A 57,671-nucleotide genomic window follows, 5' to 3' on the forward strand; every position below is an offset into this window, starting at 1 on the left:
CTCCGGCCTGCTCCAGCCAGGTCGGCCAGCCCACGGCAAAGCCGATCGCATGCAGGAGCGTATGGCCGGCAAGATCCTCCGGCGTCTGGAGTCGCTCGGCCAGTGACGGTGCACAAGCAGGACGCATGCGTTCATCGCCCAGGGAGACACAATCGACCTCGCTCCAATCGCCTCGGCCGTAACGAATCTCCAGGTCCGCCCCCTCCGGGCCGAAATCATCCGGCCAGATGGCGCTGACCAGGCGCACGGCGACCGAAGGATGTTGACGATGGAATGACAGCAATCGTGGGGCCAACCAGCTTTGCTGCATCACCGGCGTCGTTCGCAACGTCACTGGACTCTCCGGCGTGGCGCCGAATACTTCCGTAGTTCCCTCGGCAATACGGGTAAACGCATCATGAATACTGGGCAGCCAGGCCTGGCCGGCCGGGGTCAAGGTCAGGCTACGGGGATGACGCACGAACAGTTTCTGGCCCAGTCGATCCTCCAGAAGCCGGATCCGCTGACTGATCGCGGCCTGGGTCACTCCCAGTTCCCGACCGGCGGCAGTGAAACTCAATGTGCGGGCAGCGGCTTCGAAGGCCTGTAACCATATCAAGGGAGGCAATGGGGACATAACGATCACAATGAGAAAGTTTGTTATAAGTTCAGCTTTGCCATAGGGGCCATATTAATCGTTTGTCACTGCCACGGCGAGTCACCATCCTATGACACCACAGCCTAGAGGAGGTAATGATGACGACTCCCGCCCCGATAACCGACGATCACTCAACTCCCGCTCGTGTGGAGATGGGGGAACTCACTCGTTATGAGGACGCGCCTCTGCTTGATGACATCGCAGCCAATGAACAGGGGATCTCTCTGACGTGGACCGATGGCAGCCAGGCGCACTTGCCCTACTTGTGGTTACGCGACCATTGCGCATGCCGCGAATGCCGCCACCCCACGACACGGGAACGGTTATATGTGCCGCTGACCGATATCGATGCGCCCGCCGATGCCAGTCTGCAACAAGGGCATCTCCATATCACCTGGTCGGACGGCCATGAGAGCCTGTTCGATGGGGGCTGGCTGTACCAGCGGCGTCCGGGAACCCGGAGTCAGGATCAGATCCCCGAGCGTCGGCCCTGGGCAACCGACTTCGCGCCGGAGCGCATCAGCCATGCCGCCTTCGTCAACGGTCCGGAGGGTGAACGCGCCTGGCTGGAAGCTCTGCTGCGAGATGGTCTGGTGCTACTCGATGGCGGCCCCATCGCCGACGAGGAAGTCAGCCGACTGGCGGAGAGGATCGGCCCGTTGCGTCCGACCAACTTCGGCGCCCGTTTCGATGTTCGCTCCAAGCCCAACCCCAACAATGCCGCCTATACTCCCATTAGTCTGGCACTGCACACGGACCTTCCCAACTGGCGCCAGCCACCGGATATCCAGCTCCTGTATTGTCTGGAGAACGAAGCCGAAGGGGGAGAGTCGATTTTTGCCGACGGGTTTGCGGCCGCCAATGCATTGCGCGAGCAATCGCCGGAGGCATTCCGCATTCTCAGCGAAACGGCGATCGATTTCCGTTTCCAGGATGATACGCAGGATATCGGCATTCGCGCGCCCATCATCGAGCTCGATGCGGATGGACGTGTCGTCGAAATCCGATTCAACAACTGGATTCGCGATACACTTCACCTGCCGGCCCATGAGATTGCGCCCTGGTACGAGGCGTACCAGACATTCTGGCAACTCGTGCACGCTCCGGAACAGCAACTCGAATTCGCGCTGGCACCCGGCGAGATGATCGCATTCGACAACCGGCGGGTCCTGCACGGCCGGCGGGCATTCGACCCCAATACCGGACGTCGCCATCTACAAGGCACTTACCTTGACCTGGACATGCTCGAATCACGACTACGCGTCCTGGCACGGCAAGACTAGCCAAATACGTTCATGCTCGGCTCACCGCCGCCCACCAACGATACGATAAACCGGGCGGCTTTCCTTTCGATAACTCGATTCCAGAAGAAGGAGACTTAGATGACTCGCTCCCTGACACGCACGACCCTGGCAACCGCACTGGCTTTCGGTACGGTCCAGATCGCCCAGGCCGATGATGAAACATTGCACTTCGGCGTGCCTGCCTGGCCGGGCATTACCGTCAAGACCGAGATTGCCGAGCAGTTGCTCAATCCGCTGGGATATGAAACCACCAGCCAGGAGTTGGGCCTGCAGGTCATTTACCAGGGCCTGGATAGCGGCGATCTGGATGTTTTCCTTGGTGGGTGGCTACCGGCACAAAACGATATGTTCAACCCCCGTGAGGAAGAAGGGTCCATCGTCAGCATTGCCAACAACGTCGATGGCGCACAGATGACGCTGGCTGTCCCGGATTATATCTATGACCAAGGGGTGACCAGTTTCGAGGATCTCGATGAGAACCGCGAGATGTTCGATGGCGAGATTTACGGTTTCGGTTCCGGCTCCGCCGCCAGTGAGATCCTCAACAAAGCGATGGAAAACGACACCTGGGGACTCGGTGATTGGGAACTGGTCGATACCAGCGAAGTCGGCATGCTGAGTGCCGCACGTGATGCAATGTCCCGCGAGGAGCCCATCATCTGGGTAGGCTGGACACCGCACTGGATGAATCTCGAATTCTCCATGAACTATCTCGAGGATCCGGAAGATCTCTTCGGCGAAAACAATGGTGAAAGCGAAGTGCTGACCATCGCACGCAGTGGCTATGCAGACGCCCACCCGAACCTGGTGACTTTCTTCGAACAGTTCGTCTTCGATCATGAAGAACAGAGCTGGATGATCAAGGAGTTCGGCCAGGAAGAGCGTGATGCCGATGCCGTGGCTGAAGAGTGGATTCGCGATAACAGCGACCGTATCGAAGCCATGCTGGATGGCGTCACCACCAAGGAAGGTGACGACGCCTGGCCGGTCATTCAGGCGCAGTACGACCTCTAAGCCTGGCCCATCAGTCAGCATGGTCGATGGCATTTGGGCCGTCGGCCATGCTGCCGTATGCTATGTCGGGTATTGCCGTTCCGGACAAGCTCGACCATGCCGCGAATTCCGCTCATCCCCCTTGCCATCCTGGTGATCGTGTTGATCGCTATCGGCGCGTCATGGCAATGGCTGGCATTTCATCAGCACCTCGATGCGCAATCGCTCATCACCTTGGCTCAGGGAAGCCTGTCCTGGCGCCACGCCTCCTGGGCGATACTGGTCATCATGGCAATCTATGCCAGCGCTTCGCTGATCATGTTTCCGTTGAGCATCCTGGTGGCTGCGACCGGTCTCTTGTTCGGCCCTCTTTGGGGATTTCTCTATGCTCTGGGTGGCACCCTGAGTGCGTCGATAGTGACGTATTGGGTCGGTCGCCGGCTCGGGCGCGAGGCTTTGTTGCGTTACGGTGGCCAGCATCTGCACGGCGCCTCCCGTTATTTTGCCAAGCGCGGCATCCGTACCATGACGATCGTCAACCTGCTCCCTCTAGCCCCATTTACCTTGACCAACATGATGGCCGGGGCATTTCACCTGCGTTTCTTCGACTATCTGATCGGTTCGATCGTGGGAATCATTCCCGGCCTGGTCGGCATCACGCTACTGGGTAGCCAGGCAGGTGAACTGGCCACTGCCGAGGATCGCGGGGAGTTCATTTGGGCCATGGCAGGGTTAGTGGCTGGCCTGGCACTGCTGTATACCGTGAAACGCTATGCCACCTATCGGCAACGTCGCCGAAAATCGACGTGGGGGCGTTGATATATCCGTGGCGAGTCATTTGGTCGCCGGATCCTGCAAGGTCCCCTCCTTAGGCAGTGGCGCATCCTGGTCATCATCCTGCAGCATGGAGCGCAATACCCGTCCCCGATGGCACAACATCCGCCATTCCGCGCCAAGTCGGGCACGCACCCGCTCCCAGGCACTGTCGTCCGCATGCCGAAACGGACCACCTGCGGCAATCACCTGGCGATAGACCTGCAGACAGTGGGCCGCACAGCGCGCTTCATCGAAGCTGCCCGCCATGGCCAAGGCATGTCGACTCATCGAGGCACGGCATTCGGGATCCGCCAGTTCGGTGAGTGCCTCTACCATGGCTGACACATCGTCGGCCTTCAGCAATCGTCCATTCTTGCCATCGCGAAGCACTTCATCCACGCCGGGGGCGCTCACCGCAACAACCGGCAGGCCTGCGGCCATGGCTTCCACCAGCACCATGCCCTGCGTCTCGCTATGCGACGCAAAGACAAAGACATTCATGGCATGGTAGGCATCGATCAAGCGTTGCTCCCGCAAGCTTCCGGTGAAGTGGATACGTGCTTCGACACCGTGACGGGCAGCGACCGATGCCATCGTCGCTCGTGCATCGCCATCGCCTACGACCAGGAAGTGCGCCGACTCATGGTTGGCAAGATAATGTGATACTGCCTCGGCCATGAACGGCAGGTTCTTTTCCTTGGCCAGGCGGCCGACGTGTCCGACGACATAAGCCGACTCGGGTATCGCCAGCGATCGCCGCAATGCTTGACCATCGCCTCGGGCAAACCGTTGGGCATCCACGCCACTGGGGACGACCACGATCTGTGAGTTGGCCCCCCGTCGCCGCAGTAACTGATGAATACTCTCACTCGGTGCAATCACGGCATCGCAAAGGTGGGTGTACTCCGTCGCCAAGGCCACCGCAAAGCGCTGCATGCGGGGTGAATCCCCCGGCACATAGTGGGTGTAATGTTCATACAGCGTATGGTGCGTAAAGACCAGTGGCAGCCCGTAGGTTTCCGCCACACGTACGGCCGTGTCACCGAGCAGAAACGGGTGATGGGAATGCACGATATCCGGATCGAAGGCTTCGATGGCCTCATACAACTGCCCGGGGATCGGCACAGGCAACGAGAAATCACTGCCATTGAAATGCTGGACCGCCGTCACTCGAATGACATCTGCATCGCGACGCCGCTGGCCTTCCATCTTGGGCGCCACCACCAGGACCCGATGACCGGCGGCTTGCAGACGCGATTTGAGCCGCTGGACGGATTCGCTCACCCCACCGACGATCGGCGCATAGGTGTTGGTAAACATCAGGATATTCAAGTGTTGGCTCCCATTCGTGATGACAAGCCCATGTCATTCTCTCCTTGAATAGTCGGCCCTTCCCACGCCGGTAATGTTCCTCCTGTTGCCAGGGGAGGAACCCGTTCGGCAATCCTGTCTTCAAGATAGGCGATGAAGGCCCGGATACGCGCAGGAACGTGACGTCGTTGATCGTAGACTGCATGAAAATCGGCACGCACCCCCTGCCATTCGGGTAGCACCTCGATTAGCCGTCCCGCTTGCAGGTGATCATGCACGTCCCACCATGAGCGCAACAAGATACCATGTCCGTCCACTGCCATCCGGGTCATGCTCTCTCCATCATTACTCGCCAGACGGCCACTCACCTTCACCGTTCGCTCATCATGACGCGAACGGTGTTCGAATCGCCAGGTCGCATAATCGCTGTCATTTTCACGCACCACCAGACACTGATGGCGTGAAAGGTCAGCCGGCTCATCGAGAGACGGCATGGTGGCACAGTACGAGGGCGCCGCACACAGGATGCGACGATTGACCATCAACCGATGAGCCACCAGTCGTGAATCCGGCGGATCGCCGACGATGATGCCGACATCGAAGCCGTGGTCGCTCAGGTTGAGAGGAAAGTTCGTCAGTTCCAGCCAGGCATCCAGCTGCGGGTGGTCGGCACAGAATGCCGACAGAATCGGTGCGATATGACGGCGTCCGAAACCAAAGGTAGCGTTGATGCGCAAGCGACCGGAGAGGTCGGACCGACGATTGCCCAATGCTTCTTCCAGGTCATCGAGCTCATCGAGGATGACCGCACCACGCTCACGGTACAACTCGCCCTCCGGGGTCAGGGTCAAACGCCGGGTGGTGCGATGCGCCAACTCGACCCCGAGGCGGGCCTCGAGCAGTTTGAGCCGCTTGCTGACCGCTGACAGCGAAAGCCCCAATTCCCGTGCCGTGGCTGTCAGACTGCCGTGCTGCGCCAAGCGTTGGAAGAATGCCAGATCGTCGAGATCGGCCATAACCACCACTCTCCACTTCAACGCAATAATAATTTGAATTGTAGCGTGATTATAAATCAACTCATAGCGACTACACTGGCAGAACGTTCACACCCGTCGGAGGAGAACCATGACGAAACGTATTGCTGTCATCGCCGGTGACGGTATCGGTACCGAAGTGGTACCCGAAGGCCTGCGCGCACTGGACGCAGCCTGCAAACGGTTCGACATCGATCTCGAGTACCAGCATTTCGACTTTGCCTGCTGCGATTATTATCTGCAGCACGGTCAAATGATGCCGGATGACTGGTTCGATCAACTCAAGGATTTCGATGCGCTTTTCTACGGCGCGGTAGGTTGGCCGGAGAAGGTGCCCGATCACATTTCACTATGGGGCTCGATTCTGCAGTTCCGGCGCGCGTTCGACCAATACATCAATCTGCGTCCATGCAAGCTGTTGCCGGGCATCAAGAGCCCACTGGCCGACCGTACCGCCGGTGAGATCGACTTCTATGTCGTGCGCGAGAATACCGAAGGGGAATACTCCAGTATCGGCGGTCGCATGTACGAAGGCACCGAGCGGGAGATTGCCATCCAGGAAACCGTGATGTCCCGTGCCGGTATCGATCGTGTACTCAAGTACGCCTTCGACCTGGCCCAGAGCCGCCCTCGCAAGAAGCTCACCTCGGCCACCAAGTCCAACGGCATCTCCATCACCATGCCCTACTGGGATGAACGCGTGAAAGCGATGGCCGAGCAGTATGCCGACGTCGACGTCGACCAATACCACATCGACATCCTGACGGCGAACTTCGTCATGCATCCCGATTGGTTCGACGTGGTGGTGGCCAGCAACCTGTTCGGCGACATCCTCTCCGATCTGGGACCGGCCTGTACCGGGACCATTGCCGTGGCTCCCTCAGCCAACATCAATCCCGACGGCAACTTCCCCAGCATGTTCGAACCGGTTCATGGCAGTGCGCCCGATATTGCCGGCAAGGGCATCGCCAACCCCATCGGCCAGATCTGGTCAGGTGCGATGATGCTCGACCATCTCGGTCATGCAGACGCCGGCAAGGCGATCCTCGATGCCATCGAAGCCGTTCTCGCCGAAGCGGACCCCAAGGTCATGACGCCGGATATTCGCGGACAGGGCACCACGGAAACGCTGGGCCGCGCGATTACTGAACGGATTGCCGGCTGAAACCGTAGTGCCGGTGTTGTTCATCGACTCACTGACAGGGGATACAAAAAGGCACTACCGCATGAGGGTAGTGCCTATAACGTAACGACTCAGTGCGCCGTTGTCATATCGGTCGGGTCACGAAGCCAACCGGGCTGCAATACGGGCAACGTGTTCGCCCTGGAAACGTGCAATCGTCAACTCACGCTCATCGGGTTGGCGAGAGCCGTCACCTCCAGCAATGGTGGAGGTCCCGTAAGGGTTGCCGCCGCCGGCCTGATCGAAGATGTATTGCTCACCAATGCCATAGCCCAGCGGCACGATCACCATGCCGTGATGAGCCAGCGTATGCCAGAACGAGGTGATGGTGGTTTCCTGGCCGCCACCGGTACCTGTCGAGGTGAACACGCTTGCCACTTTACCGCGCAGTGCGCCGTTGGCCCACAGCCCACCGGTCTGATCCAGGAAGGTCCGCATCTGGCCGGCCATGTTGCCGAACCGGGTGGGGCTGCCAAAAATGATGGCATCGTAATCGGCCAATTCCGCCGGCTTGGCCTCCGGCGTATCGTAATCCTGCTTGCCTCCCGCCTTGGCAAAGGCCTCCGGATCCATGGTCTCCGGCACGCGTTTGATATCGACATCGACGCCGGCTTGACGAACCCCGTCAGCCACGGTGTGCGCCAGTGTATCGACATGGCCATACATGGAATAATAAAGCACGAGCACCTTGGTCATAGCTGTTTCTCCTTGGCATCAGGTCCTGAGATAAAGACCGGGTAACGAACACCCACCCAGTCTAATCAAGCGAGTCATCAAGTTCAGCGAATGATTTCGAGCGTTGCATACGATTTTGTCGATCGGTTCGTGACACTGCCACGATGCTGCCGGCCCCTCCTCACGTTTTCATCATCGCACCCGCCTTTTTCATCAGCCCGACACGGCCTCTTGCCGAAAGGCGGTCTGCAAGGAAAGGTGGTCCCGCTGTCGAGGTCGACAGACAACCATCGAGGCGATCGCCATGACGGAGACCGCAGAGGATTCCACATGCTCAGCGACTGGCTGGATCTGACACTGAATGAGCACTCGACCGCAGTGCCAGAAGAAGGGCGTATTCCCTTCGGTCGATATCGCCTGCTCGGACCGGGGATGCTGGAGCTTGAACCCCATTCGGTAGGCTCGCATGCGCATGCCTGCATCTTGTCGGCGGGCATCCATGGCAATGAGACGGCACCTATCGAATTGCTCGGTGAGCTACTCTCGATGATCGAGGCTGGGCGATTGCGTCTGGGGGCGCCATTGCTGATCATACTGGGCAATATCCCCGCCATACAGGCTGGCCAGCGATTCCTCGATACCAATCTGAATCGACTGTTCCAGCGGGGCATCCAGCAAGACGGTGTGGAGCCGGATCGGGCACGGCAACTAATGCGCGCGGTGGACGGTTTCTACTTGCGCCACAGCGGGCTCCCACCGCTGCACTATGACCTTCATACCGCGATTCGTGATAGTCACTATCCTCGGTTCGTGGTCGAACCCTACGACGAGAACGCCGTGACCGATGACGCACAATGGCAATGGTTCGCGGCTGCCGACCTGCAAGCCGTGTTGCATCAGCACCAGCACAGCTGGACCTTCTCGCACTACAGCAAGCACTATCATCAGGCACAGTCCTTTACGCTGGAACTGGGCAAAGTCGCGCCTTTTGGTGACAACGACCTGACCTCGCTCCGTCTCATGCTGTGTTTGCTGAGTGCCTTGGTGGAAGGACGTGAACCGCCGAGCGATCGCGCATCAAGAATGGCCTTTTTCCGAGTCGAACACGAGTTGATGCGCAACTCGGCAGGATTTCAGTTATGTTTCGACGATGACACCCCCAATTTCAGCGAGTTCGCACCGGGGGAACGCTTGGCCCACGATCCGTCGACCGGTAACTTCATTGTCGGTGACCGACCGCTGGCGGTCGTCTTTCCCAACGCCAATGTCGAGATCGGCGCTCGCGCCGCCCTGTTGGTGGTACCATCACCACCACCGACGCCTTGATCACCACGGCACCATCCCGGGCCGGCATAACAACAACGCAGAGGATTCCATGCAGACCGACGACACTTGCACCCGACAGTTTCCATCAGCGACGCACCACGACAGCTCTGCCAATTGGCAGCGGGCCTGTTAGAATCGCGTCCTTTTCCACGCCAGCCACGCAGACTCCCGACCATGTCGCCAGCAACGGCCGGCATGGCCAAACAAGTATCGGAGCCCGATTTATGGCCGCTACGCCTTTGCCACTTGAAGTCCGGAATATCAAGAAACGCTTCGGCGACACGGAAGTGCTGAAGGGGCTTTCACTGCAAGCCCGCCAGGGGGATGTCATCACGCTGATCGGTGCCTCCGGCTCCGGCAAGAGCACCTTCCTGCGTTGCATGAACTTACTGGAACAGCCCAATGAAGGGGATCTGCTGGTTCATGGTGAAGAAATCCGTTTCAAGCAGACCAAGCATGGTCGGGAACCCGCCGACTGGAACCAGGTCGTGCGCATGCGCGCCAAGTTGTCGATGGTTTTCCAGAGCTTCAACCTCTGGGCACACATGACACTATTGGAGAATGTCATCGAAGCGCCGGTGCATGTCCTTGGCAAGTCCAGGAAGGAAGCCACCGACCATGCCCGTTCCCTCCTCGATCGGGTCGGCCTGGCCGATCGTGCCGACTATTACCCTGCACAGATGTCGGGCGGGCAGCAGCAACGCGGCGCCATTGCCCGGGCGCTGGCCATGGATCCGGAAGTCATGCTGTTCGATGAACCGACCTCAGCGCTCGACCCGGAGCTGGTCGGTGATGTGCTCAAAGTCATGCGCGACCTCGCCGACGAAGGGCGTACCATGATCGTGGTGACCCACGAGATGGCCTTCGCCCGGGATGTTTCTACCCAGGTCATGTACCTGCACCAGGGCGTCGTCGAGGAAGCGGGGCCGCCCGACGACGTGCTCGGAAACCCCCGCTCCGAACGACTGCGACAATTTCTCGCGCCCAAGCACTGAGAGGCTTCAGCAATGATCGACCTACATGGCTACGGTCCCCGCCTGGCGGAAGGAGCCCTTGTCACTCTCGAAGTGGCGATTCTGTCCCTGATTCTGTCCGTCGTGCTGGGACTACTCACTGCCAGCGCCAAGATGTCCCGCAGCTGGTTCCTCCATCGACTGGGTACACTGTATACGACCGTCATACGCGGCATCCCCGATCTGGTATTGATGCTGCTGCTGTTCTTCGGTGGCCAGATGGGCGTCAACGTATTCACTGACTGGCTCTATTACCAGTTCGACATTGATATCTTCATCAATATCAATGAGTTCATTGCCGGCGTACTGACGATTGGGCTGATCTTCGGTGCCTACATGGGGGAAACCTTTCGTGGCGCCTTCATGGCGGTCGAATACGGTCAGATCGAGGCCGCCCGTGCGTACGGCATGACCAACTGGCTGGTCTTCAAGCGCGTTCGCTTCCCCCAAATGATGCGTCATGCATTACCGGGGCTCTCCAACAACTGGATGGTCCTGCTCAAGACCACGGCACTCGTCTCGGTGATCGGCTTGTCAGACATGGTTCGCATCGCATCCGAAGCGTCGAAAGCCACTCGTGAGCCCTTCACCTTCATGCTGATCGTCGGCGCCGTCTATCTCGCCATCGCCACCGTGTCGGAATGGGGTTTCGCCAGGCTTCAGAAGCGCTATAGCGTCGGCTTCGGGGAGGCAGACTGATGCAGGCACTCATCGATTGGTTCACCGCACTGCTGGCCGACAACACGATCTTCAATGCCCAGACATTGGGGTACTATGGCAGCGGACTGGTCACAACCGTACAGTTGGTGTTTCTTTCCCTGGTCATCGGGCTGGTCATGGCCGTTCCACTCGCCATCGGCCGGAGTTCGAGGCGCCGCTGGATCAGCTTGCCGATTTTCCTCTATACCTACGTATTCCGGGGGACACCGCTGCTGATCCAGCTCTATCTGATCTATTACGGCGTCGTATTCTTCGAGGGCATTCAGGAAACCTGGCTCTGGGTGTTTCTCGAAGACCCATTCGTGCCGGCCCTGATTGCTTTCACGCTCAATACGGCCGCCTACACGACGGAAATCTTTCGTGGCGCCATCAAGGCGACCCCGCGTGGCGAGATCGAGGCGGCGCGCGCCTACGGCATGTCTCAACGATTGATGATGCGACGTATCATTCTGCCAAGCGCGTTTCGTCGAGCATTACCCGCCTATGGCAATGAGGTCATTTTCATGCTTCATGCCAGCGCGATCGCCAGTGTGGTCACCATAATGGATCTGACCGGGGCGGCACGCTTCATCTATGCGCGCTACTACGCCCCATTCGACGCCTTCCTGTTCGTCGCGGCCATTTATCTGTGTGTGACATTCGCCATTCTCTATCTCTTCAGATATCTGGAAAAACGAATGCTGGCTCACCTGAAACCCGTGGAGCAGTGATACAGGCGTCAAACGAGCGTTGGAAACATGGCGAATTTCAGGCATGTTTCCTCTTTCGACCTGGTCCCGGGTGCGATAACTTGGACAGGTCAACCATGCCACGATGAGACTGTGCATACAGTTTCCAAACAATAAGCTAGGGGACTCATACCCATGAATAGACTCTTGACTCTCACCATGGTCGGTGCCGCCGTAGCCATGACGGCCAGCACCACTGTACAGGCACGCGACTACGATACCGTGCGCTTCGGTGTCGACGTCCCTTACGAGCCCATGGAATACCGCGATGCGGACGGTGAACTGACCGGTTTCGATATCGATCTGGGCAATGCCTTGTGCGAGGAAATCGGTATCGAGTGCGAATGGATCGTACAGGGCTGGGACGGCATCATCCCCGGGCTACAGTCGCGCAAATACGATGCCATCATGTCGTCGATGACCATCAACGACGATCGCCGTGAACAGGTTCTGTTCTCCGATCCGTACATCACGCCGCCCTCGGCCTGGTTCGTCCCCTCCGACTCGGAGATCGAGGACGTCTCGGAAGAGGGCCTGGAAGACTTCACCATCGGCGTACAGCGCGGGACCCTGCAGGATAACTATGCGACCGACATGTACGGTGACGTGGCCGATATCAACCGCTACGACACTGCCGAGGACCTGGTGCTCGACATGGAGTCCGAACGTGCCGATATCGCGTTCCTGGACTTCCCGGTCGGCAAGGCGACATTGATCGACAATGACGATTACGACTATCAGGTCATTGGCGACATGATCACCGAACCCAAGGAGTACTTCGGGGACGGTTTCGGTATCGCCTTCCGCAAGCGTGACGAAGCGTTGGCGGAGCAGTTCAACGAGGCGCTGGAAACTCTCCGGGAAAACGGCACCTACGACGAGATTTACGACAAGTACTTCTCCATGTGATGCCCTCACCGGCCCTGATTATCGATCAGGGCCGGTCCCGCCTTCACTGTCGCGCCTGTATCGAGCGCCGCATGAAATTGAGGATCCAGCGCACCATCAATTGATCGTCGACCGGCGCATGGAGAGAGGCCAACCCTTCCCGGACACGATTCGCGCCAAGGGTCGCCTGTCGCAATGTCATCAGATCCGCCGAGTAAGGCTTGGCGAACTCCGGGTGGCCCTGTACGCCCAGAAAGTGCTCGCCGACCTGCATCAGGTAATAGGGACAGAATTCACTCTCGGCCAATACATTCGCCTGTTCAGGCAGCGCGATCACCTGGTCCTGGTGACTGACGATCAGATCGAGCCCCTCTTGCCAGGGATCCATCCAATCCGCGCGACCCATCACGCGGTTGAATGACATCCCCACTCCCCACCCCTTGGGGCTCTTGATCACTTCTCCCCCCAGCGCCTTGGCCATCAACTGGTGCCCGAAGCAGATACCGACGAATGTCTTTTCCGCCTGCCACAGCCTGCGAATGAAGTCGCCCAGTGCGTCGATCCAGGGGTCACCATCATTGACGCCAAACTTGGAGCCCGTGGTCAGCCAGGCGTCGACCGCCTCGATATCTTCCGGGATCTCGCCATCCAGGCAACGCCAGACACGAAAACTCAGCGTCGGATCCACCGAGGTGAACAAGCGCTCGAACATCTCAGGATAGTTGCCATGAATGTCGCGCAACTCGGGGGCAACATCATCGCACTGCAACAGCCCTATGTTCATCGGTGAATCCCTCCTCTGTGCACGCCACGTCAGGCGGGCTCCGACTACAGTTGTCCTTCGACGGCGCGCGTAAAGATACCGGCATACTGCTCGGCATCGAATGCAATCGGGTTGGTGCCCGATGACGGGTCCGCTACCGCCATGCGGCCGACACGTTCTGCCCGCTGGGTATCGATCCCGATATCAGCCAACGTATGAGGAATGGCCAGACGTTCACGCAGGTCGAGCACCCAGTCGATCACCGCACCGATCCCCGGCTGTCGCAGATCCAGGTAACGACCGAGCCGAACCATCGGCTCGCCGATGACACGCTCATTGGCACGCAACACGTAGGGCATCAGGATGGCATTGAGCGTGCCATGGTGGGCGTCGTACAGAGCGCCCAAGGGATGAGCCAGTGCGTGCATCCCGCCCAGACCACGCTGGAAGGCGGTCGCCCCCATGCTCGATGCCACCAGCATGTGCATCCGTGCCTCCAGATCGTCTCCATGGCTGTAGGCCCGGGGCAGGAAGTCACGTACACGTCGAATGCCCTCGACGGCAATCCCCTCGGCCATGGGGTGATACAGCGGCGAACACCAGGCTTCGAGACAGTGCGACAAGGCGTCCATGCCGGTGGCGGCTGTCAGCCAGGCCGGCATTCCTTGCGTCAATTCCGGATCGAGGATGACCGATGCCGGTACCATGCCAGGATGAAATATGATGCGTTTGACATGGGCTTCCTCATCGGTAATGACCGAGGCACGACCGACTTCCGAACCGGTCCCCGCCGTCGTGGGTACAGCCACGATGGGAGGAATGGCCTCACCATCGGCCTGCTTCCAGTTATCTCCGACATCCTCCATCGACCATAATGACAAATCGTCACGCTGACGGGCCATCAAGGCGACGGCCTTGGCGGCATCCAGTCCCGATCCCCCACCGAAAGCAATGACACCATCGTGGTCGCCCTCGCGGTAGGCCTGCACGCCATCGGCAACATTCCTGCCGGTCGGATTGCCTTTGATATCGCTGAAGATATCGACCTTCAATCCCGCTTCCCGGCAGGCCGAGACACAGGATTGAACCATTGGCATGGCTGCCAGTCCCGGGTCGGTTACCAGTAGCGGTGCCCGCATTCCCAGGGACTCACATGACGTCGGCAGTGCCCGAATACGTCCCACGCCAGTCAGCATCGGCGCCGGATAATTCCAGGCCATGGTGAAACGGGACAGATCGTTGTGACTCATGATGACCTCGTTCGCAAAGTGACAAGTCCGGAGCCGTAAGCCTTCACAGGTCCTTCGGTGATGGCCCATAGCGTCACGCATGTTTCAGATGGAATGATTTTGGCCGTGTCAGGGTCTCGTAACCGATCCGGGACAGCGAGCAGCCTCGTCCCGAGTGTTTGACCCCGGTCCAGGCCAATTCCGGATCCAGGTAATCGCACCGGTTGGTAAACACGGTGCCGGCATCGAGCCGGGTCGCCAGCGCCTCGCCAATGGCGATATCCCGCGTGAATACCGCCGCCGTCAGCCCGAACACACTGTCGTTCATGAGTTCAACGGCTTCATCGTCCGAGCCGACCGGCATGATGCCCACGACTGGACCGAAACTCTCTTCGGTCATCACCCGCATCGAATGGTCGACTCCGGTCAGTACCTGCGGTGCAAGATAGGCGCTCCCGGGGACCGACAGCAGGTACTCGCCGGGATCGATCCAGGCCTGGGCGCCAGCCGCTACGGCCTCTTCCACCTGCCCTCTGACGAAATCCGCCGCCGCAGGTCTGACCAGAGGACCCAGGCTCGTGTCGGGATCGGTCGGCGAGCCCAGCTTCAACTGTTTGACCCAGGCAACCGCCCGCTCGACGAACGCCCCGAAAATGTCGCGATGGACATAAATCCGTTCGATGCCGCAACAACTCTGTCCGGAGTTGAAAAAGGCACCATCCATGACACCGGGAACGGCGTCATCGAGATTCACATCGGCACGGATGTAGGCGGGATCCTTGCCGCCCAGTTCCAGGCCGGTCGCAATGAAACGCCCCGCCGCATTGCGCTCGACCATGGCCCCGCCCGCGACCGAACCGGTAAAGGACACATGGGCGATGCGGGAATCACGAATCACCGCTTCCGTGGCATCGTGAGACATATGCAGATACTGGAAAACACCATCCGGCAGTCCGGCCTCCTCGAACGCCTGCTGAATGCGTTCCGCGCAAAGTGGCGTCTGCGCCGAGTGCTTCAATACCACGCTATTACCCGCCATGATAGCCGGCACGATGGCATTGACCGCCGTCATGAACGGGAAATTCCAGGGTGCGACGATCAATGAGACTCCCAGCGGTTCACGCGTTATGTAACGAGTGAAGCCCGGCTTGTCGGCAAGACGGATCGGTGCCAGCGCCTCTTCGGCCAACGCGATCATGCCTCTCGCGCGCTCCTCGAACCCACCGATTTCCCCGCCACCGGCGCTGATCGGACGCCCCATCTGCCAGGTCAATTCCTCGGTGAGCACATCGCGTCGCGCCACGAACGCATCGACCATCGCCGCACACAACCGTGCCCGCTCGATGATCGACGTGTTCCGCCACTGACGTTGCGCGGTGACCGCCCGTTCCAGCACCGTATCGATCGTCGCCGGCTCGGCCAGTTTCCGCTCCACATAAACCGACCCATCCACTGGAGACACCGTCTGTTGTATTGCCATCGACTGTTCCTCTCTTCGGCTCACGGCCCGATGCTCATGGCTCGTCGTCAAATGATCTCGAAATAGCGATCCAGCTCCCAGTCGGTGATAGCGCGGCGGAACTGCCGTTCTTCCCACTCACGGGTAGCGGCGAAATGCTCCACGAAGGCATCACCAAGCCACTGACGGGCCTCGCTGGAGGCTTTCAGGCGCTGGGCAGCGTCCCATAGGGTTCGTGGCAGTGCCTGATGTTCGGGATGGTCAAGTTCATACGCATTCCCCTTGACCTGTGCATCGGGCTCAAGCCGTTGTTCGATGCCACAAAGGCCAGCAGCGATCGCGGCTGACAGTGCCAGGTAAGGATTGGCATCGGCACTCCCCAGGCGATACTCGACCCGTTGCGATTTATCGCTACCCGGTATGACACGCAGGGCCGTCGTGCGGTTTTCCACTCCCCAGGTCGCATCGGTCGGCGCCCAGAAACCGGGGATCAACCGCGTATAGCTATTGATGGTCGGTGCGAACATGGCCAACCACTCCGGCATCAACTTCTGCTGGCCGGCGACGAAGTGGCGCTGTATCGCGCTCATCCGATACGGTCCTTCGGGATCGAAGAATGCCGATTTGCCGGAGGCGATATCACGCAGTGACAGATGAATATGGCCACTCTGGCCGGGGTAATCCGGGGACCACTTGGCCATGAACGTCGCCATCAGACCCCGGCGTTGTGCCCATACCTTGGTGAATGTCTTGAACAAGGCGCCCTTGTCTCCGGCGGCCAGCGCATCATCCACGGCGATCGCCGCTTCGAGTACGCCCGGCCCGGTCTCGGTATGCAGCCCCTCGATGGGAAAGTCCATGGCTTCGGACAACGCCAGCAGTTCATGATAGAGCTCGCTATGCACGGAACTGCGCAGCATCGAGTAGCCCATCATGTCGGGTGTCAGAGGCTTCAGATCACGAAAGCCTTTTTCCCGGATGGACTCCGGCGTTTCCTGGAACATGAAGAACTCATACTCCAGAGACCCGCAGACCTCGAAGCCCATCTCGCGCGCTCTGGCCAATACACGCTTCAATAGCCCTCTGGGACAGATGTCGCTGGCCGGCCCGTCGAACTCGGCCAGAAACAGCAACATATCCTCGCCTTCGCTGGGCAGGTCACGGCAACTGTCAGGCACGATGGTCAGAGGGGCATCGGGATAGCCGGTATGCCACCCCGTGAACGACACATTGTCATAGAGCTCGTCCTTGCTGTCCCAACCCAGCACCACGTCACAGAAGGAAAAGCCGCTTTCCAGCGCCGCGAAGAATTTGTCGCGTCGCATGTATTTGCCCAGCATCACGCCGTCGATATCGAACATGCCCACTTTGACATGACTCAGCCCGCGCTCCTCGACGATGCGTCGAGCGTCGTCCGCTGTCTTGATGTCTCGTGCTTGCATTCGGCTCATCGAACTCCCCTCGTTCATGACTCTTGTCATTGTTTGTCGTCATGGATGGCCGTTCGCGCCGACGGCATGTCAGGTCCATCCATTGCAGTGTCAGTCGGCCGTCAGTCGGGTGCAAACAGCATCGCCCTGGCTGACAATCCGGCTATCGGAATCGCCGATACTGTCCGGTTGACTACGCTGTCACTTCACTATTCCGTGACGATCTCCTCCTGTACCCATGGCAGGTAGTGCTTCACTTCACTGCGGTAGTGACGGTCCAGCAAGCGACGGCTGTCGCGGGCCAATTGCGATGACAGGCCCCCCAACTCATCGCGCCGAGCGACCAACGTCAATTCACGCCGCAATGGCGGAGTCGGCATGGGGACGATCTGTACGTTCAGTCGTGCCAATCCGGCCTGGTAGAGACACAAGGGAGTGGTGATAGTCCAGCCGGCGCCGGCACTGACCAACCCCAGGACGGCGTAGGTGTTATCCAGATGCAGCCGTGCCGGCAGTTCCAGTTGATTGACACGTAGATGGCGTTCAATACTCTGTCCGATCAACGACTGCGGCGTGTAGCGGACGAAATCCAATTGCCGGGTCAACCAGCGCAGATTGTCCTTCGGGCCGCTCCAGTCGGCAGGAAGCACCAGCACGAACGGCTCGCCCAGCACGGGATGACGTTCCAGGCCATCGTAGTTTTCCAGCCGGTCGTCGGAGATGATGATGTCCACATGCCGAGTCAGCAGCGAATGGCCATGCATGTGTGACAGCCCGGTGGTCACGGTGTAATCGTGCGTATGGCGCTTGATGACGTCGATCAACGGCTTGCCTACGGCCGTTGCCAGGGAATCGACCAGCGCCATGCGCACCTGATGCAAACGCCCGAATCGTCCTGACACCACTTCACGACGCGTGGCTCGGGCCTCCTTAAGCAAATGCTTGGCACGGTCATAGAAAAAACGGCCGGCGCTCGTGGCCTCCATGGGTCGGGCATGCCTGTCCAACAGGCAGATACCCAACGCCTCCTCGAGGTTGGCCAGGCTCTGCGAGACCGAAGACTGCTTGAGACCCAGGCTCTCGGCCGCAGCCGTCTGGCTACCACGCTCCAGCGTTTCGACGAAGATTTCCAGGCTCCGCAGGTCGAAGCCGAAACCGCTACGCATTGCAGGCTCCCGGTTTGAGTCAGGAATCGGCTCCGGTATCCGCCGGAACCGGGGAGACGGTCCCCGGCCGGCAGTCCGGATAACGATCAGCTATAGCGGTACGGCGGACCGGCATCCTGCATGGTTTGGCGATAATCCTTGAGAATCTGTACCAGCTTGGCACTGCGTTCGCTTTCCTCGGCAATCTCATCCCAGAAAGAGAGCGCTTCATCCTCGATGGTCTGCCACTCCTCTTCGGGAATCGATGTCAATTCGAGTTTACCGCCGGTGGTGCGGTAGTGCGCCTCTCCCCACCAGTACCAGTGCTGTCGATAATAGTGGGAACTGTCCATGCATAGTTTGAACAGCGTCTTGAGATGCTCGGGAAGCTCTTCCCAGCGTTCGGTATTGGCGAAATACGACCCCGACCAGGCACCGGAAATGTTGTTGGTGAGGTAGTAGTTGCTGACATCGGCCCAACCGACGGTGTAAGCCTCGGTGATACCGGCCCAGGCGATGCCATCGAGTTCACCGGTCTGCATGGCGACTTCGATATCCTCCCAGGGCAGCGTCACCGGCACGACACCGAATCGTTCGAGAAAACGTCCTGCCGTCGGGAAGGTGAAGACCCGCTGGCCATCGAGATCCTCGATACTGCGGATGGGATCGCGTGTCACGAAGTTGCAGGGATCCCACGACCCGGAACCCAGCCAGGTGACGTTATCCACCTCGCCGTACGCTTCTTCCCATATCTCCTTGAGGCCGTAGTGGTGAAACAGGGTCGGCACATCCAGGCTGTAACGTGAAGCGAACGGAAAATAGCCACCGAAGACCGAAACATCCACCGGCGCATTGATCGAGTCATCGTCACTTTGCACCGCATCGATGGTACCGCGCTGCATGGCACGGAACAGTTCACTGGTGGGAACCAGTTGGTCCGAGTAATAGAGTTCGATCTCCATTTCGCCGTTGGCAGCCTTGTTGAAGGCATCGATCGATGGCTTGATGACATGCTCTGCCAGGGAAGGACCCGCATAAGTCTGCAGCCGCCAGCGAATCGGCTCGTTCGATTGCGCATGCACATAGGGTGCCGGGAAGGTAGCAGCACCGACACCGGCGGCGGTGGCATAACCGGCCGTCTTGAGGAAATGGCGTCGATTGTTGTCCATCGGTCGCTTTTGATCTTTGGGTTTGTTGTTGTTGGACATGATGTCACTCCCGCGTTGTATCCGTATGGGTGAGTCAAATGATCGTCATTGCAGTGATTCCAGCGTTGCTGTTCCTCCTCCTGGTTGGTGAGTGAATTCGAGAAATCGCCACTATCGCGCCCCATAGAACGTTTCCGGCAGCCACATGGCAATTTGCGGAAACGCCGTGACCAGCCCCAGGCCGACAATCATGATGGCGACGAACGGCCAGACACTGCGGTAGATGTCACCGAGTGAGATCTCCGGCGGCGCCATGGCGCGCATGAGGAAAAGGTTGTAGCCGAACGGGGGCGTCATGTAGGCGATCTGGACGGTAATCGTATAAAGCACGCCATACCAGACAGGGTCGAATCCCAAACTGATCACCAGCGGCACGTACAGCGGCGCCACAATCACCAGCATCGCGGTATCGTCCAGAAACATCCCCATCAGGATGTAGGAGAGCTGCATCATCAACAGAACTTCCCACGGGCCCATGCCGATCCGATCGAGGAATAACGCCTCTATGGCACGAACCGCACCCAGCCCGTCGAATACCGCCCCAAAACACAGCGCGGCCAGAATGATCCACATGAACATGCAAGTGATGCCCAGCGTCTTGTGCATCGTGTTCTGGAGCACTTCACGGGTCAGTCGCTTCTTGAACCAGGCTGCCAGAATCGCTGACGTTGCGCCGACCGCCGAACTTTCCACCAGGCTGGTCACGCCCATGATGAACAGTCCGGTCATGGCAAAGAAGATCAGCAACGGCAGGATACCGGCACGCAACAGCAGCAGTTTCTCGCGGGTGGTATGTTGACGCTCCTCCTTGGGCAAGGGAGGCGCCAGATGGGGCTGGAGACGGCAACGCACCACGATATACAGGATGAACAGGGAAGCGAGCAGCAGGCCGGGAAGCGCCCCCGCCAGCCATAACTTGCCGACAGGCTGCCGAGCAATCATGCCGTAAAGCACCAGCACAACGCTCGGTGGTACCAGGATGCCCAGCGAACTCCCCGCCTGGACGACACCGGTTACCATGATCTTGTCATAACCCCGTCTCAAGAGTTCCGGTAGCGCAATGCTCGCGCCGATCGCCATACCGGCCACACTCAATCCGTTCATGGCCGACACCACCACCATCAAGCCGATGGTGCCGACCGCCAACCCACCTTTCAGCGATCCCATCCAGACGTGGAACATGTCGTAAAGATCGGAGGCGATGCCCGACTCCGAGAGCATGTAACCCATGAAGATAAACAGCGGCAGGGTCAGCAGTGGATACCAGCTCATCAATTGAAAACTGGCGTTGAACGGCATCTCCACACCGCCATCACCCCAGAGCAGCAAGGCCGAAGCCGCTCCAACGAAACCAATGACACCGAAGACGCGTTGACCGGTCAGCAGCAACACCATCATGGAGGAGAACATGGTGAGCGCGATCATTTGATAACTCATGACCACTCCTCCCCACGGGCGGTGGCCAGATCCTTGAACAGCGTGGAGAACGACTGCAGCAACATCAGGACGATGCCGAACGTCATGATGATCTTGATCGGTGCCAGAGGCGGTGCCCAGGAGGAATAACTGCGTTCACCGTATTGCAATGCATATTGGGTACTGGAGATCCCCCCCAACAGAAGGGTCACCAGAAAGACAATCAGGAAAAGGATGGTAACGACATCCAGTGCAGCACGTCGGCGCAGGCTCATCCGTCCATAGAGCAGATCCATGCGGACGTGAGCACCCATCTGCATGGAATAGGCGCCGCCGACCAGAAAGTAAGCCACCATCATGAACTGGGACAGTTCCACCACCCAATTCATCGGGCTATTGAAAGCCGTTCGCGCAATGGATGAAATCAGCAGGACCCCGATCATCACGAAAATCAGGTACGTGATGAGGCGGCCGACACGCCGGTTGAACGCATCGACATAGCGTACATAGTATCGGATCGGTTTTGGCATCGTCTTGTTATTATCCCTGTCGTCGTTCTGGTCAGTCGCTTGGCAAGTGTGAGCAGCGGATGAGGAAAAGCGCAAAAAACATCGCTATCAACGACAGCAGAAGTATCGATTTTATCGATAGCGCACTGTATCGGCGCGTCGAGCGAATGGTATTCACCAACTCGACGCGGTGACGGGAAGCTCAATGCGTGATGTCGATATGTCGTGCCAACTCCGGGATCGTGTCCCCCAACGACCGACGGAAGTGACGTTCCAGCAAACGTCGGCTCTCCCGGGCGAGTTGGCTCGGCAGATTCCCGAGCTCATCTCGGCGTGACACCAGGGTCAATTCACGTCGCAAAGGCGATGTCGGTAGCTCGACGACCCGAACATCGAGGTGCTCCAGCCCGGCCTGATACAGACACAGCGGCGTAGTGATGGTCCAGCCGGCGCCGGCATTGACCAGACTCAAGACCGCGAAGGTATTATCGAGGTGTAGCCGAACCGGAAGTTCGAATTGATGGAGTCGCAGGTGACGCTCGATGCTCTGCCCAATCAGCGACTGCGGGGTATAACGCACGAAATCCAGATGACGGGCCAGCCAGCGAAGATTGTCCACCGGCCCATCCCAGGCGGAAGGCAATACCAGCACGAAGGGTTCACCCAGGATCGGATGTCGTTCCAGACCATCGTAGTTTTCCAGGCGGTCATCGGAAATGATGATATCGACATGCCGTGTCAACAACGAGTGGCCATGCATATGCGACAGGCCGGTTGTCAGGGTGTAATCATCGGTATGCCGCTTGATTGCCTCGATCAACGGTTGTCCGACCGCCGTTGCCAGCGAGTCGACCATGGCGACACGCACTTGATGCAGGCGACCGAAAGTCTGGGACATCAGTTCGCGGCGTGTCGAACGGGCTTCACCCAGCAGTCGTTTGGCACGGTCGTAGAAGAAACGGCCGGCACCGGTCGGCTCCAGAGGGCGGGATTGGCGCTTGAGCAAGGTGACACCGAGAGCCGCTTCGAGGTTGGAGAGGCTTTGCGATACGGTCGACTGTTTAAGCCCCAAGGCATTCGCGGCAGCGGTCTGACTGCCTCGCTCCAGGGTTTCGACGAAGATTTCCATACTACGCAGATCGAAGCCGTAAGCACTGCGTGTCATGATCGTCTCCCGAGCCGTGGTCCGGCGGCACAACGGTGTCGTGTAAGCATACCCGACAATTCCTGATGCTAGGAGAATCCCAGACAATGACCTATCTGATGTTCATCTACGGGACACTGAAACGTGGCTTTCCGAATCATAGCCCCTACATGAACAGGGCCGAGTTCGTCGATGTTGCCAAGACATGCAACGCCTTTCCTCTCAAACTGCACGGCGGCCGCTACACCCCCGTAATGATCGATAACCGGGGAAAGGGGCATCGCGTTCATGGAGAACTGTTCCGCGTCGACACCGCGACACTACGCGAACTTGATCGCTTCGAAGGTGTCCATGAAACCGACGGTTATCGCCGCCAACGACTCACCGTCACCGACGGTCGAGGAAATATCCGGACCGTCTGGGGGTATCTGAAGTCACCCGTAGCGGTGAGCGACGTCAAGAGTCGGGCCATGTCAATCTATGACGACACACGCTACCGGCCCCGATCCATGCTGCAACCCCACGATGAATGAGTGAGGTGCTGTGGCGAAAATGAACATGAACCAACGGATGAGGTAATGATGAAGGCAACGGCCAGTGCCACACTTTCCGCCATGCGCCCCTCTTCGCATTGGACCGGTTGGGGCCAGTGGCTGGCCTTGATGACCATGACCACCGATCATGTCACCCGTTATGTACTGCCATACAGCTGGGACACCGCCTGGGCCGGTGCTTCCATCGGTCGCATCGCCATGCCGCTGTTTGCGGCCATGGTCGCCTGGCACGGCCTGTTCAATACACGTAACCCGCTGCGTTATGCCCGACGAATCCTGGTCATCGGACTGATTGCTCAATTGCCATATATGTTGATGCCGAGGCCATCGGATGCCTTCGTCCTCAACATCTGTTTTACACTGGCGGCCGGATTGGCCTGGGGAACGTTACTGGAACGGGTGATTCGTCAACTGGAAACCGCGCCGCGCCCCGACCCACGAGGCGTGTTGCTGGTAGTGCTATCCTTCGGGGCTTGGTACGTCCTCGGAAATTGGGTCGAATACGGCCATCATGGCTTGCTGTTGATTCCGCTCTACATGCTGGCCATGCATCATCTTCACCGCGCAGGCACCAGCTTCACAGAACGTTTCGGGGCAGCCATGGCCGCCATGCCGGTCTTGCTCGTGGCCGGTCAGATGAACACGACCGACATGGCCAAATCATTCACGGTGGGAACCTGTCTTTGCATCCTGCTTCTGGCTGCCGGGGCCGCACGTCTGATTCCCGGCGTGCCGATCAAGATGCCCCGGCGTCTCTGGCTCGCCTGGTACCCGGCCCATTTCGCGGCGATCGCCATGATCGTCAATTGGCCGGGTTAGGCGCTGTCAGAAATGCCATTCCAGATTGAAAGTGGCGGCATCGGTATCGATGCCCGGACCATCGGCATTGCCGAACTTGTTGCGCCACATCTCGTAGCCGACCCCGGCCAGGAACTGATCTCCCTCGTTCCACGCCAGGTCGCCGACGTCCAGCATCAATGAGGTGCGGAGCAACTGCTCATCGTCGGTCTCACTACCGCCCGCATCCTCACCCTTCTCGGTGTTGTAGTTGTAAAAGCCCTGGAACTTCAGAGGAATCGCGCCGGCCTCGAACGGCACCCCCCAAGCAATGTTCAACTGGGCGTAAGGATCGAACTCGACATCGTTGTCCGGGCCACAAAAATCGAGGCCGCAATGATTCCATTCATGACTGTACAGCAGGCTCACGTCCAGAAAACCGCGCGGCAGATCGAACTTGAGCGTCGGCCCCACCAGAAGCTGACGCTTACGTGGCGAAAAATCGGTATTCTTGGTATTGAGATCGAACCCAGCGGTCAGAGCGACATCGCCCACCGGTCCGAATGACAGTGGTTCGTCGAAGACGCCGCCATAATGCAGCTGATGTCGATAGGCCAGATAGGCTTCAGTTGCCCCGGTATCCCCACCGAAAGTCGTCGGATCATTGCTACCCGATTGCAGCATGTCGAGGTTGAAGAAGTTCTGGCCCAACGAATATCCACTGACGTGGGTCAGACTGAGAATGTGTTTCTCCACATCCTCCTCAATGCCGGGTTCGGTGAATTCGGTACCGTATCGATAGCCGATCGACGTATCGCTCCAATCAGCGGCCTGAACCGCCGGAACGACGGTGGCTACGGAAAATAGGGAGGCTGTCATTACGGCCTTGGGACTCGGTTTCATTGCATTGTCTCCAGCTCTTGTCGTTGTATTCGAGACGTTCTGTATACAAAATCGACTCGATAAATCAGTCTAGAGACACCAGAACAGATGAAAACCGATAGTCCCTGATAGTCTGCATAACCAAAACGATATACGGCCCGGCGATTTACCCATCTGATTCACGAGGCAATCATGTCCCAGAAACGCCAGGATCCACTGGATACTTACCTGCTACGCGTGCTGACGCTGTTGCTTGATGAGCGCAGTGTTTCCCGTACGGCCATTCGCATGCAGCAGTCCCAACCCGCAGTCAGTGCGGCGTTGAAAAAACTGAGAGGTATCTTTGGCGACGAACTGTTGGTGCGGGAGAAAGGCGGCATGGTACCTACGGAACGGGCACTGCAATTGCTGCCACATGCACGCAGCGCCCTGGCTGCCATCGATCAACTGACACAACAGCCGGGGGAGTTCGACCCTTCAGCGAGTCGACATACGTATCGCCTGGGCGCTCCGGACTACCTGGCGCCCATTTTCATGGCGACGGCTTCCCAGCGCTTCCGTCGGGAAGCCCCCAACGCACGGCTGTCGATACATGCCCTGGGACCGGACTATGACTTCGAAACGGCTCTGGCCGAAGGAGACATGGACATCGTGATCGGCAACTGGCCGGAACCACCGGAACGGATGCACTTGTCGATGCTACTCGAAGACGAGATCGTCTGCCTGGTAGCTTCACACCATCCGCTGGCCAGCACAGGCATTACCTACGAGGATTATCTCAACGCCGGGCACATCGTCCCGCTGCCCTATTCCCGCAATCAGCGCGGCGTGATTGATCGTCGGCTGGCCAACCTGCGTATCGAGCGCCGTGAAGTCGTCGAGGCCCAATCATTCAACCTGGCGCCGCATCTGCTGAAGGACACCGACCTGATTTTTACCACCAGCCGCCACTTCGCACGCTTCTATGCTCGGCAGCTCGGGCTCACGATCCTGCCCTCCCCGATCGATTTTCCCCCCATGCGTTTTTATCAACTCTGGCACGACCGAACCCACCACTCGCCCTCGCATCGCTGGCTGAGACGTCTGCTCAGCGATGCCGGACGGCAGATCCAGTAACGCTCGGGGATACCTACTCGAAGCTGAATCTCGGCTCAGGCGCCTCGGGAAGCCGCGAGGCGCAGTCCCGTACCTTACCGAGCAATTCGTCGTGCGAACTGGCGAGCAGATTGACATGTCCGAGCTTACGGCCAGGCCGTTCGCTCTTGCCATAGCGATGCAAGTGGGCATCGTCGATGGCAAGAATCTCGGCCGCCTCACCCTCGCTGCCGATGACATTGACCATGCAGGTGGGTTGTCGTGCTTCGGTCGACCCTAGCGGCAATCCCTGAATGGCACGCAGATGATTCTCGAACTGGCTGGTGACGGCGCCATCCAGGGTCCAATGGCCGGAATTGTGTACGCGCGGAGCCATTTCATTGGCGAGCAACCGTCCATCACGAGTCTGGAAGAGCTCGAGCGCCAGCACACCGACATAGTCGAGTTCATCAAGCAGCGCCCTGATATAGCCATCTGCCGTTTGCTGCACCTGCGGTTCCAAATTCGGCATCGGGGCGAGCGAGTAGCGGAGGATACCCTCGACATGCACGTTCTCGGCCATGGGGTAGAAAGCAACCCGGCCATCGCGTCCACGCACGGCGATGATCGACACCTCGCGCACGAAATCGACGAACGCCTCGACGATCAGACGCTCATGGCCGATCGTCTGCCAAGCCGCCGCGGCCTCTTCAGCGTCATGCAAAACAGCCTGTCCCTTGCCGTCGTACCCCTCGGTGATCGATTTGGCAACCACCGGCGCCCCCAGCTCGCGGACGGCTGATGCCAGTTCTACGGGGCTCGACACCAGGCGGTAAGCAGGGGTAGGAATCGACAGTCGATCGAACAGTGCCTTCTCCTCGGCACGGTTCTGACACACATGAAGCGCATGGCTGTTGGGATAGACCGGTTTTCGACGTTCGACGGCCTGCACCAGATCCACCGGCAGATGTTCGAACTCGTAAGTCACCACATCGACACGGGACAGGAAATCATCGAGGACATCCTCGTCGCTGGCTTCGCCGGAAAACACGAGTATCTCACCAATGCCCGCGCTCGGCTTGCCAGCGGGATCCAGAAAAACGAAACGATCGGCCAGCGGGTATCCCGCCAGGGCCAACATCCGCCCGAGTTGGCCAGCGCCCAACACACCGATATTCATGCCTGCCTCCCGAAAAGAATGATGGGTCATATGGCTGTGAAAAGGATATCACTCGTCATGCGGATCGGGATTATCGAGCACCTTCTGTGTCTGAGCACGGCGATACGCCGCAACAGCGTCCCGGACACTTTCGTCACTGAGCGACAGGATCTGCGCCGCCAGCAAGCCGGCATTGGTGGCGCCGGCCTTGCCTATGGCCAGTGTCCCCACGGCAACGCCTCCCGGCATCTGAGCGATGGACAGGAGCGAGTCCAACCCCTTGAGCGACTTGGATTCCACCGGCACGCCAAGCACCGGCAACGGCGTTTGCGACGCCACCATGCCAGGCAGGTGGGCGGCGCCTCCCGCACCGGCAATGATGACCTGAATGCCGCGGTCCGCGGCGCTCTTGGCATAATCGAACAGGAGATCAGGCGTACGGTGAGCCGAGACCACTTTCGTCTCATACACCACTCCCAGACGCTCGAGCATGTCGACGGCATGTTTCATCACCGGCCAATCGGACTTCGACCCCATGATCACTCCGACCCGGGGTGGCTCAGTAGACGTTTGCATGGCCTTTCCTCACTTCGTGATGCACAACGAAAGGCGGGTATTCTAACGGCGCCCGAGGGCGCCGTCATCTTGACCAATCGAACAAGTGTCGTCAGTGCTCGACAGCCGTCGCGCTGCGACGATGACTCAGCCAGTTGCCTGTCACCAACAGTGCAATGACGACCACTCCGGCGACTTCCGTCATCGGGCTCGGATAGAACACACCAACCGTGGCGGTCGCCAGCAGAATCCGTGTGGGCCACATCATGCGGGTGAACAAATAGCCCTCGAGGCTGGCAGCGAACGATAGCAATGCGGCGATCGCGATCACGGCATTCCAGATCACCAGGAGCACCGGCCCGCCGACGATGATTTCGGGGTTGAAGACCATGAACAGCGGGATCAGGTAGAGCCCCTTGGCAAACTTCCACGCCTGGAAACTGGTCTCCATGGGCTTGCTGCCGGCGATGGCCGCCCCCGCAAAACCGGCCAGGGCGATAGGTGGCGTCACATTGGAGTCCTGGGAGTACCAGAACACCACCAGATGCGCGATCAGCAGAGGAATACCGAACTCATTGGTCAATGCCGGCCCGACCAGGACGATCAGGACGATGTAGCTCGCCGTGACCGGCAAGCCCATCCCCAGGACGAGACTGGCCAGCAGCACCATCAACAACGCCAGCACGATATTGCCTCCGGAGAAGGCCAGCATCATCGAGGAGAACTTCAGCCCCAGACCGGTCAGACCGACGACCCCCACGATGATGCCTGCCACGGCACATGCCATGGAAACGGCAACGGCATTGCGTGCCCCGAGCTCCAGGCTTTCGACCAGCTTGAGCAGTCCGGCGCGAATCGTCTCCCGAACCTTGTCGGCAGTCACGTGCTGGCCTTGTTGGGGAGCGATGAAGAAAAACCAGTAGGTATAGCGCAACACGGCTACCAGTACGATCGTCAGGATCGCATAGAACCCTACCCGCGTTGGCGACAGACTGATTGCCAGCAGCCAGATCAACACGGCCAAGGGCAGCAGGAAGTGCCAGCCACTGCGCATCACGTCGCGCACTTGCGGCAATTCCGCGCGCGTCATGCCCTGCATGCCCTGCTTCAAGGCAATGATGTGCACGAACAGATAGACGGTGGCGAAATACATGATGGCGGGCAGAATGCTTACCTTGACCACTTCCAGGTAAGGCATCTTGGTGTACTCGGCAATCAGAAAGGCCCCCGCCCCCATCAGCGGCGGCGTAATCTGTCCGCCGGTACTGGCTGCCGCCTCGATACCGCCCGCCTGATGCGGCCGATACCCCAGCCGCTTCATCAAGGGAATGGTAAACGCTCCGGTGGTCACCACATTGGCAATGGCGCTACCGGAAATCGACCCCATGCCGGCGGATGCCAGCACGGCCGCCTTGGCAGGACCGCCACGCTGGCGACCTGTCGCCGCATAGGCCAGGTCAATGAAGAACTTGCCGGCCCCCGTACTTTCCAGAAACGCGCCGAACAGCACGAAGGTGAAGATGTAGGTCGCCGCCACTCCCATCGGCAAACCAAAGATGCCTTCCTGTCCCAGGTAAAGCTGGCCGGCAACACGTTCCAGAGTATAGCCGCGATGTTCCAGAATGCCCGGCAGGAACTGGGTCAGCCAGGGCAGCTCCCCGCGCGGTCCGGCAAAGGCATAACCGATCGCCAGAAGACCGATAATCGTCATCCCCAGCCCGACGGCGCGCCGACTCGCCTCGAGCACGGTGACGGTGGCAATCATGGCGACCCAGATATCGGTCTGAGTCCAGAAACCGGCCCGATTGATGATTTCATCCAGGTACAAGACCAGATAGCCACCAGTGATAACGGCACCGGCGAAGAAAATGACATCGATCACCGCGCCCACCGGCCCTCGTTTGTGCTTGGCACCGAAGACGGGGAACATCAGAAACGCCAGCATCATGATCAGGGCAAGGTGGATGCTGCGTTGATAGAACAGACCGAGCGTCTGGATGCCTGCGGAGTAAAGCTGGAAAAGCGATAGGCAGACAGCCACTAGCGTTATCAGCCATAGAATCGGACGTGGCTGTATGGCATCACCTCCCGGCATTTTCACGGGCGGTGTCGTGGATTCGTTCATGGGGTCCTCGTCAGACATTGTCGGGCTTGTGCAGTCTCAAGGTCACACGCTCATGGGCCGCAACCGCACTCAGACTGAACTGTTGCGTACCCCATAGCAGGCGATGATTCACGTCGGACGATCCGACACGCAAGGTATAACGGTTGCCTGGCACGGGCTCGTCGATATGCTCGATCCAATACCCGCCCCGACCATCGGAGACCTGTTCACCGCGCCCCGGAATATGATCGAGACCGGCAGCGAAGTCCGGCTGATGGCTACGTTCGAGCATCATTTTTCCTTCTCGATAGCGATAGCAATCCCGCACTTCGAACCCTTCCACGGAATGGTTCCATCCCAGGCACCATCGGCCACCGGGCATGATCGGTATCGACACCAGGATGTTACCCTCTTGATCGATGGCCTCGAGGTTGGCGGGTACGACCTCGCCCGCGGCGGCGGGAAGCGTCAGCGACGACATTCCGGCCAACAAGATACACCAAAGGCAGTAACGTAACAGGGCGGGCATTGCTGCCCGCCCCGAAACGACGGTGTCAGGCATTGTCGTCATGACGATGACACATCATCATGAATGCCTGGCTCAGGGGCGCAGATCATCGGGAATCTCTGCGTCGATCTCCTCGTAATAGCGAATCGATCCGGGATGGAACGGCACCGGCGTGGACTCCATGCTGAACTCGACTGTCGTGTTCTCGGCAGCGGGGTGCACGTCGATCAGCTCATCAATACGCTCGAAGAGCATTTTGGTGACATCGTAGGCCAGTTGCTCATCCATATCGGCATTGACGACCAGGACATTCGGGATGCCGATGGTCTGTACGGCCTCATCGACCCCCTCGTAAGTTTCCGCCTTCAACTCATAGGGGGCAAAGACCGGTTCGTCCTCCTGCGCATTCTCGATCTCCTCATCGGTGAGGCTGATCAAGCGGATGTCCCGTGTGGACGCCAGGTTCATGATGGAACTGGTGGGTGGGCCGACACTCCAGAAACCAGCGTCGATATCCCCGTCACGAATGGCATCGGCCGTTTCGTTGAAGTTCAGGCGCTGTACGTTCATGTCGTCATAGGTCAGGCCGTTCGACTCGAGCACGGCACGCGCATTGAGTTCGGTTCCGCTGCCCGGCGCGCCTACCGAGACACGCTGTCCTTCCAGGTCGGAAAGTGACTCGATGTCGGAATCGGCCAGCGTGACCAGTTGTACGGCATTGGGATATACAGAAGCCAAGGCTCGCGTATTCTCGACCTGACGGCCTTCGAAATCGTCCTCTCCCATATATGCCTGATGGACGGTATCGGCCAACGCAAAGGCAATATCCGCCTCATTGCGCATGATCAAGCCCATGTTCTCGACCGATGCCCCTGTCACTTCGGCAGAGGCTTCATAACCCTCGATGTGCTCGCTGATCATTTCGGCCAAACCGCCGCCCAAGGGATAATAGACACCACCCGTACCGCCAGTGGCGATGGACAATGTTTGCTGCGCGAATGCGGCCGGTGCTGTCACCAACAGCGACGCGGCCAGGGCGTACTTTAGAGTTCGCATGAAGTTCTCCTGTGTGAGGTCATTGACCAACTTGTTATCTCATACGTCTGTCTGCGAGAAGAAAGCTAGCACGCCAAGCCACTGATCTGCCACAACGCCTTTTTCACACTTGTCCTACCTTTGGCGCATTGTCAGCGGCCGAAATACTGGCGGGAGCCCTACGTAGCGAGCATTAACAAATATCATCGATCAAAATCACTCGCAGGACTGGAAGAGCGAGCAAAAAACTTGCATGCTACTAGCGTGACAACCGAGATCGACGGAGCCCCATGAGCACTGCGCGATTAATGACCGGTTGGGAGGCCCTCGAGAGCACTAGAACGGCCCCCGACCTGGACGTTAGAGAGCTGGAAAAACGAACCCGTCTGATGCGCATCATCACCCGCCGCATCGCCCTATCCGAACGACCCAATCGAGATATTGCCCACCGTATGGGCATTTCACCACAGAAACTCAGTGACCTGCTGTCCGGTCGTGTCGAACAATTCACCATCGATGAACTGAAAACCTTGCGAGAGACCATCGACGTCGATTGATACGTTAGCCGACTGTCCGGGGACTTTTTGATATTCTTGGCGTCATACCACACTTAGCTACTCAGGATGATCCAGGGATATCTTCATGACGCATCGTTTGATGTGGCTTCTTGGCGCCACCCTGTTGCTGGTAACGCCGGTTGCCAGTGCGGAACCTTTCGTATTCACGGCAATCCCCGATGAAGACGAAACCCGTCTGCAGAAGCGGTTCCAGAAAGTCGCCGACTACCTGACCGATGAACTCGATCATGACGTGCGATTCGTACCGGTCAAGTCGTACTCGGCAGCCGTGACAGCGTTCCGTAATGACCAGGTTCAGCTAGCCTGGTTCGGAGGCTTGTCCGGTGTGCAAGCGCGAGAACGCGTCCCCGGGTCACGGGCTATCGCCCAAGGGGTCGAAGACACGGAGTTCAGGACCTATATCATCGCCAACGAGGACACTCGCCTGGAGACCGATGCCGGGCTCAGCGACGAGATGCGCGACCTGAGCTTGACGTTCGGTTCCAAGAGTTCGACATCGGGTCGCCTGATGCCGGAGTACTACCTGCGCGAGCATTTCGGCGAACCACCCGAGGAGACGTTTTCGCGGGTCGGTTTCAGCGGCAATCACAGTCGCACCATTTCGCTGGTGGCATCCGGTGCCTATCAGCTCGGCGCAGTCAACTATGCCGTCTGGGAGAATGAGGTCGAAGCGGGCGAGATCGATACCGACGCGGTCCGCGTGATATGGAAAACGCCGCGTTACCCGGATTACCAGTGGACGATTCGCGGCGACATCGATGACCGCTTCGGTGACGGTTTCACCGAGCAAGTACAGCAAGCGTTACTGACGATGGACGACCCCGACCTGCTTGAAAGCTTCCCCCGTGAAGGATTCATCAAGGCTGACAATGATGATTACGCCGTCATCAAGGAGGTCGGCAACGAGCTGGGACTCCTCGATCCGTGACATCGCTGACATTGCATGAGGTTGTCGCCGACTATGGAGAGGGTCGGGTTCTCGGCCCATTGAGCCTGACGCTCTCTCCGGGCGAGCGAGTGGCGTTGGTCGGCAAGAGCGGTGCCGGCAAATCAACGCTTCTGCATCTCATGTACTCACACTGGCGACACCGGAACGCTGCGTTGATTCCGCAGCAGCTGGGATTGGTCGATACGTTGTCGACGTTTCACAACGTCTACATGGGCGGCCTGCCACGGCACTCGATCCATCACAACCTGATCACGCTCGCTCGACCGTTTCGACGCGATATCGACGCCATCTTTCCGTTGCTCGAACGGTTGGAGATCGCCGACAAGTGCTGGAACCGTGCCGGTGAACTGTCCGGCGGTCAACGACAGCGGATTGCCGCCGCTCGCGCTCTCTACCAGGCAGGCTCGGTGCTGCTCGCTGACGAGCCGGTCTCCTCGCTCGATGGACCTCAGGCGGCTGCGGCCATGACAGCACTGACCGAGACCTATGACACTGCCGTCCTCGCCATGCATGATGTCGAATTGGCCCTGCGCTTCTGTGATCGCGTCATCGGCATTGATCAGGGCACCATCGCCCTGGACCAGCCCAGTCGACGCTTGGCCACCAGCGATGTACTTCCACTGTATGCATCGTGACCCGCTGTGCTACGACATGAGCCTATGGGAGGGTCGGTGATGAGGCAGTCTGCCAGCATACGGCTCAGTCTGGCATTTGTACTCGTTGCGTTCGTCTGCCTGCTATTCGCCGACCTCCAGATCAGCACATCCAACCCCTGGCAGGAGCTGGGACGTCTCGCGCTGGGGGTGGTCACGCCCGATTTCGCCGCCGTGGATTATCTCGGAAAGGCCGTAATCCGCACGCTGGCCTTCGCCTTCGTCGGAGTGGCGCTGGGCGCCGGCGGCGGATTCATGCTGGCGCTGTGCTTTCGCCATCGCGTGATTCGCGCGGGCTGCGCCATCATTCGCGCCGTGCATGAACTTTTCTGGGCGCTGCTGTTCCTGCAGTGCTTCGGCCTGCACCCCTTGACCGGCGTCCTGGCCATTGCCATTCCCTATGCCGGTATCTTTGCCAAGGTCTATGCCGAAATTCTCGATGAAACCGACCCCGAACCGGCCCATGCGCTCCCTGCAAGCAGCGGACGCCTGTCGACTCTGCTCTATACCCGGCTGCCGCTAGCCTGGTCCCACCTGGTCAGCTACACGGCCTACCGCCTGGAATGCGGCCTGCGTTCCAGTGCGGTGCTTGGGTTCATCGGCATGCCGACACTCGGCTACTATCTCGAATCCTCATTCGCCCAAGGGCATTACAGCAGTGTCGGTGCCCTGCTGCTGATCTTCTACGTCTTGATAGCCACTCTCAAGCTATGGGTACGCCCACGGTTGTTGCCGCTATACCTGATGGCAGCCCCCTTTTTGCTGGGGTCAGGGCTCCCCATCGCCTGGAGCAACGTCAGTCGTTTCTTGACTCAGGATGTGATTCCCGCCCCGATACGGTCGGGCGAAGGGATCGCTGGGTTGGGCCCCTGGTTAGGGGATCTGCTGACCGACCAAGCGCTGCCCGGCATCCTCAATACCCTATTACTGACACAAATCGCCCTGGTACTGACCGGCGCCCTGGCTCTGCTGCTCTTTCCTCTGGTCTCAAGCCATTTCACCCGGCGACTCTCCGGCACGGCGGGACATATGGTACTGGTCATTCTCCGCTCCACGCCGGAATACCTGCTGGCTTTCATTCTGTTGCAGCTTTGGGGCCCGTCGATGCTACCCGCCGTCGTTGCACTGGCAATCCACAACGGCGGTATCATCGGCCATCTGATCGGTCAACGAAGCAACACCTTGAGGCTACGCCCCGACGCCCCTCACGGCGTGGAACGCTATGCGTATGAAGTCGTGCCTCGGCTTTACGGGCCATTCCTTGCATTACTGTTCTATCGTTGGGAGATCATCATGCGAGAGACGGCGATACTGGGCATCCTCGGTGTCGCCACGCTTGGCTTCTATATCGATAGTGCCATTCAGGAAATTCGCATCGACCGTGCATTGGTGCTGATCCTGATCACGGCCCTGCTCAATATCGGCATCGACAGCCTGGCCCGCCATCTGCGCGCCAGACTCCGGCTCCGCTACCGTGCCAATAGCCGGCAGGGTTGTTGAAAGCCCCTGCCCTGCCGGTATGGCTTCACATGTCTTCGGGAATGTCGGTGACCGCCCCGCGGGACGCCGAGCTCACCGTTCTGGCGTATTTGGCCAGCACGCCCCGCGAATAACGCGGCGTCGGTCGTTGCCAGGCCGCACGGCGTCGCATCAACTCCTCGTCACTGAGATGCACATCCATGGTATCGGCTTCCGCGTCGATGGTGATGGTGTCACCATCCTCGACCAGGGCGATCGGCCCACCATCGAACGCCTCCGGAGATACGTGCCCAACGACGAAACCATGGCTCCCCCCCGAGAAGCGACCATCGGTGATCAATGCCACCTCGCTGCCCAGACCGCGCCCCATGATCGCCGAGGTCGGTGTCAGCATTTCGCGCATGCCAGGACCGCCACGCGGGCCTTCGTAACGGATGACCAGCACATCACCGGCGACGACGGTGCCATCATTGATGCGTGCCTGAGCTTCCTCTTCCGAACCGAAGACCCTGGCCCGGCCTGTGAACCGTGTGCCTTCCTTGCCGGTAATCTTGGCCACGGCACCTTCCGGTGCCAGGTTGCCGTGCAGGATACGCAAATGGCTTTCACTTTTGTGGGGCTGATCCAGGGGCGCGATGATACGCTGGCCTTCCGGATACGGAGCGACATTGGCCAGGTTCTCGGCCAGCGTCTTGCCGGTCACGGTCAGACAACTGCCATGCAACATCCCGGCGTCCAGCAGCATCTTCATCAGCGGTTGAATCCCACCGATCTCTACCAGCTCACTCATCATGTAGTGGCCGCTGGGACGCAGATCGGCCAGGACCGGCACCCGCTTGCCGATGCGTGTGAAGTCCTCGATCGACAAGTCGACGCCGATCGTATTGGCCATGGCGATCAGGTGCAGAACGGCATTAGTCGAGCCGCCCAGCGCAATCACCACAGTAATGGCATTTTCGAATGCCTCCCGTGTCATGATGTCCGATGGCTTGATGTCATGTTCAAGCAGTTTGAGTACCGCTGCACCCGCCGCCTCGCAGTCGTCACGCTTCTGTTGTGAGACGGCGTTCTGAGCCGAACTGCCCGGCAGGCTCATGCCCAGGGCCTCGATGGCCGAAGCCATGGAGTTGGCGGTGTACATGCCACCACACGACCCGGGACCGGGAATCGCGGTTTTTTCGATCTGCTGGACCTCGATCAGATCCATGTCGCCCTTGGTATAGGCCCCCATGGCTTCGAAGACCGAGACGATATCGGTGTGGCCCTCACCGGGCAGGATGGTACCGCCATAAACGAAGACACTCGGGCGGTTCAGACGAGCCAACCCCATCATGCACCCTGGCATGTTCTTGTCGCAGCCACCGATGGCGACCAATCCATCGAAGCCTTCACAGCCGGCCACGGTCTCGATCGAGTCGGCAATCACCTCACGCGACACCAGTGAGTACTTCATGCCCTCCGTGCCATTGGCGATACCGTCAGAAATGGTGATGGTATTGAAGATCACCCCTTTACCACCCGCCTGATCTGCCCCACCGCAAGCCGCCTCGGCCAGGCCGCCGATATGGCTATTGCAGGGTGTGACCTGACTCCAGGTCGAGGCGATACCGACCTGGGGCTTGGTGAAATCTTCATCGGTAAAGCCCACGGCACGCAGCATGGCACGACTGGCCGATTTTCCCAGCCCATCGACGACCGGTGCGGAATAACGACGACGGGGATCCTGTTGTTCATCGCTCATGGCAAGCTAGCTCCTCAAGACTCAGTCACGAACATCATTGTAGCGCGGTTGGATAGCAAGCCATGATCGACGCGCCGATGGTAGCTGTCAAAGCGACTTCGTGGTTTCATTGCTCTTGAACAAGACAAGTTGGACTTCCTCACGCAACCCTCGAGATAAGTCATGCCGTATACAGAAGCCAAGGAACATGTTCCGGGTCGCTTGAACACGATTTTCAACGAGCCCTACCAGGCCTTCGACAACGACGTCCCAGAGCGCCAGTTACACTTGAAGATCGCGTTACGTGCGCTGCTCGAACAGCCCATGCAACAACAAAGGCTGATTTTGCGGGTCATTCACGGCTGGGAAAATGGTAACGACGATCCCGTCGACCTGCGCCATAGCGACCATGATGTCACGGCACTGGATGACGTTCATGAGGTATTCCGGCGCTACCATCAGGCCATCGAACGTATCGAGCCGTTTCCCGAGGACGATGACTCACTCATTGCGCAACCCCGTGATGACGCCATCGCTCACGCTAGACGACAAGGCGCCGCACTCGACGACGACATCGCCCAGCGCCCTGCCCAGTGGCCGACGTTCGAACGAGGATTGTATTTATACACCTTGTTCAAGATGTACCACCGTCTGACCTATGGTGAGGACGAGAGCTACCGCTCCACGCGTTGCAGCACGGCGGAGGGTGAATTCGAGATCCACGAGTTTCATCTGGAGGAAGGCGAATTTGCCGTTGTCACACCGGCGGAAAGCGGACAGGACCAGCCCACCTTGCTGATTCTTCATGAAGGTGAGCTGGAGCCGGTGTTGCAGCTTTGGGAGACCGCCTGGCACAACGCCTAGACGGCGAGTAGGCCGGCCTCCCCGATATCAGCAGAGATCAGGCCGGTACCGGTTCGGCGGCAACCCGTTCCCGAATCAGGCCTGCCAGTTCGGTCTCAACGCCCGGTACCGTGGTATCCACGTCCAGGCTGTAGTCGCTCTCTTCCGCAGACAAGGGTTCCGCCGCGGTCTGCTGCTTTTCCATGACGGTTTCATCGGCCTCGGAGGGATCGGCCTCGGTCTTGCCACGGTGCTTCAAGCGCTGACGGAGTTCCGACTCCGGTGCTTTACAGTCCAGCAACAGATAGGGCAGATCACGCGAAGCGGCCACCCGGACCAACTGGTCGCGCTCCGCCTGATGCAGTGCGGCGGAGTCCAAGATCACCGGATAACCGGCTTGCAACGCACTGTCGGCCAGCGTTGCCAGACGCTGATAGGTCTCACGCGAGGCCTCGGGGGTATAGATATTCAACTCAGGCTGTGCATGGCTGTTATCCATCGGCTTGAGGCCGAACAGCCGCTTGCGTTCGATATCGGAACGCAACCAGATCAGGTTCAATGACTGGGAAAGATGTTGACTCACCCAGCTCTTGCCGCTGCCCGACAATCCGGTGGTTGCCAGCAAGTACCGCTGACGTTGCTCGGCATACTGCTCGGCCAGATTGATATAGGCCTGGTATTTATCCAGTAATGCCTGTTTTTCCTCGTCGCTGAGGTCGGGATTGCCGCGAGTGAACAAGGCAATCTTGGCACGCACAGTGGCTCGATAGGCCTTGTAGTAATCCATCAGCGGCAGGCAGTCATAATCGCCACTTAGCTGGAGGTAGCGGTTGAGAACGCGATTGGCCAGTTCCGGCGCATCGCGGAACTCGAGATCCATCAGCAGGAACGCCAGGTCGTTACAGGTATCGATCCAGCGCAGCCCATCGCTGAATTCGATGCAGTCGAATACCGTGGCACGGCCATTGTAGAGCGTGATATTGGCCAGGTGCAGATCACCGTGGCACTCCCGGACATAGCCCTCTTGATGGCGGTGAGAGATATGCGACTCGAGTTGCTTGAACGTCTTGTCATTCCAGGCAGACAGCCGATCGAGTTGATCCAGTTGCGCCTGGTCTTCCAGCAGCGGGCGGATCTGCTCGAAATTCTGCTCGGCATCCGCACGCACCGCTTCGGGCGTGCCACATTCGCCTTGCGTGGAGGGTAGCGACTCATGAAAATCGGCCAATTGGTCGGCCAATTCATCCATGTGCGCTTCCGTCAGTCGCCCTTCCTCGTGCAGTTTGTCCAGCATCTGGGTATTGTCGAACTGACGCATGCGAATCGCATACTCGAACGGCTCGCCATCTCCGCCGAGACGAGGCGATTCGGGCGTGCCCGTCACCGGGACCACATCGACATACAGCGCAGAAGCGAGACGCTTGTTCAAGCGAATCTCTTCTTCGCAGAACCGCTTGCGCCGGTCCAGCGTCGAAAAGTTCAGGAACCCGAAATCCACGGGCTTCTTGATCTTGTAGACATACTCCCCGGTGAGCAGTACCCAGGATATATGGGTCTCATATAAAGAGAACGATTCGACCGGGTGGTCGTAGCATTGCGGGTCTTGCAATGCTTGAAGCAATTCAGAGCTCATGATGGCGGTTTCCTTTATCGTCGGGCTCGCAACGCGAAGGGAATGATACGCGCTGACCACGGATCAGGTCAGCACACTTCCCATGGCCCGTGGAGCATGAATGCGGTGCTCGCGCAGCGTGCGGGCCAGCGAAATCGTCGTCGCAGCGGGTATCCGTCCAATCGGTGCCAGGTTGGCACTGATCGGAAATGGCGATGCCGTCTCGGCGGCATGCTCGGCAATGTCTCTCCAGACATCCCCGATATGGGACAGAGATCGCTCGGTCACCGCCTCCGGATCGCTGATCAGCCAGTTCTCCAGGTCATTGGACAGATTGACACCAAGCCAGTGCAGAAAACGAATATTGCGCTCGGAACGTACCGGAGCGAGTGATATCAAAATAGCAGGCGTCCTGGAGGAACCGACATCGGTGCCGATACTGTCCAGGAGCGATGTGACTTCATCGGCGTGAAAGATGACCTGGGTGGTAAAAAAGTCCGCACCGGAAGCGATCTTTCGCTTCATCCGAGCGGCTTCATCGGGGCGGGATGGAATACAGATATTCCCGACCTCGATATCAGGCGCATCGGGCCGATCCTTCAACAGCCTTGTGGCCTCGGGAACGGAGGGTCCGGGATACTGCCGATCACTACGTTCTCCACCGACCAGGACGACACGATTGACGCCATAGTCTTCGTGGGTCTCACGAAACCAGTCGAGTTGGCGCTCACGTTCGAGATGAACGACAACACGATTGATAATGCAGGGCACACCCAACTGTTCCTGGATGCGATGGGCCAACACTCGAGGTTCCACCCGGGGAGCGAAGGGCTTGCGCCGTTCTCCCTTGCTGCTCTTGGAACTCTCTTCCCGGATCTCCGGGATATTGACGGCATCGAGACCGACTTCCCGGTGAAGTCCTTCAACCTTCTCCAGAGCTGCCTCGATCCCTCGTTCCCCCTGTTGGATTTCCGGAGGCACGGCTTCGAGAACGAGCTCGGAAGGGGCTGCTGAGCGACTTACCAAGCTATTCATCAGGTATTTCCTCTCCTGATATTTTGACAACATCTCCCACCCACCATGGCGTCGGCCAATACCGGGCGGGAGAATGCCTCGGACGGAAGACATCCGGCATCAGACAACCGCACACGAGGAGGCACCCCGTGCGCAGTCCGATGCCGTCGTCACCTCAGTAGCGGTAGTGCTCAGGCTTGAACGGGCCTGTGACCGGTACGCCGATATAGTCTGCCTGTACCTGGTCGAGCGGAGTCAGGTTGGCCCCGATCTTCTCGAGGTGTAACCGTGCAACCTCCTCGTCCAGATGCTTGGGCAGCATGTATACGTCGTTCTTGTACTCCCCTTTGTTGTTGAACAGCTCCATCTGGGCCAGCACCTGGTTGGTGAAGCTGTTGGACATCACGAAGCTCGGGTGACCGGTAGCGCAACCGAGGTTCACCAGACGTCCTTCGGCAAGCATGATGATCTTCTTGCCGTCGGGGAAGGTGATGTGATCCACCTGCGGCTTGATGTTGTCCCACTCGTACTGGCGCAGGCTGGCGACATCGATCTCGTTGTCGAAGTGACCGATGTTGCAGACGATGGCCTCGTCCTTCATGGCCTGCATGTGCTCGTGAGTGATGACATGATAGTTACCGGTCGCGGTGACGAAGATATCGGCCTTGTCGGCGGCTTCGTCCATGGTCACGACACGGAACCCTTCCATTGCCGCCTGCAGGGCGCAGATGGGATCGATCTCGGTGACCCAGACGGTGGCACCAAGACCACGCAGGCTCTGCGCCGACCCTTTACCGACATCACCATAACCGGCCACGACGGCGATCTTGCCGGCCACCATCACGTCGGTGGCACGCTTGATACCGTCAACCAACGATTCGCGGCAACCATAGAGGTTATCGAACTTGGACTTGGTCACGGAATCGTTGACGTTGATCGCCGGGAACGGCAGCTCATTGTTGCGTGCCAGATGGTACAGGCCGTTGACGCCGGTGGTGGTTTCTTCGGTCACACCCAGGATGGCGTCCTGCAGCTTCTGATAATAGCCCGCCGGCTTCTCCTTGAGACGCTTGCGAATGGCGGCGAACAGGGCGCGTTCCTCGTCACTGCCGGGATTCTCGAGCACGGACGGATCCTTTTCCGCCTTGGCGCCCAGCGTCACGACCGTCGTGGCATCGCCACCATCGTCGAGAATCATGTTCGGCGTACCGCCATCATGCCAATCCATGATGGCATGGGTGAACTCCCAGTACTCCTCGGTGGTTTCGCCCTTGTAGGCGAAGACCGGCGTGCCGGAACGCGCGATTTCGGCAGCGGCATGGTCCTGGGTGGAGTAGATGTTGCAAGACGCCCAACGGACATCGGCACCCAACGCCTTGAGGGTCTCGATCAAGACAGCCGTCTGAATGGTCATGTGCAGCGAGCCGGCAACCTTGGCTCCTTTCAGCGGCTTATCGGTGCCATACTTCTCACGCAGGGCCATGAGACCGGGCATTTCGGTCTCGGCAATCTTGATTTCCTTGCGTCCCCAGTCGGCCAGCGACAGGTCGGCGACCTTGAAATCATCTTTTAGTGCTTCTGCGACAGCGTTCATGGTTTCACTCCGTAACTGAAAATGAAATCCGAGCGCCGTTGTTATGTGGGGTCGACTTCTGCGACCGAGCCTTGCCGGTTCGTACCAGCTGCAGCGCTCCTCGGTGCAGTCCCCCGATGGTTTTAGATGCCTGCGGCAGACTTGAGCTGTTCGACCCGGTCGGTACGCTCCCAGGTAAAGGCATCATCCTCACGACCGAAGTGGCCATAGGACGCCGTTCCCTGGTAGATCGGACGTTGCAGGTCCAGCATCCGCAGGATGCCGTACGGGCGGAGGTCGAAGAACTCACGAGTCAGCTCTTCCAGCTTCGGCTCGGGGATCTTGCCGGTGCCGAAGGTATCGACGGATACCGACGTCGGTTCGGCCACGCCGATCGCATAGGAAACCTGGATCTCGCACTTGTCGGCCAGCCCGGCGGCCACGATGTTCTTGGCGACATAGCGGCAGGCGTAGGCGGCACTACGGTCGACCTTGGAGGGGTCCTTGCCGGAGAAGGCACCACCACCGTGACGCGCCATACCACCATAGGTATCAACGATGATCTTGCGTCCGGTAAGGCCACAGTCGCCAACGGGACCACCGATCACGAAGTTACCGGTCGGGTTGATATGGAAGCGGGTGCCACGATCAAGCCATTCGTCGGGCAGCACCGGCTTGATGATCTCTTCCATGACGGCTTCTTTGATCTGGCTCGCGGAAACCGAGTCGGCATGCTGGGTGGACAGGACCACCGCATCGACACCCGCCGGCTTGCCGTCCTCGTAACGGAAGGTCACCTGGCTCTTGGCATCAGGACGGAGCCAGTCGAGCTTACCGCTACGGCGCAATTCGCTCTGGCGCTTGACCAGGCGATGCGAATAGGTGATCGGTGCCGGCATGAGAACGTCCGTCTCATTACAGGCATAGCCGAACATCATGCCCTGGTCACCAGCGCCCTGGTCTTCCGGCTTGCTGCGGTCCACGCCCTGGGCGATATCCGGTGATTGCTTACCGATGGCATTGATGACGGCGCAGAGATCGCCATCGAAACCGACATCGGGATTGTCATAACCGATATCGTTGATGGTGCGCCGAACCAGGTCTTCATAATCGATGTTGGCGGTTGTCGTCAGTTCGCCGGAGATAATGGCGAGACCGGTCTTGACCAAGGTTTCACAAGCCACCTTGGCGTACTTGTCCTCAGCCAGAACCGCGTCGAGGATCGCATCGGAAACCTGATCCGCCAGCTTGTCCGGATGCCCCTCGGACACCGATTCGGAGGTAAAAAGACGTGTACTCATTGATTCGATTCTCCTTTTCGTGTCGCGTCGTAACGCTTGTGCAGCATGACAAAGGTGAAGTCAGGAGCGGCAAGGGCAGTTATCACACTCCATTGCCGCCCACCAATTTACGTGTCGAGCCTTACTGCGCAGGCTTGCGGAAATGGAAGATGCCCCAACGCAGATTGCCGCGCTGACCACCTTCGACCCAGTGCTGAAGCCCATGCTTCATGCGGTCGATATAGCCACGACTCACGTGCTGACCGACGTCATCCTCATGTTCGCTCAAGACTTGATGAATGCGTCCATAGTGCATCGCGATCATGTCGGAGTGATCATCGAAGTCCTGCTCTTCGAGCCCCAGGCGACGAAGCGTATCCCGATAGAACCCAGGCGAGCCGAGGGTCTCGAGATGAATTCGTGCCAGAATCGGCTCCAACGCCTCGCGAGGACATTCATCGTCCTGCATGGGATCGGTAAAGATGAGATGACCGCCCGGGCGTAGAACACGTACGGCTTCTTCGAGCACGCGCTCGCGATCGCCGCTGTGCAGAATGGCATCCTGGGACCAGACGACATCGAACGATTCGTTATCGAAGGGAATGTCCTCGAAACTGCCGTCGATGATCTCCACCCGGTCGTCCACGCCCTGCTGGCGGTTCTTTTCACGACCGCGCTCGTTCTCTTTCTCACTGATGTTCAGAGCGGTCACCGAACAACCGTACTCGTGAGCGAGATACCGCGCGGACCCAGCATAACCGGCGCCGATATCCAAGACCTGGGTAGTGGCATCCAGCTTCGGTAAGCGAGCCGCCATCTGAGCCACCGTCCGACGACTGGCGTCATAGACCGGCTCTTTGTCGTCGCGGTACAGGCCGACGTGGATGTCCTCGCCACCCCAGACGTGGAAGTAGAAATTATCGGCATCGTCGCTGTTGTAATACTCGCGAGCCGTCTCGTCCGCGGCCGTGTAAGCCTTTTCCATCACCTTATTCATCATCGGTCTCCTGATATGCCTTGTGAGCCACATGAATGAAGAAGTCGGGTTCGGCATCACGGTAGGTTTCCTGGAAGTCCCCGTAGGTATCCACATGCTGGAAGCCGACTTCCTTCATCAGGCGACGGGTATAGTCCTTCCGCAACGGATACATGTTCAGGTAGTACGTGGAGTCGTCCGGGAAGTTGTAGCGGAAACGGGCCAGACCGTCGTCGATATGCTCCGGATAGACGGAGATATTGGAGCCGCAATAGTAGTAGGTGTGCTTGCTGGAGTAGCCGACGTCGAGCATCGCATCATAGTTGCGCTGATCCAGGATCAGTATGCCGTCGTGCTTGAGGGTGGCGTAGAATTCGGCGAGCGCCTTGCGGCGGTCATGTTCCGAGAAGAGGTGGGTGAAGGAGTTGCCGAGGCAGATGATGGCATCATAATGACCGTGAACGTCCCGGTTGAGCCAGCGCCAGTCGACTTGCACGGTCCGCAGGATATGTCCCCACTGCTGGCCATTCTGGAACGCTTTTACCAGCATTTCCGGGCTGCCGTCACAACTGACCACTTCGAATCCGGCTTCGACCAGCCGCACCGAGTGGAAACCGGTGCCGGTGGCTGCATCGAGAATCCTCGTGGCACCCCGCTCCTTGAGCAATTCGATGAAGAAGTCACCCTCGCTCTTGGCTCGGTTCTTCCAGTCGATCAGTTCGTCCCACTTGTCGACGAATCCCTCGATGTACTCATCCTGGTAGTGACTGGTTTCACGACAAGCTACCGGGTCTTCTCCGAAATCCTGTCGCTCTTTTGATTGAACTGCGTCCATATATCCCCCTGTCGTGGTTGAAAAATTCACCACCTGCAGGCAACGGGGTAGCCACCTGCAGTGACCGAGACCAGGAAAATAGGCGCACTGGACCTGGGCACTCACGGAAGAGCACCTGTCCTACCGGGGACACTGTTGCATCATGTCGAGCAGTCGATTCTCAAGGACGTACTCGCCCCGGCGATTCATGCAGCACGGTATCAGCCGTACTCTCGCCTATAGCGATGCCTGATCTTCGTCTGTCGCGATTGTCGATCGCGTTGGTTACGCCTTCCTTTCGCAAGGAGCGGCGAATTGCGGCGTACTCGAACTCCGCTGATGTGTAGGCCCTACGGCGATACCAAACTCGATCGCCAAGCAACCCTGAACGGAGCCATACTCTGTCGCGCTGAAATCTTTTTTTGTCGCGCTACGGCTAGTAACCCTAGTGGCATTAGCGCAGGCATTGCAAATACGATTTGGTGATATCGTTCGAACGAAGACGGTCTCGCAGTGGTGGTCAGATCGCGCAAACCGCCTTGCCAGAGCCATTCACACGGCTTGAATAATTTTCATGAACAAGCAGCGTTTGACTCATGTTTCCCGTCCTGGTGGCGGGATGAGAGCGCATCGACAAGGCGCTCTTTTCGATACGTTGAATCACAGTAGAAGCCATGATTCTTTCATGACGGTTCGAGCCTGGCGCGATCAGCCTCACGAGTTCCCAGCATGGCAGCGATCCCCAGGGCAGGCCCGATGGCGAGCAAGGCGAAGGCGGCGCCCCATCCCAGGGCATTGGCGACGATCGGGATCAGCCATAACGTCGGCACCGTCAGGGTAAAGCCGATGGCCAGTTGCAACGTCAGCGCAGTGCCGACATAGCTCTGATCGGCGACTTCCGTCACCAGCGTCGAGAATTGCGCCGAATCCGCCACGACCCAGAATCCCCAGATCAACCCCACCGCCAGTACCAGCGCGATGGGCGCGCCGGACAGGAACCCGATGATCAGCGCGCAACCACCGGAGAGCCCCATCGCCAACGATGTCGCCTTGGCCCGCCCCCAGCGATCGCCCAACAGGCCGCCCACGAGACAGCCCACCGCACCGATGCCGATCACGGCGAAGGTGGCATAGGCCGCCCAGCGTCCGGGATCGGCGATGTCGTGTGTCGCCAGCACATGGGTAAAGAAGACCGAGAACCATGCCCACATGGCATAGAGTTCCCACATATGACCGAAGTAGCCCAGCGACGCCAGCAACACCTTGCGATCGGTGAAGGCCTGCCAGGCCTTGCCGGGATCGAACGGCGCGCGTGGAAACGGAAACGGGCCGTCACGTCCGATGAACTCGGCCAGCAAACCGCCCGTCAGGGTCAACACGGACGTGGCGATGATCACCACCCTCCAGTCCAGGCCACCCAAGCCATTGACGAGATGAGGCGCCGCCGACCCCAACGTCAAGGCACCGACCATGATGCCCAACGCGGTGCCCCGCTTGAAGCGGAACCAGGTCGCCATCGCCTTCATCGCCGGCGGATAGACGGCTGCCAGACAGGCACCGGTGACCACGCGCAAGGCGATGGCCGGCCAGAAGCCCTCGGCCACCAGCAGCAACGCATTGACTGCAGCCGCGCCTGCCGCCCCCAGCAGCATCAGCCGGCGAGGCGACATGCGATCAGACAGGCTCATCAATGCCGAGCCCAACGCACCGAGAACGAACCCCAGTTGCACCGCGATCGTCAACCAAGCCGACTGCCCCGGCCCCAGTTGCCAATGCTGTTCGAGTTGCGGCACGACCGCCGTGGCCGAGAACCAAGTGGTCATCGCCAGCAACTTGGCGCTGGCCAACACCGCCAGGCCACGCCAGCACCCCTCGGGATCGCGGTTGACCGCCCCACCCACCGATGTTCGTTCCATAACCGGCGCATCACCTCATCATGTAATAGCCGACCAATCGCTTGCAGATCGGATCATTTGACAGTAGTTGGCGACATTAACGACTGTAAATCAGACAAACGTGTGTAACCGGGGATCACCCGGTTGATGTCACAGCGGTATATGCAAGATCGCGCCGCGCAAATCACTCTCGCCGGCCCATAGCTTGCCGAGCGTGATCGGTAGCTTGAAGCGGCGCTTGCCGGCACTGCCGGGGTTGAACAGCAGACGACCGTTCTGCCACTCGTGACGCGGTTTGTGGGAATGGCCGTGGAGTACGGCATCGCAAAGCGTTTCCGAGTCGAAATCGGCGATATCGTGCACCAGGTGCAGCCGCCGGCCGTTGACGATCAGGTCCTGGGTCATCGGTAATCGCTCGGCCCACGCTTGAGTATCGATATTGCCACGCACGCTGTAGAGCGGCGCCAGCTCGGCGAGGCGTTCGAGGATCGCCTCGTCCTCGACCTTGCCTCCCACATCACCGAGATGGAGGATCAGCGCGCAGTCTTCCAGCATGGTCAGCGCTTCGTCACGCAGCTTGCCGTGGGTGTCGGAGATCACCCCGACCGGGGTGTCGATATCGAAAGTCGGTACGTTCATCGCGCCATCCGGCCAGTGTCCGTCTACGCACTCTAGCATCGTTGACGCAGGTGCCGACCGATACGTTCCAACCGCGTTTATCCCCTCAACATTTTACGGCACCATGTAAGCTTGCTTATCCAGGCCCCGACTACCTGCCGCGAAGGAATTGCCATGCCCCTGTTCGCCGATACCGCTCAGGATGACTCTCTGCCGACCGGTTTCATGGTGGTGCACGGCAACCGCCTGGAGGATCTGCGCGAGTTGGCGGTGGAGTGGATGAAGCGCCATCCACTGGCACCGCTGGAAAACGAAGTGATCCTGGTACAAAGCAACGGTATCAGCCAGTGGCTGAAACTGGCACTGGCCGAGGACCCGGCCCAGGGTGGCTGCGGCATCGCGGCTTCGCTGGACGTGACCCTGCCGGCACGCTTCCTGTGGCAGGCCTATCGAGCGGTACTCGGCGAGGATGCCGTGCCGCCCAGCTCGCCATTCGACAAGGCGCACCTGACCTGGCGCTTGATGCGTCTGCTGCCCGAGCTGATCGCCGATGACGCCTTCACCCCGCTGGCCCGCTTCCTGGAAGACGACAGCGATCTGCGCAAGCGCCATCAGCTCGCCGAACGTCTGGCCGACCTGTTCGACCAGTACCAGGTCTACCGTGCCGACTGGCTCGACGCCTGGGCCGAAGGCAACGACGTATTGATCGATGCCCGAGGCCAGGCCACGCCGCTGGCCGACGACCAGCGCTGGCAGGCCATCCTGTGGCGCACCCTTCTCGACGATGTCGGCGCGCAGGGACTGGAATCCAGCCGCGCCGCCGTGCATCGCCGCTTTCTCGACGCCGGCCGGGCGCTGACACCGGATCAACGTCCCGCCGGCCTGCCACGCCGGGTCATCGTGTTCGGCATTTCGTCGCTGCCGCAGCAAACCCTGGAAGCCCTGGCCGCCATGGCGCGGGTCAGCCAGGTGGTGCTGTGCGTGCATAACCCCTGCCAGCACTACTGGGCCGATATCATCGAGCACAAGGATCTGCTGCGCGCCGAGCGTCGTCGCCAGCGCACCAAGCCCGGCATGCCCGCGAGTCTCGACGACAGCGAGATGCACCTGCACGCCCAGCCGCTGCTGGCCGCCTGGGGCAAGCAGGGGCGTGATTACCTGCGCCTGCTCGACGAATTCGACGAGCGCCAGGCCTATGAAAGCCTGTTCGAGCGCGAAGCGCTGCGCATCGATCTGTTCGAATCCCATGGCGACGACTGCCTGCTGCACCAGTTGCAGGAAGACATCCGCGAACTGCGCCCGCTACACGAGACCCTTGAGACCTGGCCGGCGGCGGACCCCTCGCACGACACCTCGCTGCGCTTCCATATCGCACATAGCGCGCTGCGCGAGGTCGAGATCCTTCACGACCAGTTACTGGCCGCGTTCAGCGAGGACGACACGCTCAAGCCGCGCGACATCCTGGTCATGGTGCCGGACATCGACAGCTACGCCGCCGCCGTACAGGCGGTCTTCGGCCGGCTCGACCGCGACGACCCGCACTACATTCCCTTCACGCTCTCTGATCAGGCCAATCGCCATCGCCAGCCGTTGCTGATCGCTCTGGAAAAACTGCTGCACCTGCCGGAGCTGCGCCTGTCGGTAAGCGACCTGCTCGACCTGCTCGACGTCCCGGCGGTGCGCCAGCGCTTCGGTATCGACGAGCACCACCTGCCGACCCTGACACGCTGGATCGAAGGCGCCGGCATCCGCTGGGGGCTGGATAAAGAACAGCGTGCCAGCCTCGACCTGCCAGGCGGGCTGGCCCAGAACACCTGGGCCTTCGGCCTGCGACGGCTGCTGCTGGGCTACGCAGTGGGCGCCGACAGCGAAGGCCCCTGGCACGACATCGAACCGTACGACGACATCGGCGGTCTGGAAGCGACATTGGTCGGCCCGCTGGTCAGCCTGCTCGACACCCTGGAGGCGCAGTGGCGCACGCTAGCCTCCCCGGCGGACGTGCCCACCTGGTGCCAACGCCTGCGTGATCTGCTGGCCGCCTGCTTCACGGCCTTCGACGACCGCGACATGCTGCTGCTCACCCAGCTCGAACAGGCGCTGGAAAGCTGGCAGGAGAGCGCTGCCGAAGCCGAACTCGACGAGCCACTGCCGCTCTCCGTGGTGCGCGAGCACTGGCTTGGCCAGATCGACGAGGCCAGCCTGTCGCAACGCTTCCTGGCCGGGGCGGTGAACTTCGCCACGCTGATGCCGATGCGCGCCATCCCCTTCCGTCATGTATGCCTGCTGGGCATGAACGATGGCGACTACCCGCGCACCCAGACCCCGCTCGATTTCGACCTGATGGGCCGTGACTACCGTCCCGGCGACCGCTCGCGGCGCGAGGACGACCGCTACCTGTTCCTGGAAGCGCTGCTCTCGGCCCGCGAGCGCCTGACCATCAGTTGGGTGGGTCGCAGTATCGTCGACAACACCGAGAAGCCCCCCTCGGTACTGCTCGGCCAGCTTCGCGATCACCTGGCGCGCGGCTGGCGACTGGCCGATCACGACCAGGACGCAGACGCCGGCAGCGAACTACTCGAGGCACTGACCACCGAGCACCCCTTGCAGCCCTTCAGCCGACGTTACTTCGAGAGCCACAGCGAGCTGTTCACCTATGCCCACGAATGGCGGGAAGTGCATGCGGGAGAGAGCCATGACCTCGACCCATCTCAAAGCGTAACGAACGCAGTCGCCTTGAAGCCGTTCGAGCAGGACACACCGCTCACGCTCGCCCAACTGGGCGGCTTTCTCAGCGAGCCGGTCAAGGCCTTTTTCACTACCCGGCTCAAGGTGTTTCTCGAGCAGGAAGCGGTCAACCGCCTGGACAACGAACCCTTCGCCCTGGACGGCCTGGAACACTGGCAACTACAGCACGAACTGATCGCAGCCCAGCGCCAGGCCGTGGAAGCCGGCGCCTCCCGCGAGGCGGCGATGTTCGAGACGCTGGAACGACTGCAGCGCCAGGGACGCCTGGCCATGGGCGGCTTCGCCGAACGCATGCGCGAGGCGCTGATCGAGCCGATGGACACACTGTTCGAACGCTATGCGGACGTCCTGGAAGCGTGGCCGCATGCCGTCGCCGAACCGGCGCCAGTGTCGTTGAATTTGACCACACCCCACGGCGAACTGGCGCTGGAGGACTGGCTCGACGAACTGCGCGAGAACGAAAGCGGCGAGTACTGCCGGGTGCTGCTGCTCTCCAGCAGCCTGATCAACAACCGCCGACACAACTGGAAGCACTGGATGCGCCCGTGGGTCGCGCACCTGGCCGCACAGCTTGCCATCGGCCCGATGACCAGCCAGCTACTCTCGCGTGCCGGTGAAGGCACCCTGCCACCGTTGCCGGCGGACACCGCCCGCGCTCACCTGGACGCGATCGCGACTGCCTGGCAGGCCGGCATGGCCGCGCCGCTGCCCCTGGCCCGCGACACGGCCCTGGCCTGGGTAGATAAAGACGGCACGCCGGAGGCCATGTCCCGCTGCCTCGCTTCCAGCGCCGAGGAAGAGGACATCAAGGCATTCGAGACGGCCCGCAGAACCTTCGACGGCGATGCCTACAACGCCGGCGAATGGGAGCGCGATCCCTACCTGGCGCGCCAATGGGGCAGCTTCCAGGCCCTGATAGACAGCGACGGCCAGGCCTTCGCCGACCTGGCCGAACGCCTCTATTCGCCGCTGCATGGCGAGGTCAAGACGAACAACAAGGGCAACGGCGGCAAGGGAGGCCGGTCATGAGCGAAGCGCATCACGACGACACGCCACCGACACTCGACCCGATCGGCCTGCCGCTGACCGGCAGCCGCCTGATCGAGGCCAGCGCCGGCACCGGCAAGACCTTCACCATCGCCCTGCTCTACGTGCGCCTGGTGCTCGGCCCTCGCTCGCCCGACGACACCGCGAGTTTCCCGCGTGCCCTGACCCCGCCAGAGATCCTGGTGGTCACCTTCACCAACGCCGCCACCCAGGAACTGCGCGACCGTATCCGGGCACGGCTGGTCGAAGCGGCCGAGGTTTTTCTTCAGACGCCCGAAGCCGCGCCAACCGATGCCAGTACCATCGACGCAGAAGATGTCCAAGGCGAGCCGGGGGCTGGTCGAAGCGAGGGTCTTTTTCCAGGGATGGAAAAAGTAGCGCCCAAGGATGGGTTTACAGCGCCCTTGCAGAGACCTGCCCCCGGAGCCACTACGGACCCGCTGATCGCTCTGCGCGACAGCTATCCCCGCGAGAACTGGCCGGCGATGGCCCGACGCCTGCAACTCGCCGCCGAATGGATGGACGAGGCCGCCGTCTCCACCATTCATAGCTGGTGCTACCGCATGCTCCGCGAGCACGCCTTCGACAGCGGCAGCCTGTTCTCGCTGAACCTGGAGACCGACCAGTCGGAACTGGAGCTCGAGGTGGCACGCGACTACTGGCGCAGCTTCTACTACGCCCTGTCGCGCGACGACCTGGAGATCGTGACACAATACTGGGACACACCTGACGCCCTGAACGCTGCCGTCGCCCGGCTCCGCGATGACGCGGCAGCCCTGCCGACGGCGCCACCGCCGGCCGACAGCCTGGCCCGGGTACGCAAAGAACAACAACGCCGACTCGACGAACTCAAGGCCCCATGGCCCGAGTGGGTCGACGAACTAGCCCAGCTTTTCGATGAAGGGCAACAGGCCAAGGCATTCGCCGGCAACAAGATGCGCAAGGATCACCGCAACAACTGGCTGGGTGCGCTGCGCGAGTGGGCAACCACGCCAGGTCAAGTCTCGCCCGCACTGACCGATGCCGCCTGGAAACGCCTGACACCGGAAGGGATCGCTGAAATATGGAAAGAGTCCCCACCAGAGCATCCCGCTTTTGCCGCGTTCAAAGATCTACCCAGTGAATTGGACTCTCTGCCCGACGCCTATTCCGATCTGCTGGCCCATGCCGTGCACTGGATGGCCGAGCGCCGCGAGCAGGCTCAGCAGCGTCGCGCCGAGATGGGCCCCCACGACCTGCTCACCCATCTCGACCGGGCACTTGCCGGCCCGACCGGCGACACCCTGGCCGAACGTATCCGCAGCCAGTTCCCGGTCGCGCTGGTCGACGAGTTCCAGGACACCGACCCCATCCAGTACCGGCTTTTCGACCGTGTCTACCGGCTGGCCCAGAATGCCGACGAGGATACGAACGCCAGCGCCGTCTTTTTGATCGGCGATCCCAAACAGGCCATCTACGCCTTCCGTGGCGCGGATATCCACACCTACCTGCAAGCCCGGCGCGATACCGCCGGCCGCCACGTCACGCTGGGCACCAACTTCCGCTCCAGCCGACCGATGGTCGACGCGATCAACCGCTGCTTCCAATACGCCGAAGACGACCCACGCGGCCAGGGTGCGTTCCTGTTCCGCGATGCGAACGGCGACAATCCCGTCCCGTTCGTGGGCGTGAACGCCAAGGGACGCAAGGACTCACTCACCCGCGAGGGTCAGCCGCTGCCGGCGCTGACGCTATGGCATCTTGATGCCGAGGAACCGCTGGCCAAGACCGCCTACCTGGCGGAGATGGCCGAACGTTGCGCCAGCCATATGACCGAACTGCTGAGCGACGCCCAGGCCGGGCGGGTCGGCTTCACTGCGCCCGATGGCTTCACGCCGCTCGCACCCTCCGATCTGGCGGTGCTGGTCAACAACGGCGGCGAGGCCCGCGCCATCCGTACCGCCCTGGCGCGGCGCGGGATCAAGAGCGTCTACCTCTCGGACAAGGAAGGCGTGTTCGAAAGCCCCGCCGCCGGCGAACTGGAAACCTGGCTGCGTGCCGCCAGCGCCCCCGACGACGACCGCGCACTGCGCGCCGCCCTGGCCTCGCCAAGCCTGGGGCTGTCGCTCGCCGAGCTCGATGAGTTGAACCACAACGAGCTGGCCTGGGAAGCGCGGGTCCTGCAGTTCCGCGACTATCACCGCCTGTGGCAACGCCAGGGCGTGCTGCCCATGCTGCGCCGGATGATGGCGGACTTCCAGGTGCCGACCCGCCTGCTGACCGCCGCCAATGCCCTGGAGGGCGAGCGACGACTTACCGACCTGCTCCACCTGGGCGAATTGCTGCAACAGACCAGCCTGGAACTCGATGGCGAACACGCCCTGACTCGTTACCTCGCCGAGACGCGCGCCAATCCATTGGGCCAGGACGACACCCACCGCCTGCGCCTGGAAAGCGATGCCGACCTGGTGCAGGTGATCACCATCCACAAGTCCAAGGGCCTGGAATACCCGCTGGTGTTTCTGCCCTTCATTGGCGCACACCGCGAAACCAAGGCCAAGGACACACCGTTGCGCTGGCACGACGATGACGGTAACGCACGCGTCTCGTTGACCGCCGACGACACCATCCTGGCCCGCGCCGACCGCGAACGCCTCGGCGAGGACCTGCGCAAGCTCTACGTGGCGCTGACCCGCGCCCGCCACGCCACCTGGCTCGGTCTGGCCCCGCTCAAGGGGCTGGAGAACAGCGCCATCGCCCAGCTGCTGAATGCCGGCGAGCCCATCGCGCCGCAGGCGCTGCGCGCCACCCTCGACACCCTGCGTGGCGACTGCGACGCCATCGCCGTCGAAGACGCGCCACCGATCGGCGAACGACGCGTGGCATGGGTCGACGAGACGGCCCCCCTGGCACCCGCGCGCACGCCCGCACGCCGTGCTCGCGAGCACTGGTGGATCGCCAGCTACTCGGCATTGCGAGCCGGCATTCGCCAACAGGCTCTGGCGCCGGAACTGGTGGATCTCGACGCGGACGATACCGACGCCCTTCAACTCACCGGCGACCACGCGGAACCCACCACCGCACTGGAAGCCACCGCCCGCGAAATACGCGACGAGTTCACCGAGGGACCCCCTGGCCCTGCGGTGAACGAGCGAAGCGAGGGCTCACTACACCAGTTCCAGAGAGGGCCGGCCGCCGGCACCTTCCTGCACGGCCTGCTCGAATGGGCCGGCCACCAAGGCTTCGAACGACTTCCAGAGCAACCCGACGCGTTGAGCGACACCCTGGCGCGGCGCGCCAACCTGCGCGGCTGGCAGCAGTGGATTCCGGCCCTCGAGAGCTGGCTGTGGAACCTGCTGGCCACCGAGCTGCCGTTGCCCGAGCAACCGGACGGCACACGTCCCTCGCTGCGCCTGGACCGCCTCTCTCGCTACCAGGTGGAGATGGAATTCTGGTTCGCCGCGCATGACGTCGACACCCGAGCACTGGACGCCCCTGTAAGTACTTACATACTCCCCGGCGCCCCACGTCCGGCGCTCGACACCGATATCCTCAACGGCATGCTCAAGGGGTTCATCGATCTGGTGGTGGAACACGAGGGCCGCTATTACGTGCTCGACTGGAAGTCCAACCATCTGGGACCGGACGACGACGCCTACACCCCGGAAGCCATGGCGGGCGCCGTGCTCGAGAAACGCTACGACCTGCAGTACGCGCTCTACACCCTGGCGCTGCACCGGCTGCTCAAATCACGCCTGCCGGACTACGATTACGAGCGGCACGTGGGCGGCGTCGCCTATGTATTCCTGCGCGGCATGCATGCCCCCTCGCGTGGCGTGCATCGCGAACGCCCACCGCGTGAACTGATCGAACGGCTCGACGCCCTGTTCCAGGCATCGCCTTCTACCCGCGACACCGAAGGAGCCAGCGCATGACACCGGCCACGACTCAGGATGCTCGCACGGCGCGCACCATTCCCGATGCCCTGCTGGCCCTTCTCGACCAATGGGTGGAACGCGGTTGGCTGCGCGCCCTCGACCGTGCCTTCGTCGACTTTTTGCATCGCGAAGTGCCGGACGCCCCCGCACCGCTGCTGCTGGCCGCCGCGCTGGCCAGCCACCAGCTCGGCCGTGGCCACGTGTGCCTGGAGCTGGCCCACACCCTGGACGCCCCCGATCTCGCCCTTTCGCTGCCCCCGGAAGGCGACGACGGCGGCGACGCACCGCCACTGCCCAGCCAGGTACTCGACGGCCTGACGCTGGCCGAATGGCAAGCCGCCTTGAACCATCCCGAGCTGGTCGCCAGCGGCCCCGGCAACACCCCGCTGGTCGCCATCGACCACGCCAACGGCACGCGCCTCTACCTGCGCCGCTACTGGCAATACGAACAGGATATCCGAGAACGGATCGCTATTAGACTTTCTGACTCCGATGAATCGTGCAGGAGCGGCCTCAGCCGCGATAGAGCCACCAAGCGGCCCTCTGGCAACGCCACCGAAGGAACCACTCCCCCTTGTGGGAGCGGCTTTAGCCGCGATGGCGCCGCCAGGCGCCCGGCTGACACCACCGACCTCGCCACCATCCTCGCCACCTTGTTCCCGGCATCGAGCCACACACCCTACGACTGGCAACAAACCGCCTGCGCCCTCGCCGCCCGCTCACGCTTCGCGATCATCACCGGCGGCCCCGGCACCGGCAAGACCACCACCGTGGTCAAACTGCTCGCCCTGCTCCAGACCCTGGCCTTGAGCGAGAGTGAACGCCCACTACGCATCCGCCTTGCCGCTCCCACCGGCAAGGCCGCCGCGCGCCTCAACGCCTCGATCGCCGGGCAAGTGGAAGGGCTGTCACTGGCCGGACTCAACGACGCGCCCGAGACGCTCAGGCGGCAGATCCCCACCGAGGTGACGACGCTGCACCGCCTGCTCGGCTCGCGGCCGGACACCCGCCATTTCCGCCACCACGCCGGCAATCCGCTACCGCTCGACGTACTGGTGATCGACGAAGCCTCGATGGTCGACGTGGAGATGATGGCCGCGGTGCTCACCGCCCTGCCCGGCCGCGCCCGGCTGATCCTGCTCGGCGACAAAGACCAGCTCGCCTCGGTGGAAGCTGGCTCGGTCCTCGGCGACCTGTGCGCGCGCGCCGATGGCGGCCACTACACACCGGACACCGCCGACTGGCTGCAAGCCGCTACCGGCCAGACCCCACCGGCAGACGTCATCGATCCCGACGGCCGGCCGCTGGACCAGGCCATCGCCATGCTGCGTGTCAGTCACCGCTTCGACGCCGATAGCGGCATCGGCCAACTGGCCGGCGCCGTCAACGCCGACCGGCCCGACAGCGAGAAACGCCGGAGCGTGCAGCAGATCCTGGATCACGGCTATGCCGACCTGGCGCACCTCCGCCTGCACACGGCAAAACACGGCAATGGCCCCGACAGCGACCTCGACACCCTGGTGGTCAACGGCAACCCGCAAGGCTTCCCCCATGCCGGCCAGGACCGCACGCTCAAGGGCCGGCCACTGCCACCGCCGACGGGCTACCGCCACTATCTCGACACGTTGCGCGACCAACGCCCGCCGCAGGCCGCCCCCCAGGATGCCTTCGATCGCTGGGCCCAGGCGGTACTCGACGCCCACGGCAGCTTCCAGCTCCTCTGCGCTTTGCGCCGCGGCCCCTGGGGAGTCGAGGGGCTGAACGAGCGCATCCGCCAGGCGCTGGAACGCCACGGGCTGATCGACTCCATGGAAGGCAAGCGCCTGTGGTACCTCGGCCGCCCGGTGCTGGTGACCCGCAACGACTACGGCCTGGGGCTGATGAACGGCGATATCGGCATCACCCTCGCCCTGCCGCACCCCCATGAGCCGGAGCGCAACGTGCTGCGCGTCGCCTTCCCCACCGGCGACCAGAGCAAGCCCATCAAATGGGTACTGCCCAGCCGCCTGCAAGCGGTGGAAACTGTCTACGCCATGACCGTGCACAAATCTCAGGGCTCGGAATTTACCCACACCGCCCTGCTACTGCCGGATGCCCCCAACCCCATCCTCACCCGTGAGTTGATCTATACCGGCATCACCCGCGCCAGGCACTGGTTGACGCTGGTGGAGAGTGGCCGCGGGATACTGCAGGACGCCGTGCAACGAAACGTCGTCAGGGTGAGTGGGTTGGGGAGGCTGCAATAAAGCTGATATCACTTCAATCGGGGGTGTCGGCTTTCGGCCCAGGCTGTGTAAAAACGCTTGGAAGATGAGTACAGAAGAGGAGTAAAGCAGACATCCATTTTCTTGCTGCAAACTATAGATCACGGTTGCATAA

The 57,671-nt window shown here is 60.3% G+C and carries 48 protein-coding genes and 1 riboswitch (1 of these 49 only partly in view); of the genes, 20 read left to right on the plus strand and 28 right to left on the minus strand.

The window, feature by feature from the left end; translation table 11 throughout:
- Window positions 1-616 carry the 5' portion of a LysR substrate-binding domain-containing protein gene (locus BLW01_RS03040; RefSeq protein ID WP_092568000.1) on the minus strand. 257 nt of this gene lie to the left of the window's left edge, so only the first 616 of its 873 coding nucleotides appear in the window; the start codon lies at window positions 614-616; its stop codon lies beyond the left edge, outside the window.
- 119 nt (window positions 617-735) lie between these two features.
- Here BLW01_RS03040 and BLW01_RS03045 point away from each other — a divergent pair, with 119 nt between their 5' ends.
- From BLW01_RS03045 to BLW01_RS03055, 3 genes are all read left to right on the plus strand, one after another.
- Entirely contained in the window at window positions 736-1,920 is a 1,185-nt protein-coding gene (locus tag BLW01_RS03045) for a TauD/TfdA family dioxygenase (protein ID WP_229806323.1), read from the plus strand.
- 99 nt (window positions 1,921-2,019) lie between these two features.
- Window positions 2,020-2,955: an ABC transporter substrate-binding protein gene (locus tag BLW01_RS03050; protein WP_092568001.1), complete on the plus strand. Its 936-nt coding sequence runs from the start codon at window positions 2,020-2,022 to the stop codon at window positions 2,953-2,955.
- A 96-nt stretch (window positions 2,956-3,051) separates the two neighbouring features.
- A complete protein-coding gene (locus BLW01_RS03055; protein WP_092568002.1) occupies window positions 3,052-3,753 on the plus strand; it encodes a TVP38/TMEM64 family protein in 702 nt (233 codons plus the stop codon).
- A 15-nt stretch (window positions 3,754-3,768) separates the two neighbouring features.
- On the opposite strand, the gene BLW01_RS03060 is transcribed toward BLW01_RS03055, so the two are convergent.
- Together BLW01_RS03060 and BLW01_RS03065 are read right to left on the minus strand one after the other, a co-directional pair.
- A complete protein-coding gene (locus BLW01_RS03060; protein ID WP_229806322.1) occupies window positions 3,769-5,082 on the minus strand; it encodes a glycosyltransferase in 1,314 nt (437 codons plus the stop codon).
- Entirely contained in the window at window positions 5,079-6,077 is a 999-nt protein-coding gene (locus BLW01_RS03065; protein ID WP_092568004.1) for a LysR family transcriptional regulator, read from the minus strand. Before BLW01_RS03065 ends, BLW01_RS03060 begins: the two co-directional genes overlap by 4 nt.
- Window positions 6,078-6,186: 109 nt before the next feature.
- Between BLW01_RS03065 and BLW01_RS03070 the strand changes: the two genes are divergently transcribed.
- Complete coding sequence (locus tag BLW01_RS03070) at window positions 6,187-7,260, plus strand: tartrate dehydrogenase (protein ID WP_092568005.1); 1,074 nt, start codon at window positions 6,187-6,189, stop codon at window positions 7,258-7,260.
- A 117-nt stretch (window positions 7,261-7,377) separates the two neighbouring features.
- Here BLW01_RS03070 and wrbA read toward each other — a convergent pair whose 3' ends face one another.
- Window positions 7,378-7,974 (minus strand): NAD(P)H:quinone oxidoreductase, encoded by a 597-nt coding sequence (gene wrbA, locus BLW01_RS03075; protein WP_092568006.1) that lies wholly within the window; start codon window positions 7,972-7,974, stop codon window positions 7,378-7,380.
- 309 nt (window positions 7,975-8,283) lie between these two features.
- Between wrbA and BLW01_RS03080 the strand changes: the two genes are divergently transcribed.
- The 5 genes from BLW01_RS03080 to BLW01_RS03100 all read left to right on the plus strand — a co-directional run bounded on the left by BLW01_RS03080 (window position 8,284) and on the right by BLW01_RS03100 (window position 12,649).
- On the plus strand, window positions 8,284-9,279 hold the full coding sequence (locus BLW01_RS03080; protein WP_092568007.1) for a succinylglutamate desuccinylase: 996 nt from the start codon (window positions 8,284-8,286) through the stop codon (window positions 9,277-9,279).
- A gap of 224 nt (window positions 9,280-9,503) precedes the next feature.
- Window positions 9,504-10,274, plus strand: coding sequence for an ABC transporter ATP-binding protein (locus tag BLW01_RS03085; RefSeq protein WP_092568008.1), 771 nt, complete (start codon window positions 9,504-9,506; stop codon window positions 10,272-10,274).
- Between the two features lie 12 nt (window positions 10,275-10,286).
- Window positions 10,287-10,991, plus strand: coding sequence for an ABC transporter permease (locus tag BLW01_RS03090; protein WP_092568009.1), 705 nt, complete (start codon window positions 10,287-10,289; stop codon window positions 10,989-10,991).
- A complete protein-coding gene (locus BLW01_RS03095; RefSeq protein WP_092568010.1) occupies window positions 10,991-11,722 on the plus strand; it encodes an ABC transporter permease in 732 nt (243 codons plus the stop codon). Before BLW01_RS03090 ends, BLW01_RS03095 begins: the two co-directional genes overlap by 1 nt.
- A gap of 153 nt (window positions 11,723-11,875) precedes the next feature.
- Entirely contained in the window at window positions 11,876-12,649 is a 774-nt protein-coding gene (locus BLW01_RS03100; RefSeq protein WP_092568011.1) for a transporter substrate-binding domain-containing protein, read from the plus strand.
- Window positions 12,650-12,692: 43 nt separating this feature from the next.
- Here BLW01_RS03100 and BLW01_RS03105 read toward each other — a convergent pair whose 3' ends face one another.
- From BLW01_RS03105 to BLW01_RS03145, 9 genes are all read right to left on the minus strand, one after another.
- Window positions 12,693-13,412 carry a glutamine amidotransferase-related protein gene (locus BLW01_RS03105; RefSeq protein WP_092568012.1) on the minus strand — a complete coding sequence of 240 codons (720 nt, stop codon included), beginning with the start codon at window positions 13,410-13,412 and terminating at the stop codon, window positions 12,693-12,695.
- A 44-nt stretch (window positions 13,413-13,456) separates the two neighbouring features.
- Window positions 13,457-14,641: an iron-containing alcohol dehydrogenase gene (locus BLW01_RS03110; RefSeq protein ID WP_092568013.1), complete on the minus strand. Its 1,185-nt coding sequence runs from the start codon at window positions 14,639-14,641 to the stop codon at window positions 13,457-13,459.
- Window positions 14,642-14,714: 73 nt separating this feature from the next.
- Window positions 14,715-16,100 carry an aldehyde dehydrogenase family protein gene (locus BLW01_RS03115; RefSeq protein WP_092568014.1) on the minus strand — a complete coding sequence of 462 codons (1,386 nt, stop codon included), beginning with the start codon at window positions 16,098-16,100 and terminating at the stop codon, window positions 14,715-14,717.
- A 47-nt stretch (window positions 16,101-16,147) separates the two neighbouring features.
- Window positions 16,148-17,530, minus strand: a complete 1,383-nt coding sequence (locus tag BLW01_RS03120; protein WP_092568015.1) for a glutamine synthetase family protein — start codon at window positions 17,528-17,530, stop codon at window positions 16,148-16,150.
- 188 nt (window positions 17,531-17,718) lie between these two features.
- Window positions 17,719-18,675, minus strand: a complete 957-nt coding sequence (locus tag BLW01_RS03125) for a LysR family transcriptional regulator (protein WP_092568016.1) — start codon at window positions 18,673-18,675, stop codon at window positions 17,719-17,721.
- Window positions 18,676-18,761: 86 nt separating this feature from the next.
- Window positions 18,762-19,862 carry a TRAP transporter substrate-binding protein gene (locus BLW01_RS03130; RefSeq protein ID WP_229806321.1) on the minus strand — a complete coding sequence of 367 codons (1,101 nt, stop codon included), beginning with the start codon at window positions 19,860-19,862 and terminating at the stop codon, window positions 18,762-18,764.
- A gap of 111 nt (window positions 19,863-19,973) precedes the next feature.
- Window positions 19,974-21,299 carry a TRAP transporter large permease gene (locus BLW01_RS03135; RefSeq protein ID WP_092568017.1) on the minus strand — a complete coding sequence of 442 codons (1,326 nt, stop codon included), beginning with the start codon at window positions 21,297-21,299 and terminating at the stop codon, window positions 19,974-19,976.
- Entirely contained in the window at window positions 21,296-21,808 is a 513-nt protein-coding gene (locus tag BLW01_RS03140; RefSeq protein WP_092568018.1) for a TRAP transporter small permease subunit, read from the minus strand. Before BLW01_RS03140 ends, BLW01_RS03135 begins: the two co-directional genes overlap by 4 nt.
- A gap of 181 nt (window positions 21,809-21,989) precedes the next feature.
- Window positions 21,990-22,952 (minus strand): LysR family transcriptional regulator, encoded by a 963-nt coding sequence (locus BLW01_RS03145; protein WP_092568019.1) that lies wholly within the window; start codon window positions 22,950-22,952, stop codon window positions 21,990-21,992.
- 86 nt (window positions 22,953-23,038) lie between these two features.
- Here BLW01_RS03145 and BLW01_RS03150 point away from each other — a divergent pair, with 86 nt between their 5' ends.
- Window positions 23,039-23,464 (plus strand): gamma-glutamylcyclotransferase family protein, encoded by a 426-nt coding sequence (locus tag BLW01_RS03150; RefSeq protein WP_175529748.1) that lies wholly within the window; start codon window positions 23,039-23,041, stop codon window positions 23,462-23,464.
- A gap of 45 nt (window positions 23,465-23,509) precedes the next feature.
- A complete protein-coding gene (locus BLW01_RS03155; RefSeq protein WP_373293998.1) occupies window positions 23,510-24,304 on the plus strand; it encodes a TraX family protein in 795 nt (264 codons plus the stop codon).
- Between the two features lie 6 nt (window positions 24,305-24,310).
- Here the strand turns inward: BLW01_RS03155 and BLW01_RS03160 are convergent, their stop codons facing one another.
- Window positions 24,311-25,165 (minus strand): hypothetical protein, encoded by an 855-nt coding sequence (locus tag BLW01_RS03160; RefSeq protein WP_092568021.1) that lies wholly within the window; start codon window positions 25,163-25,165, stop codon window positions 24,311-24,313.
- Window positions 25,166-25,336: 171 nt separating this feature from the next.
- Between BLW01_RS03160 and BLW01_RS03165 the strand changes: the two genes are divergently transcribed.
- Window positions 25,337-26,260, plus strand: coding sequence for a LysR family transcriptional regulator (locus tag BLW01_RS03165; RefSeq protein WP_092568022.1), 924 nt, complete (start codon window positions 25,337-25,339; stop codon window positions 26,258-26,260).
- Between the two features lie 13 nt (window positions 26,261-26,273).
- On the opposite strand, the gene BLW01_RS03170 is transcribed toward BLW01_RS03165, so the two are convergent.
- The 5 genes from BLW01_RS03170 to BLW01_RS03190 form a co-directional block, all read right to left on the minus strand.
- Entirely contained in the window at window positions 26,274-27,398 is a 1,125-nt protein-coding gene (locus BLW01_RS03170; RefSeq protein WP_092568023.1) for a 5-(carboxyamino)imidazole ribonucleotide synthase, read from the minus strand.
- 48 nt (window positions 27,399-27,446) lie between these two features.
- Window positions 27,447-27,953, minus strand: a complete 507-nt coding sequence (gene purE, locus BLW01_RS03175; protein ID WP_092568024.1) for a 5-(carboxyamino)imidazole ribonucleotide mutase — start codon at window positions 27,951-27,953, stop codon at window positions 27,447-27,449.
- A gap of 91 nt (window positions 27,954-28,044) precedes the next feature.
- A complete protein-coding gene (locus BLW01_RS03180) occupies window positions 28,045-30,057 on the minus strand; it encodes a TRAP transporter permease (RefSeq protein WP_092568105.1) in 2,013 nt (670 codons plus the stop codon).
- Window positions 30,058-30,067: 10 nt separating this feature from the next.
- Complete coding sequence (locus tag BLW01_RS03185) at window positions 30,068-30,607, minus strand: DUF1850 domain-containing protein (protein WP_373293997.1); 540 nt, start codon at window positions 30,605-30,607, stop codon at window positions 30,068-30,070.
- 30 nt (window positions 30,608-30,637) lie between these two features.
- The gene (locus BLW01_RS03190; protein WP_092568025.1) at window positions 30,638-31,600 is read right to left on the minus strand and encodes a TAXI family TRAP transporter solute-binding subunit; all 963 of its coding nucleotides are present in this window, start codon (window positions 31,598-31,600) and stop codon (window positions 30,638-30,640) included.
- A 269-nt stretch (window positions 31,601-31,869) separates the two neighbouring features.
- On the opposite strand from BLW01_RS03190, the gene BLW01_RS03195 reads away from it, so the two are divergent.
- From BLW01_RS03195 to BLW01_RS03210, 4 genes are all read left to right on the plus strand, one after another.
- Window positions 31,870-32,136 (plus strand): XRE family transcriptional regulator, encoded by a 267-nt coding sequence (locus BLW01_RS03195; protein ID WP_092568026.1) that lies wholly within the window; start codon window positions 31,870-31,872, stop codon window positions 32,134-32,136.
- 85 nt (window positions 32,137-32,221) lie between these two features.
- Complete coding sequence (locus BLW01_RS03200; RefSeq protein ID WP_175529749.1) at window positions 32,222-33,085, plus strand: putative selenate ABC transporter substrate-binding protein; 864 nt, start codon at window positions 32,222-32,224, stop codon at window positions 33,083-33,085.
- Entirely contained in the window at window positions 33,082-33,741 is a 660-nt protein-coding gene (locus BLW01_RS03205; protein ID WP_092568027.1) for an ATP-binding cassette domain-containing protein, read from the plus strand. The genes BLW01_RS03200 and BLW01_RS03205 overlap by 4 nt, the downstream gene beginning before the upstream one ends.
- A 39-nt stretch (window positions 33,742-33,780) precedes the next feature.
- Window positions 33,781-35,259 (plus strand): PhnE/PtxC family ABC transporter permease, encoded by a 1,479-nt coding sequence (locus BLW01_RS03210; RefSeq protein ID WP_092568108.1) that lies wholly within the window; start codon window positions 33,781-33,783, stop codon window positions 35,257-35,259.
- Between the two features lie 25 nt (window positions 35,260-35,284).
- Here BLW01_RS03210 and ilvD read toward each other — a convergent pair whose 3' ends face one another.
- Window positions 35,285-36,979 (minus strand): dihydroxy-acid dehydratase, encoded by a 1,695-nt coding sequence (gene ilvD, locus BLW01_RS03215; protein WP_092568028.1) that lies wholly within the window; start codon window positions 36,977-36,979, stop codon window positions 35,285-35,287.
- Between the two features lie 162 nt (window positions 36,980-37,141).
- Here ilvD and BLW01_RS03220 point away from each other — a divergent pair, with 162 nt between their 5' ends.
- The gene (locus tag BLW01_RS03220) at window positions 37,142-37,822 is read left to right on the plus strand and encodes a hypothetical protein (protein ID WP_092568029.1); all 681 of its coding nucleotides are present in this window, start codon (window positions 37,142-37,144) and stop codon (window positions 37,820-37,822) included.
- 37 nt (window positions 37,823-37,859) lie between these two features.
- Here the strand turns inward: BLW01_RS03220 and BLW01_RS03225 are convergent, their stop codons facing one another.
- The 8 genes from BLW01_RS03225 to BLW01_RS03260 form a co-directional block, all read right to left on the minus strand.
- Window positions 37,860-39,434: a bifunctional aminoglycoside phosphotransferase/ATP-binding protein gene (locus BLW01_RS03225; protein ID WP_092568030.1), complete on the minus strand. Its 1,575-nt coding sequence runs from the start codon at window positions 39,432-39,434 to the stop codon at window positions 37,860-37,862.
- Between the two features lie 63 nt (window positions 39,435-39,497).
- The gene (locus BLW01_RS03230; RefSeq protein WP_092568031.1) at window positions 39,498-40,448 is read right to left on the minus strand and encodes a methylenetetrahydrofolate reductase; all 951 of its coding nucleotides are present in this window, start codon (window positions 40,446-40,448) and stop codon (window positions 39,498-39,500) included.
- Between the two features lie 154 nt (window positions 40,449-40,602).
- A complete protein-coding gene (gene ahcY / locus BLW01_RS03235; protein WP_092568109.1) occupies window positions 40,603-42,021 on the minus strand; it encodes an adenosylhomocysteinase in 1,419 nt (472 codons plus the stop codon).
- A 23-nt stretch (window positions 42,022-42,044) separates the two neighbouring features.
- Window positions 42,045-42,129, minus strand: a riboswitch (S-adenosyl-L-homocysteine riboswitch).
- A gap of 14 nt (window positions 42,130-42,143) precedes the next feature.
- A complete protein-coding gene (gene metK, locus BLW01_RS03240) occupies window positions 42,144-43,301 on the minus strand; it encodes a methionine adenosyltransferase (RefSeq protein ID WP_092568032.1) in 1,158 nt (385 codons plus the stop codon).
- Between the two features lie 121 nt (window positions 43,302-43,422).
- Window positions 43,423-44,277 carry an SAM-dependent methyltransferase gene (locus tag BLW01_RS03245; RefSeq protein WP_217635476.1) on the minus strand — a complete coding sequence of 285 codons (855 nt, stop codon included), beginning with the start codon at window positions 44,275-44,277 and terminating at the stop codon, window positions 43,423-43,425.
- Complete coding sequence (locus BLW01_RS03250) at window positions 44,270-45,091, minus strand: glycine/sarcosine N-methyltransferase (RefSeq protein ID WP_092568033.1); 822 nt, start codon at window positions 45,089-45,091, stop codon at window positions 44,270-44,272. The genes BLW01_RS03245 and BLW01_RS03250 overlap by 8 nt, the downstream gene beginning before the upstream one ends.
- 662 nt (window positions 45,092-45,753) lie before the next feature.
- Window positions 45,754-46,986, minus strand: a complete 1,233-nt coding sequence (locus BLW01_RS03255) for an MFS transporter (protein ID WP_092568034.1) — start codon at window positions 46,984-46,986, stop codon at window positions 45,754-45,756.
- A gap of 129 nt (window positions 46,987-47,115) precedes the next feature.
- Complete coding sequence (locus tag BLW01_RS03260) at window positions 47,116-47,604, minus strand: metallophosphoesterase family protein (RefSeq protein ID WP_092568035.1); 489 nt, start codon at window positions 47,602-47,604, stop codon at window positions 47,116-47,118.
- A 153-nt stretch (window positions 47,605-47,757) separates the two neighbouring features.
- On the opposite strand from BLW01_RS03260, the gene recC reads away from it, so the two are divergent.
- Genes recC through recD form a run of 3 tightly spaced genes read left to right on the plus strand, consistent with a single transcriptional unit; the run spans window position 47,758 to window position 57,538 of the window.
- Window positions 47,758-51,357 carry an exodeoxyribonuclease V subunit gamma gene (gene recC, locus BLW01_RS03265; protein WP_092568036.1) on the plus strand — a complete coding sequence of 1,200 codons (3,600 nt, stop codon included), beginning with the start codon at window positions 47,758-47,760 and terminating at the stop codon, window positions 51,355-51,357.
- Window positions 51,354-55,289, plus strand: coding sequence for an exodeoxyribonuclease V subunit beta (gene recB, locus BLW01_RS03270; protein WP_092568037.1), 3,936 nt, complete (start codon window positions 51,354-51,356; stop codon window positions 55,287-55,289). Before recC ends, recB begins: the two co-directional genes overlap by 4 nt.
- Window positions 55,286-57,538: an exodeoxyribonuclease V subunit alpha gene (gene recD / locus BLW01_RS03275; protein ID WP_092568038.1), complete on the plus strand. Its 2,253-nt coding sequence runs from the start codon at window positions 55,286-55,288 to the stop codon at window positions 57,536-57,538. The genes recB and recD overlap by 4 nt, the downstream gene beginning before the upstream one ends.
- Window positions 57,539-57,671 lie beyond the last annotated feature (133 nt).

Origin of the sequence: Aidingimonas halophila (genome assembly GCF_900106955.1) — a bacterium.
GTDB classification, from domain to species: Bacteria; Pseudomonadota; Gammaproteobacteria; order Pseudomonadales; family Halomonadaceae; genus Aidingimonas; species Aidingimonas halophila.

Bases quoted from the DNA above. Each gene is read 5' to 3' on its own strand.
- BLW01_RS03140 (WP_092568018.1), bottom strand. From the start codon at position 21,808: ATGCCAAAACCGATCCGATACTATGTACGCTATGTCGATGCGTTCAAC.
- metK (WP_092568032.1), bottom strand. From the start codon at position 43,301: ATGAGTACACGTCTTTTTACCTCCGAATCGGTGTCCGAGGGGCATCCG.
- BLW01_RS03170 (WP_092568023.1), bottom strand. From the start codon at position 27,398: ATGAATATCGGTGTGTTGGGCGCTGGCCAACTCGGGCGGATGTTGGCC.
- BLW01_RS03155 (WP_373293998.1), top strand. From the start codon at position 23,510: ATGATGAAGGCAACGGCCAGTGCCACACTTTCCGCCATGCGCCCCTCT.
- wrbA (WP_092568006.1), bottom strand. From the start codon at position 7,974: ATGACCAAGGTGCTCGTGCTTTATTATTCCATGTATGGCCATGTCGAT.
- ilvD (WP_092568028.1), bottom strand. From the start codon at position 36,979: ATGAGCGATGAACAACAGGATCCCCGTCGTCGTTATTCCGCACCGGTC.
- BLW01_RS03245 (WP_217635476.1), bottom strand. From the start codon at position 44,277: ATGAATAAGGTGATGGAAAAGGCTTACACGGCCGCGGACGAGACGGCT.
- BLW01_RS03090 (WP_092568009.1), top strand. From the start codon at position 10,287: ATGATCGACCTACATGGCTACGGTCCCCGCCTGGCGGAAGGAGCCCTT.
- BLW01_RS03130 (WP_229806321.1), bottom strand. From the start codon at position 19,862: ATGTCCAACAACAACAAACCCAAAGATCAAAAGCGACCGATGGACAAC.
- BLW01_RS03070 (WP_092568005.1), top strand. From the start codon at position 6,187: ATGACGAAACGTATTGCTGTCATCGCCGGTGACGGTATCGGTACCGAA.
- BLW01_RS03200 (WP_175529749.1), top strand. From the start codon at position 32,222: ATGACGCATCGTTTGATGTGGCTTCTTGGCGCCACCCTGTTGCTGGTA.
- BLW01_RS03110 (WP_092568013.1), bottom strand. From the start codon at position 14,641: ATGAGTCACAACGATCTGTCCCGTTTCACCATGGCCTGGAATTATCCG.
- BLW01_RS03120 (WP_092568015.1), bottom strand. From the start codon at position 17,530: ATGAGCCGAATGCAAGCACGAGACATCAAGACAGCGGACGACGCTCGA.
- BLW01_RS03260 (WP_092568035.1), bottom strand. From the start codon at position 47,604: ATGAACGTACCGACTTTCGATATCGACACCCCGGTCGGGGTGATCTCC.
- BLW01_RS03050 (WP_092568001.1), top strand. From the start codon at position 2,020: ATGACTCGCTCCCTGACACGCACGACCCTGGCAACCGCACTGGCTTTC.
- BLW01_RS03195 (WP_092568026.1), top strand. From the start codon at position 31,870: ATGAGCACTGCGCGATTAATGACCGGTTGGGAGGCCCTCGAGAGCACT.
- BLW01_RS03105 (WP_092568012.1), bottom strand. From the start codon at position 13,412: ATGAACATAGGGCTGTTGCAGTGCGATGATGTTGCCCCCGAGTTGCGC.
- BLW01_RS03160 (WP_092568021.1), bottom strand. From the start codon at position 25,165: ATGAAACCGAGTCCCAAGGCCGTAATGACAGCCTCCCTATTTTCCGTA.
- BLW01_RS03165 (WP_092568022.1), top strand. From the start codon at position 25,337: ATGTCCCAGAAACGCCAGGATCCACTGGATACTTACCTGCTACGCGTG.
- purE (WP_092568024.1), bottom strand. From the start codon at position 27,953: ATGCAAACGTCTACTGAGCCACCCCGGGTCGGAGTGATCATGGGGTCG.
- BLW01_RS03180 (WP_092568105.1), bottom strand. From the start codon at position 30,057: ATGAACGAATCCACGACACCGCCCGTGAAAATGCCGGGAGGTGATGCC.
- BLW01_RS03255 (WP_092568034.1), bottom strand. From the start codon at position 46,986: ATGGAACGAACATCGGTGGGTGGGGCGGTCAACCGCGATCCCGAGGGG.
- BLW01_RS03055 (WP_092568002.1), top strand. From the start codon at position 3,052: ATGCCGCGAATTCCGCTCATCCCCCTTGCCATCCTGGTGATCGTGTTG.
- BLW01_RS03115 (WP_092568014.1), bottom strand. From the start codon at position 16,100: ATGGCAATACAACAGACGGTGTCTCCAGTGGATGGGTCGGTTTATGTG.
- BLW01_RS03085 (WP_092568008.1), top strand. From the start codon at position 9,504: ATGGCCGCTACGCCTTTGCCACTTGAAGTCCGGAATATCAAGAAACGC.
- BLW01_RS03150 (WP_175529748.1), top strand. From the start codon at position 23,039: ATGACCTATCTGATGTTCATCTACGGGACACTGAAACGTGGCTTTCCG.
- BLW01_RS03125 (WP_092568016.1), bottom strand. From the start codon at position 18,675: ATGCGTAGCGGTTTCGGCTTCGACCTGCGGAGCCTGGAAATCTTCGTC.
- BLW01_RS03190 (WP_092568025.1), bottom strand. From the start codon at position 31,600: ATGCGAACTCTAAAGTACGCCCTGGCCGCGTCGCTGTTGGTGACAGCA.
- BLW01_RS03065 (WP_092568004.1), bottom strand. From the start codon at position 6,077: ATGGCCGATCTCGACGATCTGGCATTCTTCCAACGCTTGGCGCAGCAC.
- BLW01_RS03225 (WP_092568030.1), bottom strand. From the start codon at position 39,434: ATGAGCTCTGAATTGCTTCAAGCATTGCAAGACCCGCAATGCTACGAC.
- BLW01_RS03230 (WP_092568031.1), bottom strand. From the start codon at position 40,448: ATGAATAGCTTGGTAAGTCGCTCAGCAGCCCCTTCCGAGCTCGTTCTC.
- ahcY (WP_092568109.1), bottom strand. From the start codon at position 42,021: ATGAACGCTGTCGCAGAAGCACTAAAAGATGATTTCAAGGTCGCCGAC.
- BLW01_RS03135 (WP_092568017.1), bottom strand. From the start codon at position 21,299: ATGAGTTATCAAATGATCGCGCTCACCATGTTCTCCTCCATGATGGTG.
- BLW01_RS03045 (WP_229806323.1), top strand. From the start codon at position 736: ATGACGACTCCCGCCCCGATAACCGACGATCACTCAACTCCCGCTCGT.
- BLW01_RS03100 (WP_092568011.1), top strand. From the start codon at position 11,876: ATGAATAGACTCTTGACTCTCACCATGGTCGGTGCCGCCGTAGCCATG.
- BLW01_RS03080 (WP_092568007.1), top strand. From the start codon at position 8,284: ATGCTCAGCGACTGGCTGGATCTGACACTGAATGAGCACTCGACCGCA.
- BLW01_RS03095 (WP_092568010.1), top strand. From the start codon at position 10,991: ATGCAGGCACTCATCGATTGGTTCACCGCACTGCTGGCCGACAACACG.
- BLW01_RS03185 (WP_373293997.1), bottom strand. From the start codon at position 30,607: ATGACGACAATGCCTGACACCGTCGTTTCGGGGCGGGCAGCAATGCCC.
- BLW01_RS03210 (WP_092568108.1), top strand. From the start codon at position 33,781: ATGAGGCAGTCTGCCAGCATACGGCTCAGTCTGGCATTTGTACTCGTT.
- recB (WP_092568037.1), top strand. From the start codon at position 51,354: ATGAGCGAAGCGCATCACGACGACACGCCACCGACACTCGACCCGATC.
- BLW01_RS03250 (WP_092568033.1), bottom strand. From the start codon at position 45,091: ATGGACGCAGTTCAATCAAAAGAGCGACAGGATTTCGGAGAAGACCCG.
- recD (WP_092568038.1), top strand. From the start codon at position 55,286: ATGACACCGGCCACGACTCAGGATGCTCGCACGGCGCGCACCATTCCC.
- BLW01_RS03145 (WP_092568019.1), bottom strand. From the start codon at position 22,952: ATGACACGCAGTGCTTACGGCTTCGATCTGCGTAGTATGGAAATCTTC.
- recC (WP_092568036.1), top strand. From the start codon at position 47,758: ATGCCCCTGTTCGCCGATACCGCTCAGGATGACTCTCTGCCGACCGGT.
- BLW01_RS03220 (WP_092568029.1), top strand. From the start codon at position 37,142: ATGCCGTATACAGAAGCCAAGGAACATGTTCCGGGTCGCTTGAACACG.